This is a genomic window from Anaerovorax sp. IOR16, from assembly GCF_017168145.1.
In the GTDB taxonomy this organism is placed as follows: domain Bacteria; phylum Bacillota; class Clostridia; order Peptostreptococcales; family Anaerovoracaceae; genus IOR16.
Map to the genome: position 1 here is coordinate 173,015 of NZ_JADQTL010000008.1, position 57,671 is coordinate 230,685.

The following is a 57,671-nucleotide window of genomic DNA, read 5'->3' on the forward strand; positions in this document are numbered from 1 at the left end:
TCCCATTATTATTACGGGTTGAGTGAGTACAAACAGCAAATGTAGAATATTGATGCACTCGTGCATTATACAGCGTTATATCCCTTAATTGTATATGTTTTCCTGTTGTAAATCAACAGGAAAACACTCTTTTAGACATGATTTTACAGAATATATAGAATTAGCAGTTTTATTCTCTTTTCACAGGCTACAGTACGAGGTGCAAGCATTCCACCAAGAGATGCGCCAATAATTTGTTACGTCGTCTAATGTAAAAAAATCATCTTCAAAATAACCACTCAAGTGAAACATATGTATAATCAAGATTCTAAATTTTTTTATCTATATATGACCCGAAAACCCTCCACTATAAGAAATTATATGGTCTCCTTGTTCTAGTTTTCGTATAAGGTAGCTACATCATGTATTCTACGCTTCATTTCTGTGCGGATATGTAACGGCTCTAAACCGCTACGCTTACCAACTTTGGGCTATTGGATAAGCGTCCGCATATGAATATTTTAGTACCGGTGAGCCTAAACATTTCTTTGCCCTCATGCAAACTTAGATCACTAATGCTGTGTTTAACGATTACACTTTTATGGAACTAAAATAGGCTAAGTCTGTAGGTCTTAAGTTGACCTACGGCTTAGCCTATTAGTTTTAAAGATTTATTGTCAAATTATATATTTATACTCTACAAAACATTTTATTTTTTTATTAATTATTTCTAACAATGGTATCAAATCTCATAAGAATTACTGCAACCTCCGCTCTTGTTGCTCCTGCCTTAGGCTTAAGCATATTCTTGTCATCTCCCTTTATGATGTCCTGCGCGTTAGCCCATGCCATAGCTTCTTTAGCCCATGAAGAAACCTGAGATCCATCTTCAAAAGTAAAAATTTTGAGGGTATCCTGACTGTCTGCCTTCACAAGACCTTTTTCCTGTGCCATTCTGTAAAGTAATGTTACAAGCTGCTCTCTAGTGATATTTTCCTTTAGCCTGTCATTGTCCATAAGGTCATTTACATCTGCTCCCATTCTTCCAAATACAATCCTAAACATTTCCCTTGTCATTGGATTACTTGGACTGAAAGTTGTCTCTGTACTTCCTGCAAACCATCCACTGCCTAAAGAATAAACTGTTCCTTCATAAAACCATGAGCTTTCCTTTACATCATTAAAGACTTTAACCTTTTCTGCTCCATCCTTTTTAACCATTTCAAGACTCTTTAGTGTTTCATTCTGTGATGGATTTTCCTCCTGTGTTGCAGGATCTGTTTGTACACTACCTCCCCCACCAGAAGAATGTCCTCCACCGGATTTTCTAACTTGTTGAGTAATTGTTAGGCTGGCACTTGTTGTATTACTTTCCACTTTTAAGTCTGCCGTATAAGTACCTATTTCTTTTCCTGATATTAATGTAACTGTAAAGTTTGCAGTAGCCTTAGGTGCAAGTTTCGTAGCACTTAGCTTTCCTACTTCAAAAGCATCTTTATCATCTCCAGATAAAGCTATTTTTAAGCCACTATCTATTGTATTTCCTGCATTGGTTACAGTGTAGGTTACGCTATTTCCTTTTTCATACCCATAAGTCAAAACTGGTAAACGACTGTCTCCCTCTAATTTCAGTTCATATCTTGGTTCTTCAATAGTTAATTGAACTGGCGTATTATCACCTTCATAATTAGTAGCAAAACTATCCTGATAACGTACATAATATGTGTCTGGTGCCAATCCAGTAATTGTTCCATCTTCTGTAATGGCTTGGTAAACGCCCTCTTCACCTACTTTATATTCCATTTCCTTTGTTACATTCGTTAAGCTGCCATCACCAAGACCTTTTATTGTTTCATTTGTTTTTCCTATTTCAGATAGCTTTGACGCTGCCTTATTTACTTGTTGAGTGATACTTGTATTTGTATTTATCGCAGCACCCAATGGTGGAGTTTTACCTGATACATCAACACTTGCCGCATAGCTCCCCGCTGTCTTTCCCAACGGAAATGTAATAGTAAATATTGCTTCTCCACTAGGTTTAAGTTCTGATATATTAAGATTACTTACTACAAAATCATCTTTAGCTGCTCCAGATAACACTACTGTTAAGTCACTGACTGTTGTATTTCCATCATTGGTTAAGGTGTAAGTCACGCAGTTTTCTTTTTCATACCCATAAGTCAAATCTTGAAAACTGTCATTTGCCGTTAATTCCAGTTTATATATTGGAGCTACACCAGTTTCATTAATAGTTAATGAAACTGGTGTATTATCTCCCTCATAATTAGCAGCAAAACTATCTTGATAACGTACATAATATGTGCCTGGTGCTAGTCCAGTAAGTGTACCGTCTTCTGTAATCGCTTGGTAAGCACTCTCTTCACCTGCTTTATATTCCATTTCCTTTGTTACATTCGTAAGGCTACCATCACTAAAATCTTTTATTGTTTCATCTGTTTTTTCTATCTCAGGCAACTTTGACGCAGCCTTATTTACCTTTTGACTGAAGCTTAATCCAGTAGTTTGGAGAGGTTCTCCATCTATACTTTCACCCGAGACATCAACGCTCGCGGTATAATTCCCCACAATCGTTCCTGTTTTTAAGCTAACCGTAAATTCTGCTGTTTCATTAGGCTCAAGCCCTGTTGAATTGAAACCATTTACTTCAAAATTGTCCTTATTGTCACCTGATAAATTAACCGTTACATTACTAAGCATTGTATTTCCTGTGTTTGTCACTTTATATGTTATACTCTTTGTTTCAGAAGAATTATAAGTTACATCATCCAAACATCCGTCTGCCCATTGTAGCTGCATTTGAGAAATCGCTACCCTAGGATAGCTGTTAGCATCAAGTACCCATGTTAAACAGCTGTTGTCATTGGCATAATTGTTAAGTTCGCTAATAGAGCTGCCATCTAACGTACCACAATTATTAATTGTCCCCCCTTGATTTCCCGCCATAGCTATTCCAGTAAGGCTTCTCCAAAAACATGAATCTATCGTTCCTGAATGTTGCTGCCCTATCAATCCTCCTATGTATAACTCATTTGCGCCGACTCCACTTATACTACCACTATTACTACAATTTTCTATAATTCCATTATTTTGACTTCCTGTTATTCCTCCTATATATAACGTATTTCCGCCGGCTCCACTTATACTGCCACTGTTGCTGCAATTTTCTATAACTATGTCTGCTGTTGTGGTACCAGCTTGACTGCCCGCAATGCCTCCTACATCAGCGATCCCTTCTGATCCCTCTATCTTATGCTTTACTGCCCCACTATTACTGCAGCTTACTATTTTAGATAGGCCATTACTTCCTGCCACTCCTCCTACTTGCTTCTTTCCGTTTACTTCTCCGCTGTTGCAGCTGTTACTGATCGTTCCACTACTCCGATTTTCACCTGCCACGCCTCCTATCATTCCATCTCCACTTACAACGCCACTATTACTGCTATTACTTATACTTCCGCCACAATTGTAACCTACTACTCCTCCTACCTCATTCTTTCCATTTACAGTTCCATTATTACTGCTATTATTTACACTGCTTCCACTATCATTATCTCCTACGATTCCTCCTACATACTGCACTGTTCCACTTACTGCACCACTATTACTGCTATTATTGATACTCCCTTTATTCCAGCCCGCTACTCCCCCTATTTTTTGTACTCCGCTGATTATTCCACTATTGCTGCTATCATTGATACTTCCGCCATAATTGTAACCTGCTATTCCTCCTGTGCCCTGTGCAATTGTCGTTTGGCTATTACTTATCGCTCCACTATTACTGCAATTACTTATACTGCCATTTTTCTTATAGCCTGCCACTCCTCCTACATAACCTTTTCCATATATATAATTATCTTTAATGTGTATATTTTCTATTACTGCATCCTCCGTATAACCAAACAGTCCTATAGAACGCTCACTAGAATCATTGATATAAATGCCTGTAATACTATGGCCTCTACCATTAAAATCCCCTTTAAAAGGCTTACCGTCTGTAGTAGATATCCGATAACCAATAGGTGTCCATGATTGGAATGTCCCTGAATTTAGTTCTCCTGCACCATCTAATACATTTCCATTTAGTACAATATCATTTTGCAGTTCAAAATATTTACCTGCATAATCTGTACCACTATTTACCTGAGCAGCCAAATAGGCTAGCTGCTCTGCTGTTTTAATTATATATGGACTTTCTTTTGTCTCGCCATTCCCTGATTCAAAACTATCTGCGGGACTTCCACTCCATACCGAAGTATCTAGCACTGTTTCTGCCATTACAGGCATTGCAGGCATCAGGCTTATTACCATACATAAAGCCATTAAAATAGCTAGTCTTCGATGTATTCTCATTTTTACTTTCATAACGTTCCTCCTTGATTTTCATATGTATTTAAGCATCTATTGTACCTTCAGTATGTATAGTAAACTATTTTTGTTATAAATCTCTCTATAACAGATTATCATTTCCCGTTCCGTTACATTAAGATTGTAAACAGAAATATTCAATGTCACACCTCCTTGCATGTTCTTTTCATATGCAGTAACGAAAACAAAAGTCTCTGATTCATAAGAAAATCAGACTACTTCAATTTTATGAATTTTGAGATACTTATTCAATAAAGTCAATGTAAACAGCATCTTTTCGATGTAAAAAGCACACTTTTTAGTTTCTATTTTAGTAGGTTCTATTCTTCTAAGTTTTTTCATTTCAATCCCTTTTCTTAATTTATAGATACAATAAAGCCGTGAGCTGATTTCAACTCACGGCTTTCGCTAATTTTATTCTATTTTATCTCTCGATGCGTTGCAACAGGCATTCGCACTCCGCAGTAGCTTGCTCCCAATCAAATTTCGCTATGCTCATTTTCTTGGGCAAGCCTTGCATGAGACGTACCTCTACTTACTTCGTAAGTAGGGTCACGGCTTCAACGTGCCTTGAGTAGACAATAATGATGTCGTAGGGAGCTGGTGGTTCCTTGGCGGAGGGGTATCTTTTATAAATCATATCAAATTATCAATTAGGTCTTTTAAGTTTTTATAACCTAAATCATTTATAACATTATTCATTTTTTTAGAATACGTATTGAGATACCGCTCTCCTTCAACGGAAAGAATAAAAGATTGCATACCTTGAATTTTTTTAGCTTCCAAGTACCATTTATCGTCTTTGGTTTCTTTTACAAACAGTCCTATTGATCTGTAATACAGGTCATCTTTTTGCTTTCTTCCAACCGTTAACATTCTAAAATTATCATCATTTTTAGTAATGTTAATTCCAGTTATTCTTACATGGTTTGATATATTAAGATTAATAATTCGTGTTTTGCTTGCATTTAATCTTAAATAAGATAGTTTGAGAAGTTCACTTACTTTACTAATTATTTCTTTATTTGCTGGTACAGTATCCTTAGAATTAGATCTATACGAAACCATCATATCGTCTGCATATCGAGTGTAAATAACATTATCTAAATCTAATTTTTTAAGCCACCCGTATAAAACGCCATCAAAATCCTTAAGGTAAACATTGGCTAGTATCGGCGAAGGTTTTAGTCCAATTGCAATACCCCTTTGTCCAGTAGAACATGATTTTACCAAATCTCTACATTGCTCTAATGTAAAATGCCCTACGGTATTTTTATTTATTTCATAATATAAAGTATTTATAAGCCTATCATGAGTAATGCTCTGAAAGAAATCCTTTATATCCATCGAGATAAAGATATCATTGTACATATGTGTTTTAGCATTCGTAACAATGGATCTTTTTTTTATATATGCTTTGGCAAAAATTGATTGCTTGAGCCTTTTTTGCAGTGAGATATTAACCTTGTCATGATATTTGATAAGGTTACCATTTCTATCTTTATATGTGGTTATTTTTCTATAACCTTTCGCTTTAGGGATATAAAATGTGGATAAATCATTATTCATATATTTTAATCCCCCATTCCTTTTGCACAATTGGTTGTATTAAAACCGAATATGATTTAAAAATCTCTGATGTGTTTTTCCTAATATCTACACTAATAAGATTATCCTCTTCATTTTTTATATGAATTAGGTTACATGCATGCATAATATAAATCATAAAAAACAAAGCATTATCAAAGTTTAAATTTGGTTGATTATTAAATCTAATTTTTATTTTACCTTTTACTTCTTTATTTTGATCAACTATGGTATTTTCCAGCATTTTTATAAACATACTTTTAAATAGATTTTTCAATTTAACTATTTTATTGCATTGTCTAATCTTACGGCGGAATTCATCTATAGATAATAGAGAAAACACATAATTTTTAAAAACTTCATATTCAAAATTCACATAAGTATCTTTCGTGTATGTAATATCAGTATTGACCCTTTTATATCCAACCCCAAATAATCGCATATTCGTAGTTTGCTGAGTGATTATTTTTGATTTTAGTTGATTTCCTAATTCATAAGGAAACATGTTATTAGGGAAATAAGTATAATAGGTATTTCTATCTTTAGAAATACCAACTTTTTTTATTTGTGGGTAAAATCTTATAACTTCATTTTTAAGAATAGTTTGTTTTTTGCTCCAAAATGCTAAACTTAAAAAGGCAGATACTTTTTCTTCCTCTACAGAATATTTTTCTGGAACCAAAGTTATTATCTTACCTTGAAGATTTGTATTACTTGCAAACATAGCTAATTCGCCTGCAGTAGATATCGACTCATGTATAATAATAACGTTGGTAGCTGTTAGAGCAGCCAAATTCTCAATATTATATAGATTGAAAAGATTAATATCATAATAAGATAAAAAACTTTTTTTATCCCCTTTTTTAGAAAACTTAAAATACTTTTCTAAAATTACTACTCTATTCGAGCTATCATCTTTCAAAATTTTTTCTATTGCAATTCTTTTGTCGCTATCATTGTCATTAAAATTAGTTCCGCATAAAAATAAAACCCGAATTGGTTCTACAAATTCGGGTTTACTTTTAAAGATATATTCCATTATACATCCTCCATAAAAAGTGTCCCACAAAAATTTGTTAAAGTTAGTCACAAAAGAATTTGATTTTGTAAGGTCCAGAACAAGTCGTTCTGGCCGATAAATTAAATTCTCAAATATTTGAGGCATCAAATTCAAATTTTTCAAGATTGTGATTTCATTAACCTCAGAATGCTGAGGTGGCGCAAAGCCGTACTGGGACACCATAATTATAGCAAAATAATTATACTAGAAAATCAATAAAAAATCAAATGCTTTACGACCTTATGTAGTATTCAAATGTATTTTTTAACTTTTCTTTGTATCTATCTGTTCTTTCTTTTTCAGCTATTAAATTAAGTAACCCAATTAGATCATTTCCATTTAAATCAATATCAGCTGGGTTTTCGCATTGAACACTATTAAATTCTTCTGAAAATGCTATCCCCAAAATTTTGAATTGTGTTTTTCCTAATGTAAATATAATTTCATTTAAATCTTTGTTAGCAATTAAATTCAATATGTTCTTTTCTAAATAATCATAAAATATTTTCTGATTAACTTTAATTTTTTTAATAATAAAATTAACATCTTTATCAGAAAAATGGACTTTTATGTTATTTATTTGATCATGTAAAATTATAGTGGTTTTTTTTATTTTTACAGCATAAAAACCATGTGAAAACTTAATTTTATCTAAATCAAATATAATAGGTTGATAAAAATACAGTTCCTTGCTTAAATAAACTTTCTCATCAGAATTGTTTTTCTTTATAAACTCACTTTTCTCTTTATCCATTTGCAATAAGTAATTTTCCATATATCTTCCTTTTATAGTTTTAAAATATCTTATACTTTTCCCCTTTAATTTATGGGAATCAATGTCAATATTGTCTATCAAATTTTGTTCATATCACTATACAATTGGTTGTTGCATTTTTTCTGAATAAGGGTGTTATTTTTCACATTATTTAACACTCCTTTTATTAAAATCTATTATATCATCCTGCTTAGCTTTTTGGTCTTACCTCCATAATCTCAAAGTTATTTAGTTTACTTCTGTTTTCATCCGACAACTGCGGAATAGAAATATACAGATTTTCCATAGCTCTACTTAAAGCTACATAGTAAACTCTATGGCTTTCATTACCCATATCAGGGTTAAGTAAAAAAGATAATTCAGTTTCTTCGTTATATTGTTCTTTAGGTTCCAATAGCAGTAAAACGTTTTTAAATTCATCACCTTTAGCCTTATGAATGGTTCTAAATTTACCATCATCATCAGTTATTGTTATCACACAAGCTACTTTGTTATAGGTCAAGTTTTTATAATAATTATTAGCTTTTCCACTTGTTACTTTTGCTTTAACACCATAAAATCCAAATATATAATTATTATAAAGTTCCTTAATATTGATTTGCTGTATTCTTGAATAAAGATTATATAATCTTTTCAAATTTTCTAATGCAGCCTTGTCGTCAAAATCTTTTATTTTCCTATAAGCTTTTTTCATGTATTTAATTGCATCTTTAAATTTATCTTGTCTGCAATATTCTAATGAATGAATTATATAAAATATCATCTTCCCACGATCTCCATCAGAAAAAATAAACTCATCAAATATATTCTCAGAAAAATAATTATCAATACCATACTGTATCATGTTGCATAATTCATTCTTAAAGGATAGTGTATACAATTCATCTTTATTACATAATTTAATTGCTTCATTATACGAATCGATAAAACCTCCTATTAAAATTGTAGGTTTGTGTCCATGTTTGTTTTCTGGCGATTCTTGATGAAAATTTTTATCATTTCGCATATAATTTAAAATGTCTATTATTTCTTGTGTGCTACGATGATTATCTTCAATATAATATGTTTTAAGTTCTGGCAAGTCAAATTCAGTAAATTGTGTCACATCTGCACCTTGAAACTTATAAATTGATTGACACTCATCACCAATAACTCCAACAATAGTTTCTTTTTCAGCAATAAGCTTTAACACTTTTGTTTGAATAGGATTAGTATCTTGAAATTCATCAACTAAAACATATGGAAATTTACCTCGAATAATCTCTAAAATACGAGGGGATTTTTCAATTATCTTAATACTTAAAAATAACACATCATCATGGGATAACAAACCTTTTTCCCAACAAATTTTTTTGTATTCTAAGTAGGAATCCTTTTTAATATTGTAAGCTCCAACTTTTCCTTCCCAAATTTCTTTAAAACGCAATATTAGTTCTCCATCGTCTAAATACCAATGTAATTTAGATAATTCTTTAGCTAATTTATTATTATCATTTAGCGCATATTGCCTTGTTCTCAGCTTCCATTCATTCATTATGCTAAATGTTGGCACTATGTCATCATGACCATCAATATTAATGAAATCAAATTTATAATCATCCTCAAGAACCCATAAATAGGGTTTAACAATATTTAGATATAAAAAGCTATGAATTGTAGTTACATCTACATAATCTATAGATTTACCTAATCTGAAAATTATTGTTTCTACACCAACATTAGTATATGTGATGCAAGCTATTTTTCTTATGTCAGAAATCTTATCAGATTTTTCAATAATATGATTGATATGATTGATAAGAAATCTAGTCTTACCAGCACCAGGTCCAGCAACAATTTTAAAATGATTCGAAATATTAATTCTTTCGTCGCTATCTTTTAATTTTTTTGCTACTGACAAATCCATTTTATCGCCTCACTTATATATGTTGGGACTACAAAGTCAAAAACTTTTTCTTTAGTGTCACTACTATTTTTAATATTACTAGAAATAACATATGAAAGCTCTTGTGCGACTTCACCTTTTTTGATTGAATTTAAATATCTTGCTGCAATAATATGTTTTGCAATTCTTGATGGCTCAAGTTTTGTTATTTGTAAAAAATTATTTATTATATCTCTAAATTTACCCTTACGCATATTTTTCACTAAATCTTCTGTCTGTGATTTGTTGATATCATCATGATATTTTTCCATCATATTCTTAATTTCTTCTTTATTCGCTACTGATTCGGTAAGTAATTGAACACATTTAATGTTCTCAAGTATCATTTCATACTCAAATGTAGAGCCCTCTTTTTGCGTATAAACTCTAATTAAATCCGTTTTCTCTCTTTGCTGATACAATTCAGTTAAAGGATTGGATGTTTTTTTATATTCATAATTCAATTTGTCACTTTCGAGTAAAAAGGGAAAGCAAGATTTCCAACTACTATTTTCATCATCTTCTTCTGTTGTTTTATCCTTAATTTTTTTCATCACTGGATCCTTATCCGTAAGACAGACTATTTTTTTAGGAATTGCATATTGACTCTTATTTGTATCAAATAATTTTAAAAAATGATTGAAATATCTTCCATTAACATTTATAACCGAAACATGTGAATCAGTTAAATCTAAATTGCTATATTTTGCAAATTCAGGTAGTAATAATTGTTCTGCAATACCTTCAACAAAAACAATGCTTTTTGCAAAGAACATGTCGGCTTTTGTGACGTCCAAAAACCTTTCTACATATTTTTTTGATGCTTGGTCTTCTTCACTTTGAGAAAAAACTTTACCTGGATATGCAATTTTTGTTTCATCCTCAGATTTATATAAAACTATAATGGAATCCAAATCCACCGCTGCTGTTATGCTAGGGGAATGAGTCGTAATAAAAATTTGTCTCACTTCATGCATACTATTCTCATTTAAAAACTTCAAAAGCTTATATTGCATATTAGGATGCAAATGTGCTTCTGGTTCTTCTATTGCTAAAATAGGAAAAACTTTAGCATTATTACCCATATATTCTCCTGAAGCATTCTTTTGCATCTTTGCGAGTAATAATGATATATATATCAGATTATTATATCCCAACCCATTACGTGTTGCAGGAAGCTTTACTCCTGTTTTATTTTCCACTACCAATCTCAAAGCTGAATACAGTTCTGTATCTAAAATTTTCCCATCAAAAGAAGGTGTTATATTATCAAAATCAGCACCTGTTTTCTCGGCGTATTTCAGCATTTCTTTTTTGCCGCCACTCATCCTAGTATGTAAATCTGCAATTAATACATCTGCTTTTTTTGAGAAATCTTTCTTCTTTAGGCGTATTTATTCTTGTTTATCCTTTTTGTTTAATTTTTTATCAATTTTAATATGACCAATTGCAATAACAAATTGAACCAATCCAATATGTGGAAATTGTGTATGTTATAACTCCGCTGCATATATTATATCTAATTGTGCTTCAAATAGCTCAGTTGGAGTATTGTAATCGAGAATCCTTCTTGGCAAGGTATTCATCCAATCTTCTATAAATTCAATATCAGTAGCGCTATAATCAGACATGCGTTTACCTTTAGGAATAAATCTGCGTATCAGTCCATTATGACGCTCATTTGTCCCTTTTTCAAACGATGAGTATGGATGTGTGAAATATACTTTTGTATCTTCTTCATCCTCAAGTGTCGCTAACTGTGCAAATTCAGAGCCGTTATCACCAGTAATAGTTTTGAATACTTTGGCAAATTGTTCGCCGAATAAAGAACGAATATCAGAAAGCTCTTCAGTCGCAGCGTTAGCAGTTTTTGAAGCTATCTGACGTACAATAGCATACCGTGTCTGTCGTTCAAGGATAGTTAAAAGAACACAGTCATTACCTGACTTTTCACCAATTACGGTATCAATCTCCCAATGGCCAAATTCTTCACGTGTATTAATGTTTTCAGGACGTTCTTCAATACTTGTGCCAAGAACTCTCTTATGTGATTTAACCCTTGCAGGCTTAGTATTAAGACGTAACTTAATCGGTAAATCAGCATTTTTAACAGCAAGAAGCCCCAAGTCAATGTAGTTATATAAAGTCTTTGTGCAAACTATTTGAGAACGTTTAAACCTATTATTTTTAATGACATCACCAACACAGGCATCTGGGGACCATGAATGTATTTTAATTTTATCTACGGCATAAGTGATAAAATTACTACACTCCAGCCGCTTGAATGTACGGCATGAATTTTGACGGTGTTTTTGGTATATTGCCTGTCCTGTATCTGCAAGGTACAGTTCAATAAGCTTTCCCTGCTTTATTTGCGTCGTTGTTCCTCGTCTTATTTCATTTAAAATGGTATTGATAGGACGTGAAAGCTCCTTGGCTATTTTGTATGGTGTGTAGCCATCCTTTAATCGAATCTGAATTGTCATACGTTCTTCAAAATTCAAATGTTTGTTTTTACGTAATTTTGTGTTATCATTTGGGTAGTCCATAGTGATTATCCTCCGTGTCGATTTGTTTAAGCGATTAAATCATAACACAGATAATTCACTATGGATTTTTTATTGGTTCAATTTCATTTTACAACAGGGCTCAATTTTAATATCATAATCCATATAAAAATCAATAACTTCTCTTAATAACGTATTCCTTCCAGTAAATAAATCTCGTTCCACATCACGAATGGCATCTAAATATTGATAATCGAACTTTTTTATACTGTCCGAATCAACTGATGTCCTATGTTTAGGATTTCCGATGAAAATTTTTGATGTATATTTTCTCAAAAAAGTAGTTTCTATTTCTCTCCAATAATCTTCAATATCTTTATTTGTTAATTTTCCTATTATTGATTTATAGTCATCTTCCTCTTTATCTGGAAGTGAAAATTCATATGTTATTGTTGCTTCATATGGTTTTTTAATTTTTGTTAGCCAAGTAGCAACCGTAATCAAGTCTTCCGAATATTCTTCTTCATTTTCTGATTCAACTAATTTTGCACTAATTATAATTTTGGGTGGGCTTGTCTTTAATTCTTCGATACTTATATTATGATTAAAGTCATCAATAGATAATCTCTTAGAAGAGCCCTCTGAAAATAATAATTCTAATGCTTTAATAATAGTGGTTTTTCCCGAGTTATTAGCACCTACAATAACATTTATTTCATTAGCGAATTGTATCTTTGTACTTTTTTTAAATCCTCTAAAATTTGTAAGGTTTAACTCTTGTATATACATATTAATCCTCCTTCAACCCATTATTACTCTTATATCTCTGCTGCCCAGATGAAGTCTTTTCAAACGGGACAACGCTTATATCATTACTTTTGATATAGTTGAGAAATAAGGTGCCAAGGAGGAGTCTGTCACTTCGTGATATTCTATTCCACTCGTATCCTTTAAAAAGATCACGAACTAAGAATATTTCACCGGATTTAAGGTTAGCTAATTCTCTTTTTGCCATATCTAATAATTCATTTACTGTTGACAAAATGATACCTCCTAATCGAGATAATGATATAAACAACATTGTTATTTCAATTGTATATCTTTCCCTAAAATTTTACAACAGTAAAACGTCAAATTAGACACAACTTAACAGAATATTTAGAATTAAAATAGTAAAACCGCCAACAATAAAGTCCTGAACAAATTAAAGACTTTATTCTTAGCAGTTTAAACTCAACAGGAGCAGGGAAGACGGGACAGTTTCAAGTTTTGTGTAAACTCAAAAATCTGATATAAGATATGTGAATAGTTACTTAAGGGCAGAGTCAATTTTGGGATTCTACCCTTGTTTGCATTATACAATGATTTTTTTGCATGTCAATAAAACTTGCCGAACAAGTTGTTTTTTAGAAGTTGAGATTTTTTAGTCTTTCCTCAAAATAAATCTCTAACTGGGAATATATCCGTCCCCAGTCCCTACGATATCCTGTCCACTTTTTTGTGATATCTATCGTTGCCAGATATAGCATTTTTAAAAGGCTATCGTCAGAAGGAAAAATTGTCTTGCTTTTTGTTACTTTACGAAGTTGACGATTAAATCCCTCAATGGCATTTGTGGTATAAATAAGCCGCCTAACAGCTTCAGGATATTTAAAATAGGTTGCTAAAGTTGACCAATTATCATGCCAAGATTTATAGATTTTCGGATATTTTACATCCCATTTTTCTTGAAACAACTCCAATTCATTTAGGGCTAATTCTTCTGTTGGGGCAGTATAGACTCGCTTCAAATCAGCCATCAGAGCTTTCAAATCTTTGTAGGATACAAATTTAGTGGAGTTACGGATTTGATGAATAATGCACTGCTGTATCTCTGTTTCAGGATAGACTGCTTCAATTGCTTGTGGAAATCCACTTAGTCCATCAATACATGTTATTAAGATATCTTTTACACCACGATTTTTTAGCCCATTCAGTATAGAAAGCCAGAATTTAGCATTTTCATTTTCACCAACATACATACCTAAAACGTCCTTTCTACCATTCATATCAATTCCCAAAGCAATATACACAGCCTTTTTTCGTATTCTTCCTTCACTACGAACGTGGAAATGAATTGCATCCATAAAAACAACCGCATATACTTCTTCCAAAGGACGTTCCTGCCATTCCTTTACAATCGGTATAATTTTATCAGTAACTCGGCTAATCGTACTGTCAGAAATATCAATGTCATATAACTCACGCATATGGGATTCAATATCATTTGTAGTCATACCTTTTGCATACATGGAAAGTATCCTTTCTTCCATATCTTGCGTAACGGTATTTTGATATTTCTTGATAAGCTGGGGTTCATATTCTCCATTACGGTCACGAGGAATAGCAACATTCATATCTCCATAGTTTGTATGCATGATTTTAGAAGAATATCCATTCCGACTATTGTCGGTTTCCTTATTCCGATAGTCATATTTTGAGTATCCCAGTTCGTCTTCTAATTCTCCTTCCAGAGAACCCTCCAGTAATACAGACATCATATCACGCATAACAGAATTGACATCTGTACCATTTTTGATAGGAATATCATTCTCTTTTAAGTATTCCTGCATCATTTTTCTGATTGCTTGTTTTTGGGGTGATTCTTTTCTTCTTTTGGGCATAAATAAAACCTCCAAACTGATATATTTATCTTACATCAGTTTAGAGGTTTACACAAACTTTAGGATACTCCCGGGAAGACACCCTACTCCTATTTTAATGCCTATTCATAGTAGTCCACTTCTTGGTTCACCACGATTCCTGAGTGAAACTGTATTTCTAGTTTCATCCCCTTATGTACCTTTATGGAGGAAATCAGTCTTTTTACAAGGTCTTGGTCAAACTCCCTTACTTGCGGATTAACATTGGCAATCGTCTTGTCTAAGGCCTCAACTCTTTGAACATAGTTTTCTGCATTTTTCTGCGCTTGCACCGCCTTTATTTTCGCTGTTTTGAGCTCGTTAATTTGTTCTGACAGTTTCTTATATTCTTCATCGAATTCTTCGCTGACAGCTCCTTGTTTTGCGTTATTTTCTATGAGTGTAAGCATCTGATGTTGCAGTTTTTCTATCTGTTCGTCATATTCGGTTGTAACACCGTGGGTACTGTAGTTACCTATAACTCTTATTACATTTTCTCGGAAGGTCCCTATAAATTCTCCTGTATTTTCTACTACATTATTTATTGCTTTCATAATTGCATCATGGAGTTGTTCTTCCTTTAGGGTAGGTGAATTCTGGCATCTTGATTTCTTGCCTAGTTTCAGCCTGTCCTCGCATCTCCATACAGCAGATTTGTCACCGTATTTGGACCATATCTGCCTGCGGTATGCATGGCCGCACTCTGCACATACCATCAGATCCGTAAGTATGTATTTAGAACTGTATTTGCTTTTCTCCTTTAATTCCTTGTTCTTTTTTCTTGTAACTGCAGCTTTATTTAAACTTGCTCGCCTTGCTTTTTCTGCCTGTACTTGGTGGAATAACTCCTTTGGAATGATTGCCTCATGGTTATCTTCTATATAGTACTGTCTAACATATCCATCATTTTTCACCCTTTTCTTAGTGAGAAAATCTACTGTATAAGTCTTTTGCATACGAGCATCACCGCAAAATTTTTCATTTGAGAGCATCTTGTCGATAGTTCCCGGATGCCACTGCTCAAGTCCTGTGACAGTTTTAATACCATCTTTTTCTAAGCCTTTGCATATCTGAACAATACTACTGCCCTCAAGGTACTCCCAAAAAATCCTTTTTACAATAACTGCTTCTTCGGGTACTACTACAAGGTTGCCGTTTTCATCTTTGGTATAGCCTAAAAACTTTTTGTGGTTTACCGATATAATGCCGTTTTCAAATCTTCTCGTCAAACCCCATCTTGTATTTTCGCTGATGTTTCGGCTTTCCTCTTGTGCCTGACTGCTAAGTATAGTGATTAACAGTTCTCCACCGCTTTCCATGGTGTTGATGCCCTCTTTTTCAAATATAACGGGGACATTTTTCTCTTTCAGCTTTCTAATATTTTGCAAGGCATCAACCGTATTTCTAGCAAATCTACTGACTGATTTGGTAAGCACCAAGTCTATTTTCCCATTCATACAGGCATCTACCATGGCATTGAAGTCATCACGTTTGCTTGTCTGTGTTGCTGATTTTCCATCGTCAGCAAATATGCCAGCACACTTCCAATTTGGGTTGCTGTTTATTTTATTGGTGTAGTAATCAACCTGTGCCTCGTAACTCCCTTCCTGTTGTTCCAGCAAGGTACTTACTCGGCAGTAGGCGGCTACACGCAGTGTTTTCTGCTCTACTCTTAATTGTCTGTCATATTTCATTTGTGGCGGTATGATTGCCACTGTCTTTTTTGCTATAGCCATTTTTCTCATCCTTTCGCTTATATTCTAAAATCTCGCAGATTTTAAGTCCGTTTATAAATTGTGTTTCTACTTTGCCGTCTTGATAGATGGTAATTTTATCTATCATACCTTTGAATAATTCTACATCAAACTCTGTTAATTGGTTTTGACCGATTAACAGCTCTTTTATTTTTTGTGTCTGTACTTCGTAGTCATCTACCTTGGAAGTGCTGTAGGTTAGTTCTGCTCGTTTGAATATTAGATCCGCCAACTCTTGTGATGAAAATTTCTCATCTTCTTCAAGCTTATGTATTTGATTTTCTATCGCAAGCAGTTCTTTGCTCATTTTCGCCAGCTCTTTTTTATGAGGTTTGTCTAGTAAGCGTTGGTTTTTAATAAGCTGATTTACTGCACTTATAAATACCAATTTTAATTCCTCATCCGTATAGAAGAGGTTTCTGCATAATACTCGGTTTTTAAATATATATTTTTTGCATTTCCATCTGCTCTTTTCCGATGCCTTACCCGAATGTTCCGTGTACTTTCGGTATGGCTCACCGCATTCACCGCAGAATATCTTGTTCGCAAATAGGCTTTGGTTTTTCATGCTGTTTGGCTGTGCTGTACGACCAAGCTGATTTTCTTTCTGTTTTCTTTTGATTTGAACCTTATCGAAGGTAGCATTGTCAATCAATTTGGGATAAACTTCATCACCCATATATTTAATATTTTCAAGGATTCTTCCTATAGCACCGTGTGTCCAATTGGTCTTGTTATTTGCATTCGGAACTTCTTTTTCACTCAGTTCCTTTGCTATAGCTAATAAAGATTTTCCTTTCAGGTATTCTGAGTAAATCTTTTTTACAGTTTTGGATTTTTCTTTATCTATTTGTATTTTGCCATCCACCATCTTGTAGCCAATCGGCATATGTGTTTGCATATTTTTGTTCACCTCTTTGCTATATATTCCGTCAGTTCAAGGCTATTGATAAGTCTGAACGTAATATCACCATTTTTCCCGATTAGGACTTTATCTACCGTATGGATAAACAGTTCTGCTTGGTAATCGTCCATGATTACAGGGTTGTATTTTATAATCTGCAGTATCCTGTTTGTTCCCTCAATCTCTTTTTCATAACCATTACTCTCAAGGAGAACATTTCGTTTTTTCTTGTATTCCTCAATTTCAATATTAATGGCATTCTGCTTTTCCATAAAAATAGCAGAGTCCATATATCCTTTTAGCATGACTCGCTGTAGGATATGGCTCTGCTCCATTAATTCCGATATTTTGTTGTTTAGTTTAAGAATTTCTTCTTCCTGTTCTTTATTCGCCCTTAATTTTTTTAAGGATTCCAATAGGGGATAGAGAATTTCACTGTGGTTACTTACAAGCTTGTTCCACATGGTTAGGAAAGCATCTTTGATAATATCTTCTCTTACTGCTTTCATGGTACACTTTTTACTGTTTTCTATATGCGTGATACAGCACCATTGTATCTTCTCGTAAGGCTTGCCGATATAGATTTTCTGTCTGCGGAATGTTCCACCGCATTCTTTGCAGATGATTTTACTGCTGAATTCATAGCGGTTTTGGTATTTACTGCTGTCATCTATGCCCATCTGCACTCTTCGGTACTCATAAATTTCCCGAACTCTTTCTGCTTGTTCCTTAGTAATAATAGGTTCATGACTATTTTTAACGGAGTACATGGGTAGTTCTCCATAATTCTTCTTTTTTGTGAAGGGGAGAACATCTGTTGTATATGTTTTTTGTAGCAGCAATTCTCCCTTGTAAATTGGATTTTGCAGAATTTCCTTTACTACACTATCATTCCATTTTTCTGCTGTTCGGATGGTTGGTATATTGTCACGAGTTAAATCTCGGGCGATTGCATAACTGCCTTTTCCGCTTAAGTATTCGTTATAAATTCTTCGGATTATTTCAGCTTCATTCTCATTAATGATAAGTTCACCATTTTCATCCTTGGTATAGCCATAAGCCACACAGCTTGGTACATAGCTTCCATCCCCGAATCTTTTTTGAATACCCCAGCGATTATTTGTGGAGATGCTTTCCGATTCACCTTGTGCAATTGAGCTTAGGATTGTCAGCATCTGCTCGCTCTGCTCTGACATGGTATTGATATTCTCTTTTTCAAAGTATACTGCTATCCCAAGGTATTTCAGAGTTCGAATTGTTTCAATGCTGTCTATGGTATTTCTCGCAAATCTTGTGATGGATTTTGTAATGATAAGGTCGATGCTTCCTTTTTCACATTCCGTTATCATTCTCTGAAATTCATCACGATTTTTCACCTTTGTACCACTAGATTCATCTGCAAATATTCCTACGAATTCCCATTCTGCTCTTTTTTCAATGTACTCTTTATAATATTTTGTTTGAGCAACATAGGAAGTATGCTGTTTTGCACTATCGGTGCTGACCCTGCAATAAGCACAAACTCTTTTCTTTGGTCTTAATTCCTGCAAAACTTTCTGCCTTACAGGTTCTATGGTTTTGACCTTTTTCACCATTTATATTTCCTCCTTTCCCAGAAGTAAGCCTTCTGTTAGTAACACACAATACCCCAAAGCATTTATAATAGCAAGTGTTATCACACATATACTTTTGCAAGGCATGGAGAAAAGGATTGGCGGTTTAATTCATCTATTTGTGCATACTCAACATCAGAAACAATTCCTTTTCTCTTTAGAATATCAAGAAACTTAATTGACATTTTATAGTGGACCTCATTTTGAGATTGTTCTATAGTCATATCATATTCTTTTGCCATTTCAGCATCTGTTTTCGTTGGATCCATATTCTTTACCTCCATTCCTGAATAGTTATTCTTAATATCACAAAAATAGGGATTACCACTGTCTGAGTTTGCAACTGCAAAAGCAGATAAAGCATAGGTAATCCCCATTGCTTCTGACATTAAGTCAGTTATTTGTTGTTTTTGTACTTTATTCGACACTACTTCCCAAGTACAGGGCGATTTACATAAACTAAGAGAAGTTAATTCTTATCATAGGAATCTCACCTCCTGCAGGATCTCTGCAAGCTGCCCCCATTGCGTGAGTCTGTGGCTGGACAGAAGTATCATTATAGGCTGATAAGGTTATGGCAATACAATCCACTACAAATTGTTTCATGATCAGATGGACCCGCTCGCTCCTTATGTTGGCCGCATTTATAAAATTCAGAAGAAAAAATCCATTTTCATGGATTGTCCTAATTTTACAGGAGGTTATCGCGCATCTATCAATGTTGCTTTTCCGATTAAGGCTCATCAGCTAATGTATTTATGAAATCGGATATTCAGTTTTCAAGGTACTAACCTTTTTTCAAAAAAGAAAACAGGGAAGAGAAAATATCCCTTCACCTGTTTCCACACTTAGAATGAAAAAGTATAGTCTATTTATCAAAAAAGTTTTTAATTTTTCCTTTTGCTATATCAATAGAGAACTTTACAGCCATTTTTTTGCATCCTTCAATTTCTGCAATTTGCTCATAGGTAAAACCTTCAAAGTAATACAAAATCAATCTTCTTCGCTGAATGTTAGGCAATGTATCAATTGCTCTCCATAACTTTTCTTTTTGCAAATTTTTAAAAGCTGTAACCTCCAAAGATTCTGGTTTATGTAAGGCTCTTTGATATAAGATTTGCTCTGTTAGTTCAGAATGCTCAAGATTTCTTTCATCGGAACGTCTTAAATTTCTTTCTTTTCTAACAAAAGTCTGAAATAGCACTTTCGCAACTGCTACACTTATTTCGACTTCAATTTTTTTACCTTCTTCATCAACAAAAGCTGCATAGTATCGCTTTGTATTTTCATCTGCATGAATTTGCAAATTGTAAGGGTTTGTGTTGTCAAACATTTTTATTTCCTCCGCTTCTGATTTTTGAAATGTTTAGAATCAAAATCAGAAAGGTGGAGAACGACACCGAAACCAACGATTTGGCTTATCCATTTTTCCTCCTAAAAATGGGCACAAAAAAAGCCGAGAATAACATTTCTGTTACTCCCGGCTTTCTTACTGCCGTATTATGAAAAATGGGTATAAAAAAAACCCGACTTTTTATAGTCGAGGCTTATCAGTTATTTTATTTCGTACCCATCCCACAATACACATTATAGGATATGCAATGTCCAAAGTCAGTGCGTGATTAGTCCGTATTTAGTTCGCATTCAGTCTGCATCTTTGCAAAAGTAATTATAATCATCTTCTTCACTATGATTATCAATAAAAACAGCCTTGTATTTTGGAAGTGCATATCCCCAAAGTGCAACTCCAAATAATTTAATGGCTTCTTTTTTTCTCACATAAAAGCTTGTCCTTTCCATAGACAAACATTCAAGCAGTTCCTGTTCATTGAGCGTTGCGGAATTTATATAGCATTTCGATAATATTTCATGATAAAGCTTTCCATTTGTAGGATAGTCATATATTTTAATCATTGCGGTATCAATAAGTTCAATCATCCACGATGTTTCAAATATGTATGAAACCTTATTCTTAAACTCTTCTTTTTGCTCTGTTGGTGCAAAATCGGATAGATAAGTTAAGGCAACATTCAAATCATTGCTATAGTAAGATTCACATACTTCTTTTATGTAATCAACCTCTCTCAGAGTTTTCCATACAACATCACGATAGATATCTAACAACAGTTTAGCCTTATGAAAAACTTGTTCTTCATTGAGATGCATGCCTTCATACATAAGCGAAATATTTCTCATTGTTCTGGTAACTCTCATAGCAGTCCTCCGTTTTAAATAATTGGGTTAATTGAAGATTATGTAATATTTTCCACACCATTAAATCCGTTGACAAAATGTGAAGATTGAAGTAATATAAATATGTAGTTTATCTTCACATTTATATTATATGAAGATTACCTACTTTTGTCAATATGAAGTAATGTATTTTGTGAAATTTAACTTCACATTCAAGGAGGGCTATATGAAGTTTGGAGAGAAACTCAGAGATCTGCGAAAGGATAAAGGACTTACACAGACGGACTTAGCGAAAGAAATCGGTGTTTCACTGCGTACAATTATCAGTTATGAAACAGGGAAAAGCTACCCCAAAAAAAGAGAAATCTATTCTATGCTGGCAGATTATTTTCATATCGATGTGAATTATCTGCTTACGGAAGATGAAGAATTTATTGCAGAAGCCAAAGAGAAATACGGTTCTCGAGGTGCAAAGCAAGCTCAGGAATTAGTGTCTGAAATAGGCGGTTTATTTGCCGGTGGTGAATTATCCGAAACAGATAAAGATGCCGTTATGCAAGCATTACAGAAAGCTTATTGGGATGCAAAAGAAGATAATAAAAAATACACACCAAAGAAATTCAGACCTTAAATCATCTTTTGATAGTTTATTATTCCTAATGAGATAAAAAACTGCCCTTTTCGTTGGAGGTGTTGGCTTGATTAACTCAGTTGAAATATATAAAAAAGTTGAACTTGTGAAACGCAAATGTGCTTCTCACAAAGTTCAACAAATTGCTAAAAGTCAGGGCATAAAAGTCTATTATGCTTCTTTTGATGATTTGCTTGGTATGTATACTTATCAATGGAAACAACGAATTATACTTTTGAATAATAACCTTGACGAACATATGCATAATATTGTTCTTGCCCATGAACTCGGTCACGATCATTTACATAGACAACTCGCTACAAGTGGATTAAAAGAATTTAATCTTTTTGATATGCGAAGCATTACAGAATACGAGGCAAACGTCTTTGCGTCCCATCTTCTTCTTGATAATGAAGAAGTTTACGAGTTAGCAATGGACGGATATAACATCGAGCAAATCGCTTGCATGCTCAATTCTCATATGAACCTGCTACTCATTAAAATGCAGGAAATGAACCGCCTTGGATATGACTTTAGACTTTCCGATTATCCCAGAGGGGATTTTTTGAGGAAGGTTAAGATATAAAACTTACAGTAATGTCTATAATTTAATTTGAAGATAGAATTCGTATTAAAGCGTTTGCAATCATTTCTGCATCACCATCTTCATTGTTGGCTCCGAAAGATATGCGAATGGTACCTTTTGAATAAGCTTCCGGTACACCAATCGCTTCAATAACATGTGATACTTGTGTATTAACCGAATTACAGGCAGATCCAGTTGATACATATATGCCCATCAAATCTAGCCGGTGCAGAAGCATTTCACCCTCCAAGTTTTTAAATGATAGACTGATGATTCCAGGGAGACCATCCTTACAGCCGTTGCGGAGAAAATCGATATTTGCATTTGACAAGGTGTTTATCAATAAATTCTCCATCTTTTTAAGTCTTTTAGCCCTTACAGCAATATTATTGACGCATTTTTTTAAAGCAGTAGCCATTGCCACAATCGCTGCTACATTCTCAGTCCCAGCACGCATGCCAAATTCTTGAGAACCCCCATCTGCATATGGCTGTATATTTGTACCTTTTCGTATATAAAGAAAACCAATTCCCTTTGGACCATTAAACTTGTGTGCTGATGATGAAAGCATATCAACACCAAGTTCATTTACGTCAACAGTGATATGCCCAACGGCTTGAACAGCATCTGTATGAAACAATGCGCCATTTTCGTGAGCAATATTACATAACTTCTGTATTGGTTGAATGGACCCTATCTCATTATTTGCAAGCATTATGGATACCAACTTCGTCCTATTAGAAATGTATTTTTGTAAGTTTGCTGGTTGCACGATACCTTCACTATCAACAGGAAGATATACCACGGGAAAACCCAATCGTTCTATCGCTGCACACGCATTCAAAACAGCGTGATGTTCGATTTTTGATGTGATAGTTGTTCGTGTATCACCATATACCAATGAAGTTCCTTTAACCGCCCAATTATTGCTTTCAGTTCCGCCAGAAGTGAAAAAAATCTCTTCCGGCTCCGCACCTATACATTCAGCTATAATAGCACGAGCCTGTCTTAAAGCCCTTTTCCCTGTTCTTGAAAATGAATAAGGTTGCGATGGATTACCGAAATCTTCAATCAAAAAGGGCTTCATTGCCTCAAACGCATCAATATCCAATTTTGTTGTTGCTGCATTATCAACATAAATCAATGTTTTCACCTCAACTCTTATTGGAATAAAATACAGCCTTCTTCTTTAAATTCCTCAATTTTTTCAAGAATTTCCTCAACGGTTGTATCCAAATACCCAGCAAGGCAGTCAGTGCAATAGAAGGTCGAAACCTCAGTGCCAAGCATTTTTTTGTTTATTCCAATTGTATTCTTATCTAAGTCTTTCTTTCCACAAGATACACATTCAATCTTCATTATTAATCTTCCTCACTGAAAATGCTGGTATATCCTTACCCTTAAATTCAATATCCAAGATACCCAACTGTTTTTTAATAATTTGTCTCATTTTAGCAGCAGGACGAAGACAATATAATTGAAACTCTCTAATATCAACATCATTCACAGAACGAACATGAGGAAATAGAAGTTTTAAATAAGCAGTAGTAATTCGTTTTACAGCCTCAGTATCTCGGGTATCCGCGTGATCAGGAACTTCAATAAGCTGGTCTACAATTGCACGGTAACTTGCATCTTCACGAAGAAGGTGAAGAATTGTGCAGAAGTATTCTGAATTTAATGCCCATCCAGAAATCTTCAAATCATCATGCATACGAGGAATATCCCATCCTTTTATAAAACCATGGAAACGGTCAATTAAAGCACTTTCATGGAATGCATTAGGCAGTTCTGTGAACATACTCTTATACTCATCCATGTTATCTTTACTAATATTCCCCAACAAGACGATACCAGAATCGGCAGTGCCTTCATAGTTTCCAACAGTAAAAACACCAGATTCCATATATCCTTTCATAGCTGCTCGCATTTCGTCAATATCGGTGAAAGATATGGTTTGTACCTCATCAAGTGCAATGAAATCATTTCCGCATACAAGTCCCGGTGCTCTTTTGCTAATGTCGTAGAACATTTTTGCACGGGACATAACACCACCGGATGATAGCCATCCATATTTGCTTACTCGTCCGAAAAGATATGACTTACCAGTACCCTTTGGAGCAAGTTCAATAAGGTTAATACGTTTCTCTACAAAAGGTAACATACGAGTAAGCATCGTGAGTTTCTGATGTTCATCTGCATAACCATCTGCGTTATAGTCAATAGCGCCAAGAATCACATCAACCCACTCTTTGGTAGTAAATTCAGCACGAGCATCTTTAAAGTAATCAAGATCAATCGAATATGGACAGAAATCAGTAAAACTTGTCAGTTTAATACGACCTGGCAACTTCAGATCTTCGTCTGGCAGACGATATCCAAGTTCTACAACGCCCCAGATTTCCTTTCCTTTAACCAGCTCATCCTTGCATTCATACCAAACATCTGGTTCGATGATAGTCTCTTTATTTGTCAAACCAAAATCAGGTAGAGCGAATGAAATTTCTTGTGTCTTGATATTAATATCAACAGAAATTTTTGTAAGGAATTTCACACGCTCATTTTCTACAATGATACGGTTTTTAATACTTATCCATTCATCTTTTTTAGGAAGATACTGATGAATAAAATCCGAAACTTCTTCTATATCGAAGTTTCCCTCGTCATCCTCAAATTGCTTTAAAAGCCAGTCTCTTAAAAAAGATGGAAGACTAAGAGCAGAAAAGAAATTACTTTTTTTTAGGTCTTTATAAACAACCATTTCATCAAAGCACTCTCTAAGTTTCTCAATCATAGCACAACCTCCTTACAGTAATTTGTTTTCCTTGAAGCCTTCCTTCTGAGCAGTAAACTTTAAATCAGATGCCACCTTGTTATTATTAGAGTACACATCTACCGTATACTCTCCAATCTTCCTTAAGTCAGGAAGATTTACAATAAATAACTGTCCATCTGTGGTTTCAACCTCATAATCTTTACCAGCAACAGAAACTCTGATATTGCTGAGTTTTATTTTAGAAAATATCTTGATAGTGGCATTCTTTTTCATTGTACTGAATTCAATAGAAGGAGTAATTATTTGGATTTCTATTTTCTTGGTGCTATAAGTAATTTCAATAATTGGAACAGTAACCTCTTCAAGTGTAGCACCGCCATGAACTTCAACATTAGCTTTTCTACTTCCCTTAAAACGGTCATAATTTGCTAATACCCAAAAATCATTCTCTTCTGTAGCACAGGTAGGACGTTCGTTAATTTCATTTTTAGGACAACATCTACCGGAATGTTCCCCTTTGGTTGCCATTTCCCACTTATTTTCTTTTTGGCTTATTACAGACAATCTACTTGCACCATGATCTGAAATCATAACTGCTCTTGAGCATTCTCCCTTTACAAGCTTTATTTTAATTTTTTCTAATATACTATCAATTATTTCTAGTTCACGAATAATATGGATAGGTAAGGTTGTCAAGCGATAATCATAATCATCCTGCCCATGATGCTTTATTTCATCTAAAGCTTTTATGCCACTTCTATCAGGAACCAATAAAGCGCCGGCATTCTCAAACACTTCAATAAATTCTTTATTACAGGAAGTTATTGATGGTAATTCGCATCTGCAAACGGTAACGTATGCCAATAGTTCCTTTTGACGGCATTTCTCCATTATAAAGCCAAGAAATTCTGCACCCATTGCATCGATAAAATACAGGTGGGTATCTTTCTTATTAATAGCTTCAATTTTTTCACTTCTTGCAGGTAGCAACAGATTGTATTCACGTTTTTCAGCCTGTTCTTCAACCAAAGCTTCAAATTCAGGAAAGACCTTATTAATGACTTTTTCAAACTTATAGGTTTGAAAATAGTTGTTAAGCAGCTCATTCTTGAAACTGAATGGTTGCAAATAAGCATAAAGGTCAGGATATATATTCTTCAACACACTGATAATCTCATCCTGTGTGAATTCTAATGCGTAAGCATCTAAGATTTCAAATATCATGACTTGTTCGTCTTTAGTGCTATCCGTTAAATAATAAAGAGCATATTTTTCTTTACTATTTACCATAGCGCAGTAGTCAAGGACCTCGTTGTGGGGGTTACCAAATGCTAACAGTAATAATTTACGCTCGTGATATTTACTCCAAAAAGTCTTATCGCTCCATTCTAAAGAAAGAATGCTTCTAAAAATACATCGTATTAAGCTATCTACAGATATGGCTTCTTTCGCAGCAGTATTGAGACACCAGTTCTTTTTAGCTCCAAAAAGTTTTAGAGCAATAAAATATAACCACTTTTTCTTTTCATCAAAAATCTGCCAGTTACTTGCCACAAGTTCCAAAGTGGAGTATCCACCAAATATTTGCATAAAATAAGATTCCCAAGAAGAATACTTTGACAATTCACTTAAAGCATACGACCATTGTTTTCTGTACCGTAGTCAATACTTAACTGATTAGTATGTGGATCCATAGTGCAAAGCACATCAAATGCTCCATTTTGCTCTGAAATATGATACAAAGCGGATGAATATGATGATTTATTCTTACGAGTCTTTATATATACAACATTTATTGGCATTTCTTCAATAGCACTAGCTGCGTTTTGTATTCCGTCAATTACAGTTCCATTTTGCGGAGCTGGCATTTCAGGTGAAAAAAACACCAAGCGTGGCTTTTTCGACTTTTCACCATCCACGCTATATATAATTCTATCAAAGCGAACATCTGAAGTGGTGAGATATTTTTCGCACTGATAGCATAATACTACAATTCGGCATGAAGTCGTTGTAAGATGAATCAATTTAGATAGCTGATTTTTTAATTCATATTCACCCATCAACATTAAGTGAGTTGTAAATCCTGTTAGGAATACAACTCCTTCCATATGGCGTAAGCCATTAAGCAAAGAATCCATGCTTGGATTCTCATCCTCTTTGCAATAATCCTGAACCTGTTTAAATTTATTACTACCAACATGGAAATGTTGCTTTATTTGAGCAAGGTCATTAATATTCTGTACATTTACAAAACGAGGCTGTGTGTCAGTAGAACGCAAATATCTATCAATTCTTTTTATACATTCTTCAAGCTTCATTCTATGCCTCCTTAATTATCCTTGATAATTTCCATGCCCACAATCATATTATCACGGATAAGGTCTTTTAAATAGCGCTTCACATCAGCAACATCCATACCATCAATCTTTTCTAATGCTCTATCACAACCACACTGGTTATACTTAAATTCTGCCATCTGACGTAGCTGCTTATCAATTTCAGGAAGACCGAACCAATCATAGGGTTCCGGTGTCATAACGTCACGCAGATGACTTCTTACTTCATCTACATCATCTAACATAATAGCGTAGGACTTGATAATAGATGCATGAAATGATTTATCACGTTCTTCTTTGCTACCGAGTCTATCAAAGAAATCTGCGTGTTCAAAGAATTCCATTGTCTTCTCAATAGAACTCTTGTCAGACTGTTTTTTGCTTACAGTTGCAAATGCCATCTTTGCCATTTGAACATCTTTATCATTTACCATGCAAAGAATTGGAGTAAGGTATTGTTTAGACCAAGCACGAGGATTATCTGTGCCTGTTTTTTCTTTCCAAAACTTCTTCAGTTTCGCAGAGCCTTGTTCACTAACAAATTTCTCTACTGTAGCTTGTACAGTATTTTGATAATTTGACTTTTCAGCAGTGAACATACCTGAAGGTATCATCATAAAAATTTCTCGTACCTCATCATCTGAAAACTGATTCAAAATAAAAGTGCATGCCTTTTTAAAGATTTCAGTCTGATTATTATAAAACGCATTAAATGTAGCACCGTTTGTATTAATTTGTTCTAAAAATTTCTGCCTCTGTGAATCAAGCAACTGACCAGATTTCTTCATGTTATATAGTAGTTCCATGAAGTCAGAAAGATCGTCCCAGTTGTTTTTTGCGTATAAGTAAGATATACGAATAAGGTTACAACGGTCGCGCCACTCACGGATTGTTGCATCAAAAGCGATATTCTTAGGCAGAACCTTGTTGCTCGCTACAATAATCTGATATTCTAAAATTACTTCTGATATTTTCTGATTAGCCGTGTCAGTATTCCATACCCAGTTAGCTGCATCCGCATCAAATTTCTTTTTTAGGCGATTGATATATTGACCACCATCGCCAATTTCATCTGCCAAAGAAATTAAAGTACCACCATTAAAAGTATGTAAATAAGCAACCATACCTTCCGTACATTTCTCTTTAGAAATGAGAGATGCCATATCCTCAACAATTCCAATATTTTCAATACACAATTTACCGATTTCTAATGCGATATCGCTGTCTGTTTTAGATGCACCAAAATTGCTGTTGTTTGCAATACCGCTGTAATTATCAATTAATTCTGCAACCTTCTGTTTGTCTTCTTTAAGAGAAACCGTGTCAAGGATAGACTTCAAGCACCAAATTGGGAATGAAAGTTCTTTCATCTTCTGTCGAATACGTTCTCTGGTCTGCACAATTGATGTACAGAGGTTTAAAGGAATATCAAAAATCTTAGAGGAAGCCTCATTAAAAGCTTTTTCTTCAGCAGTCATAATCACAATGTATTTATCCTTGTAACGAGGGATAGTAGTCATATTGTGCTTAATAATTTCTGCAATCATTTCTTTCAGTTTAGCAACAGACATACTATCATTAATAATGTCATCACGATAACTGTAAGTATCGTCAGTATACTCTTTTAAAATAAATCCCATCACAAAAGCCGTAAGGTTACAAGGCATAAAACCATAAGGTTCAGCCTTAAGAACATCATAAATCTGAGCAATAGAAATCCTGCCATCTTTTTTAAATGCTTTTGCTATAGCGTCTTCTACATGTTGTTTAATTTTAGAAATATGTAAATAAGGCTTATTAATCCAATACTGCTTATCATCCCATAAATCTTTACCAATATAATCGATACAACAGCTATATTGTCCATACTTTTGTGAAACGTCAGTTCCAAGCTCTACACCTTTAGCCAACTGATTAGAAATCCACATAGTTTCTGTTACCTGTTTACCTGTTTCAAGACCATCAGGATAAAGCTTTCTGTTTATTGCAGACAATTCGTTATATAAAAGGTCGAGTGTAGTTGCTCTTTGTCCCATAGGCTTATCAGTTGTGTAAACCACAAATTCTCCGCTGGTAATTTTGTTTCTCCATTTTTTCAAGACTTCCTTGGCATTTGCTTCGTACTGAGCAGCCAAACCCCTGTCCTGCTTGAGATTAACAACAGAATTAGCCATTGACTCTACATACTGCTCCATAATATCATTGCCAATAGGAGTAATAGAAGCATCAATGAACACCATGTTATAGCTTCCATCCTTGATGGCTTCTTGAATATATTTTCCAATAGTTGCACTCTCAGATTCATTCTTTGCAAATGCAACCACAGCAATAATTTTGTTACCAAAGGAATCTTCCTGATTGCGTAATAAATTAATAGTAGACCTGAAATCACTTACTGCAACATATTTCACAACATAACGAAGGCGGAGGGCACCACTCAGTGCAATTGCAGAAGAAATATCTCCCTCGTTTATGAGAGCAGAAGTTGACTTCTTACGCTGTTCATCTTTCTGTTTATCAAGTTCTACCGTATTACCTACATTAATCAATGCAGAATACTGAACTTTGCCACCGCTCATTTGCTTTTTGAAAAGGACATCAGGAATCAGACTGTCAGCAATACGTGCAGCCTCATCGTTTTCAAAATCAGATCCTTCAAATGCATAGTTTACATTTTTTTCGTTTGGAACAAAGAGTTCAACAGTATCACCTGTTTTCTGAGAGATTGCCTGAAGAAGAAGAACTGTTTTCAGAACTCGCTTTTCATCTTTACCAAGATTCTTATTAGTGGCGAAAGAGTAACAGTCCAAAATCGTACGAATATCATGCGACAGATACTCTTTGCCTTTTTCATAGAAAAAGTCCCACAACATATCAATCGTAAGTAAAGGATTTTCATCGAAAGGACCACAATTATCAATAAACCATTGAAAACCCTTAATTTCATCGCCACGATCATTTTTGATAAAATCAAACATACTACGTTGATTTGAATCAAAAGCAGAGGAGATATGCTTTAAAAGCAATGCAGTATACGGATGAATAGGAAGAATATTCTTCAATTCATCATCAGAAATTCGCGCTTTATTTTTAACAAGTTGTCTTGAATCGTGAGTTCTTTCATAAAGTTCATCAGAAGTATCTTTCCAGTCCGCTTGTACCTGTGTGTCCTCATTCTTTTCCATTGCTGCACCCATTAACCGAAACGCCATATTTTCAGGTAATTCAATATTACAAATAGGGCTAATAAAGCGGCCGAGGATTTTCTTCCAGTCATTGTCTTTTGGATCGAAGATATGCATTACATTATGGGTTACCACAATTAAATAAAACGGATCGCTACCGCTAATATCTGCGATTTTCTGGAAACCAGTCAAGGCTCTCATATTATTTCTGAAGTATTCAGTGAATTCATCCCAAATAAACACTATTGCTTTCAGGTTGTTTTCTTTTATGACAGCCTTAATCCATTCCACGAGGCCATCTATATCAAGCATCAGTGCTTTGAACTGCTTTTCATCACCGACTTTCATGATTTTGCCCATAAGTTCCTGCAGACTGTCTCCAGTATATGTATTCAGTTTCTCAACAATTGCATCTACATCATCGCCAGCAAAGAGGTCAGCATAGTCCGATTTTATAAGTTCATTAAAGGCATTTTTAGCCCAAGGCTCAGATAACCACTTAACAGTAGCATCTTTCAGTGTTGCCTGTGCATTGCTCTTAATACCTGCCTCTTTAAGTGCATTGACGATACTATCCTGCATTGCAGAAACAAGGTTGCTATCGCTACGAATGCTAGAAGAACCGTAACGATGAACAGTCAGGATTTTTTGTTCGCCACTTTTCAGTTGATGAAACTGATTAAACAAGTCATTAGTCAATTGGTCTTTATATTTATCAAAATATTCACGAGTATCTTTCTCAGAGGCATCCAGCAATTTCTTTAGCGTAAGAACTGCGTGAGATTTACCTGTACCATATGCACCTTCCACCCAAATAGAAACCCTCTGCTTTCTGGAGATAACACTAATAGTATCTTTCAAGAGTTTTACAAATGTCTGATGTGGGTAAAAAGTTTTCCAAAGGTCTGGTCTGTCATTTATGATTGCTTCATTAACCTGTGGAAAATATTCCGGGTTAATATCAAAATAGTCGCGATACTTATCTAACATAACTCATCCTCCTTAAAACAAATTCAATACATCCTGTGAAGACTTGTCGCCACGGAGTGTAATATTATCAAGATCGAGTGTAAACGATGCGTTAATAAAATCAGGATAGTTAATGCTCAATCCGTTTAAAATCTTTTCCATTTGATCTTTTTCTAAACCGAAAATTTCAGTTGGACTTACGCCTTCACTGTCAATATCGTGGTTAAGTAACCTGCTCAAGGTAAACTGATAGTAGTCTCCACAAGCTTCAGCAAATTTAAAGAGAGAATAAAGAATAACACGGGGATCAGGGTTCTTCCAAGGAGTACGAATGAAAATAAAGCCATTTTTATCTTTACCTGTAACAGTACCGAACCCAACATTTTTAAAAGGTAATTCTGATATTCGCTTATAGCTGTTTGCAATATTGCCGGGACCTGTTTTAGATGTTATATAATTAGACAGAATATCTTTTAGCTCATTTTGAGAATATGTTGTATAAAAATCGAGGTTAGTAACCAGCCATCCAACTTGTGGTGCGTAAGCCAAGTTTGCAAGCATTAAAGCCCAAGTATATTCTGTTTCAAGCTCAGATTTAAAAAGAATATTGGTTAATGTATTCCATGTATTATTCTTATTGGTGATACCAGCATCTCTCAGAAACTTTCTAAACATTGGAAGCATAGCGCTACCAAGTGTATGATTTGATTCAAATGTATCACGATACTTAATAAATTCTTTAATCCACGCTAGCTTTGGAGGATGTGTTCCATATTCATCTATGCTTCCTTTTTTCATTTTTCCAGTTCCTTTCGGTAAAATTAGTGAATTATAAATCAAACAGCCGTTATCTATATTATTGCAAAGCCCACATTTAATACAATTATCACTTATTGTAACCTTTCCATTAGAAAAGTGTATATTGCCATTTGGACAATTAGCTTCGCAATAGCGACAGGATACACATGAGTGACTTTTCTTTAATAGGTTCTTGATGTTCTTAAAAACAGTAGCACTTTTTTTGACTTCATATTCATAAAATGTAAATTCAATATATTCGTTATCCAAACTCGTAACGGAGAAATGTATCGTTGTAGTATCGTTAATAGCTAAAGAGTAATTATTTCCATCGTAGTCAAGGTATCCTAAAGTTTTCATCCACTCTTTCCACATGTCATTATGGCGTTTGACTTTTACTTTTCTTCTGTCAGCTTTTGTTTCTTCAGTAAAATCACCAACACCTATAATCAAATCTCGTCCGTTTTTTCTTGCCTTCCACCCCTTATTCTCAACATAGGAATTAATAAGCTTTTCATCGCCTCGTCCATCCACATATAGATTTTTGATAATATCGATATAGGGCTGCAACTCATCTTTATAAAGCGTATAATTAAAGAAATCACTTTTTAAGGCTGCCATAGGACAAAAAAGGCATCCTACTCGGCTACTTCCTTTTTTATAAGCATCATTCATCAACAAATTCTGCATATATATATAAATATACACTTCAGCAGAATTCCAGTCTAGTATCGGGTTGAAACTTAATTGACCCTTGTGCTTTGTACCAAAGGAAATATAGTCATACCCGCTTCTTCTCACGCTTTCGCTGCTACGAACACCAACAAAAGCCATTTCTTTTACATCTTGTTTCCCTGTTATTTCTCTAAGTTTTAAGAGTTGAGGAGCGGTTTTGTGTACGCCACAGCACCACCTCATTGCTGAAGAAGGGGGACCAAACAACTTCCAAGAATCCAAAGGTTTGAAATCTGAATGTGCAACATAAAAGTTTATTCCTTCTTTATCACAGAATAGTTTTGTGATATCTACTGCTTTATATGTGTCAGGAAATTCCATACCTGTATCACCAAATATGACAATAAAAGCGTTATGAGGTAATGCTCGTTTTACAATATCAAATGTTACTTCACTGTCTTTACCGCCACTGTATGAAACATGAAAAACATCAACCTTATCTTTATAATCTATATACGTATTATAAACCTTTTTGATAGTTTCCTGTGTAAGACTTTCAATAATACCTTTGTTTTTTTCTATCATGCCTGGAATATCAACAAAACGCAATGGTTCACCATTTGGCTCGGGATCTTCCAATATTTTAATTTCTGGAGCAGTATAGAGTGAACCACCTTTTGTTTGTGCAACCTTGCGTCCACGATAATAATAATTGTTCGCTTCTGCCCACATATATGGGTATGTATCATTTTTATCATAGTTCCAATATTTGTCAAAACCCAGTATATCAAGTTCTTTATAATATACAGGCCTTGGCTCTTTGCTGAAACTTAGCGGTGAACTGTTCAGTAAAAGCCCGCCTGTTGTTACATCAAATTCATATGAGTATATAGCTTATCATCCTTTCTGTGATCTTTGCATATTTGATTTGATAAGGACTTGCTCAATATCGCCATAACTTCTTCGAGCTAAAAATCCCTTATCACATAGATATTGCAAAGCATCTTTTCTGTTGAGAGGAATCGTGCTGTCAGCTAATGCGCTTGCAATAAGATCATTAAAGTCCTCAAATTTTGAGGTGCATTTGACAATCACTCCAACAGGAGTTCCGGCATTAAAGCCAGAGTGCAAAAGTTTATATTTTTTGCTATAATCCGAAACATAATGCTCCAGAAGAAAACTGTTCCAAGGAAATCCTACATATGGAAATGAACCGAAATGACGGATTTCACTAATTGTTATATAATCGCCAATGCAAAAACGGTCAATTGCTGCATCGGTCTCACTAATATCAAAGTTTGCTCGCTTTTTAGATACAAAATCGTCTTTGCTAATACGAAGAGAATTTGCATACACAGCGTCAAAGTATATAGGTGTATCTAGCTCTGTCTTTAGTGCATTCAGCTGCGTAAGCGTAAATTGCTCATTTAATTTTGCATAGTCAGCAAATACATCAGACATAGATAAGTCTTCTCCAAGAGTACTTATAATCTTCCCTTTGAATGAAAAAACATCTCGCAATTTATAGCCAATTGCATCTCGCATTCCAAGAGGATTGAGATACGGATAGCGTTCTATAATTGCAGGGTATTTGATTGAAATTATCTCAATTAATTCATTTCCCCCCATGAAATCTTTTTCATTAATGGCCTTCTCAATCAATTTTTTTATATTTTCGAGTTCTTCAGATTTCAAATCAACAATATCAGCATGAAAATATTCACCTTTTTGATTACGTACAAATTCAGCACTATTATTTCCTGCAATTGCCCAAATAATTTTGTCTCGTGGAATATGAGATAAAGACTCAACCAAATCATCTATCTTGATAGGAAGCCCATAATTGGTAAGATAGTTCCTTACTTCACCGGTTAGGTCAACTTCAACATTTTTGTCAGAAGCTACGTAATTTTTGTTAATTACATAACTGCCTTTATTTGTAAAGGTAAGATATGTTTTAAGCATATCAGCATTATTAATGCGTTGTCCTTGAAACTTAATTTTAAATTTCTGATACAATGCATCAAAATAAACGGCTTTTTTCCCTTCCAAAAAGCAATTTTGAATATATGATAATATCTCCTGCTGAGTTTCTACATCAAGCATTAATTCGGGTAGATATACAAAATCTTGATGCTGAATCGTCACATTACTAATGTTCATGCGAACTATTCCGTCATCTTCTTCCAAATCAAAACCGAATTTGTCTACCCAAAATCGTCTGAAGCGTATCATTTCAAGATCAGAATTAATACGGAAACCTTTCTGATATTTTTCTGCAAGAAGTTCTTTGTATGATGCTAAGCAAACACTTAGTTTATTCGTATTTTGGTCTAAGGCTAATGATTCAGTTGCAAAGGTAAGTACATTATCTTGTATGTTAGGAGTATCCATATCCTGTTTTACAACACATTCTTCTTTTGTAAGCAATAATTGATTATCTCTAACCCACTGATAGTAGTATTTTATTGCAGAAGACATGCTTAAAACCTGGTTTTTATATTTGAAACGAAAAACCTTGTTTGAATCAACGGTTTGTTTAACTGCGGACAATACTTTCATATCTGTTGTCTCAAACAGTGGTTTTTTTAGTATTTTTATATATAAGCAAAACGATTCAATTTCAGGATATAAATGATAAAGTTCTGCTATTTGAGCCGGAGATACTTTAGTTGATAGCCATGTTAAATACTGATTTTTAATAATATGATCTGTATCAACCATCTTCTTTGCCTCCGTAAGTATTTTATTGAATTCTGTCCTATTAGTTCGGTATAATTCTACCATTTCTTGAAAAAGTTTTGACATCACAGCTTTTTTTAGACCTTTTTTACAATCTGTCATTAAATATTGCATTTCACTCATACGTAGAGAAATGCCATTCTCATTTCGGAAAATCCTATCAATTTTAATACCAATGTTTTTTGCCATTTTACGTAATATATTGGACATCTGGCATATTGCATCTTTACGTGTTATTTCTTTGTTTTCAACTTTTAAATAAGCCTCAATCAATAACGCAGTTTCGTACTTATTCCAAGGAATTCTATTTGCCATGTTCTCACCACTTTGAACTATATATTAAAATAATTTTTACAATTAATTCCAATATCATTTATTTATATTTAAATTTCCTTATTTTAAAATTTAATTAGTAAGTACTAATTATACCTGTATTTGGTAAATATAAAATAGTTGCTTGTCATCTAATACTATAATGTTTCAATATCATCGTCATTAGGGACAACTGAACAAATATCACCAATATCACATTTTAAAGCTTCACATACAGACAGTAAAACGGTTATGGAGACAGGTTCATTTTTATTTAATCTCGTAATTGTCCCTGCTGACAGTCCAGTTAGCTTACGCAAATCACTTTTTTTAATATCCTGCTCTATGAGTTTTATCCATAGCTTTTTATAACTAATTTTCATTCAATCCCTCATTTCAACATTTACAGCTGAACTTACTTACATAAATATATATTATATTTCATTTTTTTCATAGATACAAGTGTTTCTGACAAAATCATAAAATAAATCGCAAATTTTTGATATATTTGATAAATAAATATATGAATTATCTAAAAGTTAATTAAATGATTTATGTTATCAGTTTTTCTTTCTCTGCCTATAAACGTTCCTTAAATTGACTCCTTCTGGGTGGTTCTTTATGAACGTAGGCTTGGTCCACAAACAAGGCATATTTTTCTCTTGGCGGAAAGTCATATTCATGAACAATAAACTAAAATACCATTAAATTATTTTAGTAATTTTAAAAAATATCGGTTTGAGGTATGACTACCGTTTTCTCTGTAACGATATTCCTTAGTAAGTAAGTCATAACGGATTAAATCGGCTATGGCTCTTTTTACGGTACTGACAGACATTGATGTATCTTTAGCAATTGTTTTTATTGCCGGCCAACATTCACCATCCTTGTTGCTACGGTCTTTTAAGTACATATAGACAGTCTTTGCCCTTGGTGGCAAATCCTCACGATAAAGATTTCCAAAAAAGCTCATATAAATACCTTCTCCCTTACGGTCTTAATACTGTTTTACGCTTTAATGCTGTTTCTTCAGCTTGCTCTATTATTGCAGAATGATTTGTACCTCCATGTTTTTTATTTGCAAAGGGTATAGGCTCATCTTCTATATCACTGTCAGAAAAGGATTTGATAATATTCTGTTCCAATTCTTCCTTATCTGCATAGTAAACTTTACGATGAGAGTTTTCCTCTATTTCATATGTTTTTTTAAAGGTAATTCCCCAATCAATAAATAACCTTAACTTAGTCTGCATAGGATGAGCACCTGTTTTCATGACAACAAATCTACCTTTCGGCAATGATTTTAGTTCATCTGCAGTTAGGAGTGGGCGTTCTATCATCTGCAATGATTGTGATGGATCGTTTTTTCCACGGCTAATACTGCCACTCATTACAGTTCTACTGCCCAACGCTTTGGAAAGCACCTGTGCTGTTTCGGAGTTAGGAGCAAATCCACCGAATATAGTCAACTGACAGTTATCTGTTATAATTTCTGAACCTTCTTTACCGTAATTTTTATCAAGCTGTGCAAAGGATTGAATAATTGGAACAACAGAAATTCTTCGGGAACGTCCTGCTGACAGCATCATTTCAAATGACTCAATCTTTGGAATAGTACCAATCTCATCGGCATAAATCATCACACGGTTTGGAAGTTTGCCACTGTGTTCATCCGCTACCATAAGCATTTCACGATAAAATTGCTGCAGAAATAATGACACCATAAAATATTTTGATAGTGATAGGTAAGTCTTTGATGTCATCTCTGACTTTTCCCCCACTTCACACCGTACATGACAGTTTCCCGTCATACGGCGTTCCATCACAGTTAAACTTCAATTAAATTTACACATTTTCAAACTCAAATTTGTTCTATCAGATTAAGTTCGCAAAGTTTTCGCAGATTGTTTATTCGTCCTATTTGATAATCAGTCAATTTCAGAGTTTCAAGCAATTTTCTTATCGTTTCTTCAGTTGTCGCATGAATTAACCTGTGTACCTCAACATGAATTATTTTGAGATTTGAATAACTGTCGTCACCTCCTAAACTTCTCGGTTTTTTATGATGACAATGTATCTCATTTAATTCAAGCCGTCTGCCTGTGACAGCACATTTCCCCATTTGTCCCGAATAGAGTGATATTCGATTATCATTATACTCTATACTTCGGTTTTGGATAGGATTTCGCATTAGATAAAGTAAAATATCCATGTTTATACCTTTTAGGTTTTTATGAATTTCGGCTCTGCCTGTAGCAGTATACTTATTTATGCTTGTCCGTTTCCACATAGGATTTTTATGCTGTACATAAGCTATCGGTATTATCGGTAGGTTATATACACTTCTAAGTTCCATGCTTTTTCCGTAACGTTTTAATATTGCTTTACATCTTAATTTCGATGTATCAGGACGTTTTAATCTGTTTTTGAGTTTTCGCTTTAGGGTTCGATTGACATGAAAAGATATTTTGTGAAAGTCTTTATTGACTTCCGTTGCTAAGTTGTAGTAATTGTGAATACCCATGACAAAAGAATTATAAATACCGATATATTTGTATGCGGTTTCCTTATCATCATGTTTTGCTATTTCGCTTATTGTTTCATTCGCTCGCTTTAATATATTTTTATGTGCTTTTTCGCTTATGTGAGATGTAACCACATATTTGGGCTGTCCGTCAGACTTTTTACCTTTGATTTTAGCCTTTAATCTAAACCCTAAAAACTCTGAATAGTGCCTTTTGAGGTTTACTATTTTTGATTTTTCGGGACTAATTTCAAGACCTAATCTTTCTTTCAGCCATTTCTGCGTTGCTGTAAACAATTTTTCAGCATCATCTCTTGTACGGCAGAATATTTTGAAATCATCAGCATATCTGACAATGTAACATTCTTTTAGGTTGGTTTTTCTAAGAGCAGAATAAATTGGGCTTTTATTTGCCACTCCATTTTCATGAATACAGCATTTATACTGATATTCAGTCGGAAATTCTTCCCACTGGCTTGCTATCCACCAATCAAGTTCATTTAATACCACATTTGATAATAACGGACTGATGAGTGAGCCTTGCGGAGTGCCATTTTCGGGAAAGCCTATTCCCGCAACTTCTGCCTTTAACATTGTGCTGATAATCCTGATTAACTTCTTATCCCGTATTCCCAAATGCCACATCTGTTTTAGCAGTTTTCCATGTGATACATTGTCGAAAAAGCCTTTAATATCAATATCTATGACATAGTGCATATTTCTTTGCTGTATCATTGCCATTGCTTGAGCAATAGCGTGTTCTGCACTTCTGTTCGGTCTGAAACCGTTAGAGCGTTCATGGAATTTCGCTTCGCAGATTGGCTCTAAGACTTGTAATATACATTGCTGTATAAGCCTGTCTTTGATTGTGGGGATACCTAAAGGGCGAGTTTTTCCGTTTGCCTTTGGTATTTCTACTCTGCGTATCTTGTTTGGGGTGTACCATTCAAGCGATTTTACAATATTAGCGATTAGTTGTTGGTCGTTCCACCTTTTCAAGTTTTCGATTGTTTTTCTGTCTACACCTGCGGTTTTACTACCTTTATTGGTTTTCAGATTTCTGTATGCAAGTTTAATGTTTTCCTCCGACATAATGAGCGTCATTAGATTTTTGAAAGCTTTATTATTTTTACTATCTGCATACAATTTGTCAAGGGTAGTTTGCAAATCATAATATTCGCTGTTTCGCAGTTTGCGACGTTTTGGTGCTTTTGAGTTTGCTATGGTCGGTTACCTCCTTATGTGAAAATCACATTTAGATTTACCTTTTTTAGTCATACTCGAACCCATAAAAATTGTGTAATTCTTTTATTTAGTTTTACTGTGACTAATGCCCATCCCTCCACCGCTTATTATCACGGTTTCATAGGTACTATGGCATCACTTTCAGTCAGATGAAATTAAGTTATATCAGTATTGATTTTCCTTAATAACACTTCATTGCAATGTAACTTGCTCCACGTTCTGACCTTACCACGTTCCGATATTTCTATCTTTTCATTCATACCCTTAGGTGCCTCATCTAAGCCTGTAAGCTACTCTTGTGCCTATAACACAATCAGGAATTTCATAACAACAAAATCTTACTTTTCCTCGGCTTACGTCCGTATTCGGACAATAGCATTTCTACTATTCAGAAGTTTAGACCCGTACAATCTGAGGTTTGTCTGTAGTCTTTCACACCACATACTCACCATAGGTATATTTTAGACCTCCGACATATAGGCAACACCGTATACCTCTATACAGCTTTCCACAGCATTATCTGTTTGGGTTGTTCTCTGCCGACTTCTGCGAGCTTCAAACGATAAAATTGTTACAAACTTTTCGCCTGTCGCAGTTTTAAGGGGGCGTTTCGGGACGTTACTCCGTCATTCCACCTCTCGAAATATCAGTTCTACAAGTTATTTGTGAAACTCCTTTCAATTTTCATTTAATGACTTGTGCCTAACCTTTTCAGTTAGGAACGTGTCGCACTATTATCCTCTTCGGGAAGTATAAGAAAGATTGCCGACTTTTCTTTGCAGAAAGTTTCAGCATCTATGGAGGAATGAAAACAGAGAATCTGCTCCATCTCCGTGTCCAAAAAAGCATTGAGCCTTGACAGTACAGTGGAGAGAACAGATGCCATTGCTTGTTCCGCTGAGTTAAGGGCCGCTCCCGCAAACCACTTTGCTTTATGGGTGGATGGTAACTTATCCATTAAAAGTTGGAACTGACTTTTACCTTTAACTTGACTTGGTGCCATTAAGTCTTGTACCATTTTGAACACCGATACAATGTGTCTTTTATCTACTAATTGTCCATCAATCTCAGTAGGTGGTAGGTATTCAGCAATGAGTAATATCACTGCTGTGAGAAGTCCCTCTGCAGCATCATAGAAGAATGCATTTTGTCCCATTGCGGCATTATTACCATCGGGAGATACAATAGTTTTTGCAATAATCTTTGCATACTTTTCAGCTTTTGCTTTGGCATAAAAATTTTTATTGTCGGCACGATATAAGTCCATATACTTGTTGACAAGGTGCAGTAAGTTGTTTCCATCACTTCTTGTTGGGTTACGTAAATCAATGACAGAGATATTATAGCCATAGCTTTCTTTTGCTATGGCTGCGTAATTTCTTGCAAGATCCCCTTTGGTATCAGTTGTGATAAAACTCATACCACTGGCGCAGGCATATTCTAAATTGGGATAGAGGAAGAATGCAGTTTTACCCACACCAGCTGCACCAATCATCAAGCAGTGAACATCGTCTGTGTCTACAAGTGCGGTGACAGTTCCTTTTCTTCCAGTTGAACCGACAATCAAGCCTTGATTCTTTGGAAGATTTTCGCCCTTTCGCCAGTCTGCAACTTGAAACGTTATAGGATGATAAATTTTAGTAATTTCTTTTTTGGTTGCAAACCTTGCGACACCGTGTTGTCCATCACCAACGGTTTTTGATTTAATGCCGTTGAGGGTATAGTAATGAGCAAGGAGTGACAGACCGCCGAGTATAAAAACATTATGACTGCTGAGGAAATTAAGATTACGAGTTGTTCGTTCATGGAGGAGTCCTTTCTTTTTGTGATTTTTAGTAGTATAATACATAAAATTGGCAAATCGAAATTTGTAGAGTCAGATGACATTATATTGAAGAAGGTGAAACCATGTTTAGAATTAATCACAGTGATGCAATAGAATTGGAGCATCAAGTTCGTAGGATGTTCAATTGTGACCGAAGTGGAGTTTCTGGATTAGCTGATGCAGATAACTTTGAGTCTCGTCCCATGGATGCAGCGGTTATGGTTGTATCCTACATTCATGCTAAAGGATTGCATCATAGTGAAACGCAATACGACGAGTTTTTAAGTAAGTACGATACGATTTTCTCATATCCTGATGAGAATGATGCAGATCATGAAGTAGGAAATTTTATTGGGGAATTAACTGAAATTGTTGAATCCTATTTGTAATTAGAGCCAAAACAAATTTTCAACCTCTGCAAATTCCTATTTGTCTGGAAACTTAAAGTAATACACTATGTGTTGCCTAAAATTTCTAAAACCGTAAAATTATCAGCGAGAGTGTTTGACCGCTCTCGCTGATATTATTTTCATGCCATCTTAATTTCAAAGCTTTGTGTCTGCTCCTTTACGTTCTCTTGCAAATCTTCATTAAAATCTTTAAGCATAGGGGAGAGACGAGAAACTATTATACCTTGTTCATATAATAGTTTTTTAAACTTCTCACACGCATTAATTCCAGCTTTATCATTATCTAAACACAAGACTACTTTTTTAATTTGAGGGTTAATCTCTAACTGTTTGAGCATTGCCTGTTCCGAAAGTCCACAGAGGGAAACATAGCTGTACTGTTTCCAATCACTGTCTTTATGTAGGCTGATAAATGACAGCATATCAATAGGCGCCTCAAACACATAGAGTCGGTCACTTGTTCCACAGAAGTGGAAACTGTAACAAGGATTACTGCTGTCAATATTCCCTTTGTAGCCTTTACCTTTAGTGTAAATGCCACGCTTATGAGCATGACGAGCCACACAATTTTCATCTAGTCCAACAAAAATTGCATTGTGATATTCTTTTGTTCCATCATTAGACTTTTCACAACTTTCATACAATAACTTTTCTTTGGCAAAAAAACTAACTACATCGCTATTAATACATCTGTGCTTAATGAGATAGGCAAAAGTTCTCCGCATATCCTTGTTATGTGGTGGCAGTTTAAATGTCTTTTTAATTTTTTCTTTCTTTTCGGCACAATGATAGGCTTTCTCACTATCACCACCAAGGAGCATGGTTACCGCATCGGGAAAAGATAAACCATAAAAGTTTTGCACAAAATCTATAGCAAGACCACCTTTTTCCGTTGCATGATCGTACCATTCATTGCCTCGAACAGTAATGCTATGATCACTCTTTAAGCGTTTTTCTCTGCCTGATGGTAGCAATGTTTCACCTTGTTGGCGGAGAAAATATTCAAGGTCAACGTTATTTGCTTTCCGTTTTTCTTCTTCAGTAAAGTAAATATACTTACCCATACAACCCCTCCTTATGCTTTTTTACCAACTTTACGATGAAAGGCTATCCTTTTAACGGGATAGCCTTTCATGTTTGGTTTTTGATTTTGTTTTTCAAGTACATTGAAACTGGGATGAGTATTTTTCTGATTGCTTTTCATAATAAAAATCCTTTCCATATTGTTTTGGGGTAAAAAAATAACAGCCTTTCCGTTTCGAAAGACTGCCTATTACAAACTCATATTTTGCTCATAGTCATCATGCTTATGTCCTTGTGCCATTTTCTTTTGCTTTAACTTTCGAAGCAACTTACTGTCTACCGTAAGACTGACAGGTGATTTAGGCTTTGGAATATTATCCTCGAAAATTCGACTCATATGATGAAATAACCTTGAAACTGCAAAACCTACTGATGACTCATGCCACTTGTCCATATTTTCAAGAAAAAACTTTGCATACTCGTTACCTTGTTCTGCCGATAAAGCAAACCATTTTACAGCAGTTTCTTTATCCTTTGCCACCCCTTGCCCGATTAAATACATCTTGCCAAGAATGTACTGTGAAAACTGGTTACCTTGTTCCGCTGATGAAGTAAGATACTGCAATGCCTTTTCAACATCTTTAGGGATTTCTTCGTCTTTAAGATATAGTTTTCCTAGAACATACTGAGCAAATTGATTGCCTTTTTCTGCGGATTGTTTAAGCCAACGAGTGGCAGAAGTAATGTCTTTGAAGTTGTCTTCTGTCAAATATATTTTCCCCAGTCGGTAAGTCGCCCACTCATTACTCTGTTCTGCTGAATATGTAAACAGTTCAACCGCTTTTGATATATCCTGCCCGATGTATTTTCCCTCATAATAAAGTTTAGCAAGTGCATACTGTGCAAATGGGTTACCACTATCAGATGCAGTTTTTAAATATTCGAATGCTGATTTTATTTCTTCCTCTGCCGGATTTTCCTCAGCAAGGATTATTTTTGCAAGAGAATAGCAAGCAAATGTATTTCCGAGCTTTGCGGACTTTTGAAAATACTCTTTTGCTCTGACAATATCCTTTTCTGTGCCGATTCCATTTTGCAGCATCCAGCCAAGACGGTATTGAAGTTTATCATCTCTGTTTTGTTTTTCTAAATTTTCAAAGCCTACAAATGCTTTCTTAAAATAAATATTGCTTTTCTTTTCATCTTTTTCTGTGCCTGTACCATCACGAAACATTTTTGCAACTTCAAAATCCGCATACGGGAAGCCTTGCTTTGCAGAACGCAGATAAAGTTCAAAGGCTTTTTCAAAGTTTTGCTCTACACCTTGCCCACGATAGTAAAGTCCACTAAGGAAATACTCAGCAAACTTATATCTCTCCGCAGATGATTTTAAAAGCCAATCCGCAGCATTTTCATAATTTTGTTCTGTACCAAGTCCTTGTGCAAACATTTTACCAATGCGGTACTGGGTGTATTTCCATGGCTTGCTATTCTCTACACATAAAAAAACCTCAAGAGCCTTTGTATAATAGTTCTTTGCCTGTTCTTCATTTATTTCAACACCAAGACCGTCTGCATACATTCGCCCTAAGTCAAATACAGCAAGCACATTGCCTTTTTCTGATTCTAATTTCAAAAGCTCCATTGCTTGTTCAAAGTCGGGTTCTTCATTTTCTATACCAAACAAAAACTTTCGCGCCTTTTTATAATCTTCAGACCATTTTACATGAGGTGTGAAAGGTTCTTCTTTGGTGTCATCTTCTATTTTATCCATTATAAAATCAGACATTTCACTTGGTTCTTCAGAGTCTTCATCTACGAAATATTCAGTTGAAGTATTTTCATATTTTTCTCCATCAGCTTCAATTTCTTCAAGTTCTGATAAGCTAATTTCATTTTTAGAGAGTTTATCTGCCTCAGAAATAATAAAATTTTTAATTGACTTAAATTCCTTTTGCTTAGAAAGCGGGATAGGGTCAGTAAGCTTATCGGAATAACTTTTAAGCACCTCATTTCTCATTTCATACCACAAGCTATATGCATCTGAAACTGTTTTTTCTTTTGCAAGCTCATCCACAATACTGTCCACGATATTTTTTAGTTTTGGGGATAAATAGCCATAGACTCGTTTGCCTTTTGTATACTTTAGCTTTTCAGCAAGTTCAATGAGTAATAACTCCAACTTTGGATTTTGAATATTCCCGTTTTTCATTTCTGTAATCAGCTGAAGCAATATTTTCTTGCTTTCTGCTTTTAAAGCATCTCTTCTGTGACTTTGCTCCGTATAGATTTCTTTCATCTCATTTTGAAAGATATTTGAAACCAATCCAGACTTTATTTTTTCAATGCCCTTTACGGTAAGATAGCCAAATCTTATGTCATCAGAATAGCAAATCATGTGAACATGGGGATGGTGACTCTCATTATGAAAAGCTGCATACCATTTAAAGTGTTCTATCGGTATTTTTAAATTTACGGCAATGGTTGGTGCGTAGGTTTCAAGAAAGTCTTTCCACCTTTCTACGTTATCAAATCCAGTACTTACAGCATCCTCTCGCCTTAATGAGATAATTGGTGTCCAAACATTTCCCTCGTGATGAGCAACTTCTTCCGCAACCTTTGAGAGAACTATTTTTTCTGTTCCGCTTGTAAATAAACCATGGGAAGATAATTTTTCTACCTTTGGACGATTTGCAATGTAATCCACGTAATTTTCTTTCTTCGCTGTTACATCAAGGTTGTGTTCTAATGCTATGGAAATAAAGTCTGATGCATTTTCAATTGTTTTGTTTTGAATATAATCTTCATACTCAAATATATTTTTACTGTCGGGAAACTCCTTCAAGATATTTTTGATAAGCTCTGCTTGCTTTTTTGTCGCTGGGAGATTTTTATTTTCAGCACTAAACTTTTGCACACCACTTCTTGTTGCAATGTATTTTACAAGATTGGATAGATGTGCTGTATTATTACCGCCTTTTAGATAAGGACATTTAAAAATTATCCTTGGCATAAAAATCCCCCTTTTTTCTTATTCCCCAGTACCCATTTGATATTTTACCGCATCCTCCATATTAATTCTGCCCTTATTTCTTTTTACTTCGGCGACACATCTGCTACGAAGTTTTCTTAAATCCTCATCACTGATTTCAAGTCCTGCTGCAAGAATATTCATCATCATACTCATCTCTACCGATAAGCGAAAAAGATTTGCTGATTGACGATTTTCCGTTTCCCTAAGTGTACCTTGAATTGCTCCCAATAGAATTTTAGAAAGATAATCTGTTGTTTGATTACTAACCAAATATCCCATATAAAAAGTCAATGCCTTTTCAATAAACTCACTTCGGTTATTACAATTATCTCCTTTCAATAAAATATCCATCTTTTCAAATGTTTCTGGATACAGCCAAACTGCCGTTCTTTTCTTATTCTTGTTTTGTGTTTCTTTCAAAATATCACTCCTAATCATTGAAACCACCTATCTGACCACCTTGCAAATGCCATAATCACGGTCTTTTCATTGATTTCTGACCACCTAAGCATCACAAAATCTGTTTTCCGACCACCTAACTGAAATGCGAGAAAAGCTCGGCACTGCCGAGCTTTGTGACTGAAAGGCGGTCGCTTGCGACCACCTCTCTTTATCCCGCACCTAAATCGAACGGTGGGTTCACTCTAATTTAGGATGCTGAGTAGTCACAAGGTTTTATTTCTCTTATCTTGGCATTTCGCAAAACTTTGCCCAAATCGCCCTCAATTCTTTCAAAGGGTATACTTATCCTATCTTGGGTGTGAAAGTCGCACACAAGGGCACACAAGTGGCAACGTGGTCGATTATCTGTTTCTTATGAATTGCTGTTATCAGATTGCGGTGTATTTATCGGTTTTTTAGTCTTAGCCGACTTAGTCTCCTTTGCAATTCTGTCTTCAATATACTCTCGGGTAGGCTGTGGTACATATTTCTCATACAGCTTTTGAATAGTATCGGAGAGTTCGTTTTGCAATTCAGCATCCTTTTTCTCCATATAAAATTCAAGTGCATTCAGTTTTTCCTTTTCAAAAGTCAAGGTTAAAGTTGCTTTTTTCATTCCACTCATCCTCCTAAAAATCAAAACCTATAAACGTCATTCGTGGCTCCAGTTCTAGTTCTTCCCCTGTAAAAGTGGGAACATCAGAAAACATCTGGGTGTATTTTTCTACCTGTTTGTCATCAAGTGATACAAATTCACCATCATCACTATCGCCACAAATAAAAAATGGACCGCAGATAATATCTGAGCCCAATCGTCTGTTTGGTTCCATTCCATTTAGTTTTCCTTCTTCATTGACAACCGCAAGACATCCATTATCGAGATAAACACATTCAATGAGCCCACCCACTTCCGCTTGTAATGCCGCAAGAGTATTCTCAATCTCTTTTACCACAGGGGGCATACCTACATCCATTTTTACAACTTTAATTTTATTTTGCGTAATTGCACAATCTTCCAGTACAGTATCATTTTCCAAATCTTGCTCATTTTCTTTTAGTTTATTACAGTACTCAGAATCAAGAGTGATATTAACACAGTTATCCTCCACCACGATTTCGGCAGTTTCCTGTTTTTCACGAAGAGCAGAAAGCAACATGCCCCCGATACCATTGTTCTCCCTGATAGGAATTTCGTAGCATTCACTGGCATCTTCAATGTCAAAAACCCATCTGCCGTTCTCTGCATTTGTTATAGCATCCTTGATAATTTTGTCTGCTGTAAGAGCAATCTGCTCATCAAGATAAAGCTTAATATTTGGCATATATGCACTGTATCGTGCATAATCATATCCACTTGAATCAATTAGAATTCCGTCACCGCTTTCCATATCAAGAGCAAGCAGTCCGTGAATTACACCGTTAGAATCAACAAACATATCCTCTTTGTGATCTGCAATAAACTGTCTGTCCTGGAGCAAGCCATTAGAAAACTCTTCAAATTTTTCATGTTCCATTTGCTCTACGGTTTCAATAACACAAGGCTGTGTTTGAATAGCAGAGCATTTTCTTTCAAAAATTGCATTTGTTTTAAGCATAAAATCTTCCTTTCTCTTATGGTAAATAACTTCTTGGATTTTGTTTTTCTCCGTTTATACGGATTTCAAAGTGCAAATGATTTCCTGTACTTCTGCCTGTAGTGCCTACCTCGGCAATCTTTGTTCCTGCTGATACCTTTTGCCCCTCACTTACAAGTAACTTTGAGCAATGCCCATAAAGGGTAATAAAACCTCCGCCATGATCCACCATAACATGATATCCATAGCCTGTATTGGAATAGCGTACAAGCATAACTGTTCCATCGAGAGCAGAATAAATCGGAGTACCTTTTGGTTTTCCAACATCGATACCTCCGTGCCCTTTCTTCTGTCCTGTAAATGGGTCTTTACGATAGCCGAACTCACTGGTCACCGAACTTCTCCAATTTGCCACAGGTTCGGTAAATCCATCTACACCTACGAACGGAACATCAGAAATGGGAAGTCCATTAGTAAAATCGTCAAACTCCTTCCCATAGGTAGGCGCAGGTCTGCCGTATTTAATACGGTAATATATTTCTGTCGCATTGGCTCTGTCATCAGCTGTTGCGGTTATTCCCATTACTTTAGCAATGTTTTCATAAATAACTGACAGTTCCTTAATGGGAACAGATACAATGTAGGTTTCTTTACTGGTACTGCCATCTTCATTTGTAACTGTGCGAGTTCTTTTTTCATAAACAACAAAGCAGTCTGCAAACTGTAAGGTATTAATAAGGGATGGGCGTTCATCGCCGAAATACAGAGCATAAAAAATAGCCTTAACTCTTACCGAATCAAGGCTTTCGTCATGTTCTGTTTTGCTATTAATACTTTTAATATCATAATCAAGCAAGGCAAAGCTGTAACGCATATCTTCAATATGCACTCTAAATTCCACGGGTGCTTTTTCAGATATAGCACCACCGTTAAAGGATAATTCAAGTGCTGTGCTGTTGTGACTTGCTGTTCCTGAAAGAATTGCAAGAATTAAAGCTATGGTTACAATGATAGGGGAAAGGATTGCCACGACAATCCAACCTATTGATTTTCGTAGCCGTTCATCTGATAATGCAGTGAGTGAGGCTTTAATTGCCATACTGATTGTTGCGGGGTCAGCCATTTTTTCACCTCATTTCATAAAAATACCGCCTACATTTTCAGTAGACGGCATTTTCATAATTACATTATTTCTTTTTAACGGGATAGCAAACCTCGGTTACATATTCATTTGGATTTTGTGTTTCATGAGGGCTGACATGATAAATATTGAATGCCAATCCTGTAAAAACATATTCGTTATCCTGCACCCAGTTGGCGACTGCCTCATTTACTTCGCTTGTTTTTTCGTACCCACCTTTAAAAGTTGCTGATGCAATTTCTACAGCAGGTTCAGTCTTAAATACGACATTTTCTGTGTTAGAATATTTGCCTTTAACAGTTTTCTGAACCTCAACATCTACATCTGACTCTTTGTACTCTCCATCATGGAAGATAGCCATTGTGTAACAAGGGTCGCTATCTTGCATTTTAAGAGTTGCAGTTTCCTGCATTAAAATCCCCCATAACATTCCCTCTTGTTCATAAGAAGGAATTATTTTTCTTACACTTGCAACATATCGCTCAGGTAAAGTTTTTAAAGATACATTATAATTCATAGCAGTTTCGTCCTTTCTCAGCCTTTCAATAGCTGTATCAAGGTAAAGTAAACGACGGTTTGTTTCTTCAGCTTCTGCTAAAACTTCTCTCTGTTTTATCGCCAAGAATTCAGCAAGCGCCTGCGGATTATCATAGCTTTTTAGAATTTCTCCAATTGCAGAAAGACTGAAACCCATATCCTTTAAAGATGTAATTCTACCTGCTGTTGGTAGTTGGTCTTCACCATAGTGGCGGTATCCAGTAAAGCTATCAGTTGCCTTTGGTATAAGCCAACCTATTTCATCATAATGCCGTAGCATTCGTATACTAATCCTTGATAGTTTTGAAAAATCACCTATTCTTAACATTTTGATTTCCTCACATATATGTGTATTTTGAGCTCATCTTTATTTTAGAGTATACCATAATGTGAGAGTCAATAGGTAATTTCAAATTTATCTTCCGCCTGCCTTTCCGAACAAATTTTCTTTGTATGTCGGAGCATGAACAACAAGGTTATATCGCTCGTTACCGCATTTATAGAGGCATACTCCACGCTGAGGAAACTTGATAAGATTGTATTCACTTTGTTCAAGTTGTAAGGTATCCATATAAAATTTAGAATCTACAGCACCCGCATTAAATAAAAATTGATGAGTTGGGATGGAAAACAACGGCTTTGTCATCTCACGAATACCCTCAATATTAAAGTCCTCCAAATTCTGACTGGACAGAATTACGGAGGACTCTTTCTTTCGAACTCTTTTCATAAAGTTTCTGATGTACTCAATAGCAGTCATATTTGTAAGGAATAAATACAGTTCGTCAATGGCCGCCGCTGTATTTCCCTCGGTAAGAAGTTTGTCACTCATAAAGGATAAAACATTAAAAAGTAAAGCATTTTTCACATTCTTACTTGCATTTAATAAGCCTTTTACACCAAACACAATAAATCTGTTTGAAGTAATATTAGTATGTCCGTTAAAGAACTTACTCTCTGCACCCTTACACATGGAATGCAGTCCAAGTAGAATTTCCTGTAACAATTCAGCGGTATAAAGCTGATATTTTTCTTTGTCATAGTCTTTATACTCTTTCTCAATCAGAGCATAAAGGTCAGACAGGATGGGATAGTCCTTAGACTCAAGTGATGCAAAGTAGGTGTTATCACTTATATTCCAATTGGAATACAATTTGCCAAGCATAATTTCAATGGCATCAATATGTATGTCATCGAAGTCTTTATAGCAACGGAAAAAATCTTTTAAAAAGCTGATGTGCTGACTTAGCTTGGTTGCTTGCCTAAATGCAATGGGTGCATCCTTATCCTGTGGGGATCCACCGTCATCCCAGCTTTTCGGTTCCAGTGGGTTTATCATATACTGCCCACTCATCAAATCCACAAAACAACCGCCTGTATTTTCTGCAAGTTCACCGAATTCATGCTCCGGATCAAGGCAGATTACATTTTTACCCGACTCTAAGATATTGCATAAAATCAGCTTTAGTAGATAGCTTTTGCCTTGTCCTGAATTACCCAAAATCAAGATACAAGGGTTGGTTTTGTCATCATCTCGCTTATCAAAATCCACAAGAATGTTACTGCCAAACTTATCTCTGCCTAAATAAAAACCGTTGCTGTCTGTCTTTCCCGAGTAATTAAAGGGATACAGATTTGCAACGGATGAAGCAGGGAGGACTCGTTCAAATTGACTACCAAAAATATTTCTACCCGATGGACCAACACAGAAAAAACCTTGCTGCTGTCGGAGCAACAGCCTATCTACATTTAGTTTACTGCGTACAAGTTCTGTCAAAACATCAGTTTGTAATAGCTTTAGGTTGTCATAGTCACTTGCAGTTAACTCGATAAATACTGCACAATGTAAGAGTGGTTCACGGTTTCTATGCATGGTAGATATCAATGTAACCACATCCTGCAGATTGCTTTCAGCAGTGACACTTTCTTTCAAATCATTGGTGTTTGCAGTGTTCATTCTGTTCTTATTTGTGGCATTATGAATGATTCTTTTTTCTTCTGTTGATGTTACCTGTCTTGTATAGATACGCAGTGTCACGCCATCTTTTTCTCCAAGGTGACGGAGGACAGCCTGTTCTTCAGTTACCGTGGGATATTCACGAAGTGCCCACACACATCGGAATGTGTTTCCACAAATAAAATGATCCACATTAAATTTAATCACTGATGGAGCAATCATGTCGAGAAACTCTTGTATATACACATATTCCTGTGGAGTTACTTGTTGTGTTATTTTACTTTTCATGAATATAATATCTCCTTTCAAAAAAATCACCTATTGACAAATAGTCAGCGCTGAGTATAATTATAGTCAGTACTGACTATGTTGAAAAGGAGTGATAATATGATTCCACTATACATTCTTGGCTTACTCTTGCGATTTGGCCCTCAACACGGATACCAAATAAAAAAGCTAATGGAGGAACAGCTTGAGGACTTTACGCAGATTAAACTACCCACTGTGTATTACCATCTTGAAAAAATGGAACTTGCGGGACTAATTACTGCTAATCGTGACAAGCAAGGTGCACGCCCAGAAAAAACCGTGTATCAGATAAGCAATACAGGAGCGGATAAATTTAAGGAACTACTTCATCAAACCTTGCAGATTAAGTATCGTCCTTCCTTTGATATTGATGGTACATTTTATTTTTCTGATTCTTTGGATAGTAGTGTCTTAATAGATAGTCTTAGCCGGCACATTTCTAGCTTGAAAAAGACACTTAATAAGTTGGAAATTCACCGTAAAGAAACTATAGCGCATATCCCCGAAGACTATAAAACCTCTGCCAATATTATTTTTGAGCACCACATTCTGCATTATAAGGCTGAGCTTACTTGGGCAGAAGAATCATTAAACATCTTGAAGGAGGCTAAAGCACATGGTAAAAACCAGAGTTGTTGAAACAAATGAGGGTATACAGAATGAAGTTACTGTGAAAACCTTTGACTTATTTGCCCGCAGTATGCGGGATAAAGGATGGAACGGTGTGGACGGCATGATTGCGTCTGGCATCAAGGGTGGTGATGTATTGGAAGTCGGGCCCGGACCGGGATATGTGGGATTGGAACTATCAAAAAAGATTCGACCATCTTCACTCACTGGCTGCGAAATCAGTCCTGCTATGCTTCATATTGCCGAGAAAAATGCTGCTGAATACAGCATTCCCGCCCACTACGTGTTGGGAAACTGTATGGAGATGCCGTTCGAGGATAAAAGCTTTGACGCTGTCATTTCCAACGGATCCTTACATGAATGGGAAAACCCTATCCGTGCCTTTGATGAAATTTATCGTGTTCTTCGTGCCGGCGGACGATACTGCATCACCGATTTGCGTCGTGATGTGCATCCACTTAAAAAGGCATTGGTCTATCTTTCAACTCAGCCCAAGGAAATGCGCCCCGGTCTAATTACATCACTAAATGCTGCCTATACAATTTCTGAAATCACTGAACTTCTGCGTCATTCTAATCTACGCAATGCAACTGTAACCAGTGATTTCTTTGGACTTTGTATTGCAGGTCAAAAGTAATGACACCTAAAAGAGAAGCTAAGGAATTTCTCCTTGCTTCTTTTTTCTATTCATTAAAAATTACCCACCTCTCACCATCGAAATCTTCGTACCTATCAGTCGTGACATTCTGTTCAAAGTACACTCCGAGAATTCTCTTGATATCCGCACTATCCGCTCTCCTTGATGTAAAACCTTGATCCTTTAAGCTCTTTTCTATACGAGATAAATATGGAAACACGTCACTTTCTTTCTCATTTTTTAATCGAATGATTATCAGAAATTCACGAGCAGTAGCCATCTGCACTTGCATTCGGTCGAGGTTGGTGCTGTCTTGCATCAGAAGTTTTCGGATAATAGGATTTTCCTCTTCCTCCATACGCTTTTTCAGATATTGCTTGTTGTCATCAAAATTCTCTTTGGAATTAAGGCAGAGCATTTCAATTTCAGCAATACCTTTCAGCACCGTCATCAATGCATAGATTCTACTGCTTACACTGCTTTCCGAAAGTACAGATATATTTGTTGGGTGTATGATAAAATATACAAGTTCGCCATAAGGAGTGACAAGGCTGTAATCAGTGATTTTCGTAATTCCCATCAGTTCTTTTGTAGAATTTTTATGTTTTTCCTTTGTCTTTTCTTTTCTGCTCATAGTTTTATAACCTCCAATCATATGTTTGTTGCTTTAAAATAAAAAAGGATACGGCATATCGAATAAAATCCAATATACTCATATCCTCAAAGCGAATGCTTAAAAAAGCATATGCCGCAGTAATTACAACAGGGAATAGGATACCTGTTTGAGCAAGGGCAAAAACAGAAATAAGCAATCCTATTCCAATAATACCAATGTCACGCAATTCCCAAAGCCATAGTGTTGCTTTTGCTTTTAAGTTATCGGGATACATATACATTTTAACTTTCCTCTCTTTCTTCCTTGAATTTTTTCAAGAAAAAAGCAATCCCACGGAGAACAAAGTCTACACATGGAATTGCCACACTGTTTCCAAGAGCCTTGTATCTTGGCGAATCTGAAGCCTTTGGTATATTAGTCCACCCATCGGGAAAGCCTTGTAGTCTTTCGCACTCAAGAGGTGTCAACCTGCGGACAAGGTTCCGTGATACTGCAAGATTTTCACTTCCTCCACCATTGTCACCGCCTTCGGCTCTTAAAGTGCCACATCCTTCCTTGTAATCTGCAAATGCAGATTGTCCATATATGGTGCTTTGTTTGTCAATAATACACTTATCTTGGCTGACATATTGATTGCCTGCACCTTTCCAATCACCATTACATAATGCTCCAACAACATCCTGATATGGTTTACCTATAATGCATTTGTCTTGATTTACATAGATAGAATTCACTCCTTTGTAATCACGATGACACAAGGCTCCTACCACATCTTGATATGGCTCAGGCTTATAAATAGCATGCACGTCTGATGTTGTAAGGGTATAGCTGATATCTTTCTGCACACCTTGACCGTTGCCACCGTTATGATCCTGGCGGTTAATCGTATTGCTGGCAATGCAATAGCTTTCCTGTACTATGGCAATACCACCTTGGTTTTTACTTGGATCTGGGTTTGTAGTATCAAGGGTTCGTGATTTATCTGTTTCCCGACAGCCTGATATTGGGTTATCAGATTTCATTGAATTACTATCTTTGCTATCCAAACTATATGCAATCGGTGTTGATACAAGAGGAACATTATTTCCACCTGCTCCATAGGTTGCTGCCACTGTCGGTGCAACTTTCAGCGGTCCATTATATCTGCAGTCCTTACCGTGATTATCAAACAGTACAGGCTGATTATTTCCACTTGTTCCGGCGGCTGATGTAATCATCGGGCAAAAATTTTCACAAATTTCCGCACCACCTTGCTGACTTCCCATAACAATGGGAAGATTTCCACCCATACTTGCTCTTAATGTTGAAGTTATGTTTTCGGTAATATCCATGCGGTTCCCGCCTTGGTCATTTAAACAAATCATTGGTTCTGTAACAAAGGTTTGCATCTGCATGTTTTGTGTTGCCATCAACGCCCCCGAAAGATTTTCAAGGTCAATGCCTTCATTCCTTTGATTAATATGATACGATTTCAGCTCTTTCATATTTGGTAAACTGCTGTTATCTATCTGTGTAATTCTGGCTTGTATTTCCAATGCTGTTTTTAATTGTATAGGTAATTCCTTACCTCTCGATTTTGCTCGTCTAAGTATTCCCAAGCAAGCGGTCTTGCTCAAATAGTATTTGGGGAGCGGTGTGTCCTCCAAAATCTGCGACAAGAAAGATTCTTTTGCGCCTTTGGGCGACACCCCAGTATTGAGCATCCAGAACTCTCCAAGCAAGGGAGAATTCTCTTCCCAAAATGCACCCAGCAGATTTCCATACCCCTCCCGTAGGTCGAGGTACAGATACGGTGTGGTCTGCAATTCGAACGGTCTCTTCAAGCACCGCTTTGAAGTCTTCTCCGTTCTGAGAGGAGAAGGCTCCGGGGACATTTTCCCAAACGAAGAATCGAGGTCGAATAAGGTCATTTGCTTTTCCGTCGTTTCCATCGGCACACCTCATTTCTTTTGTTATTCTAATCTGCTCCATAAATAGTCCTGAGCGTTCACCCTCAAGTCCTGCTCTCTTTCCCGCTACAGACAAGTCTTGGCAAGGCGAACCTCCACAAATAATATCAACGACAGGCAGTTTGCTACCATCAAGCTTTGTAATGTCACCAACATGGAGCATCTTGGGAAATCTTATTTTTGTTACTTCGATGGGAAAACTTTCGATTTCACTGGCCCACAGAGGAACAATCCCATTATGAACTGCGGCAAGCGGGAATCCGCCAATCCCATCAAAAAGGCTTCCCATTGTAAGCATTTATATCATCTCCATTCCATAGGCACTTTCCTCTCTACTTCGGCACCGCTTGCACGATGGTCCGAGTTGTATTCACTGCTGCTTGAGCCGTATATACCGCACTCATCACATTTGCTTTTGTTGAGGTATCCAAACCAAATGCCCCCGCAATTCTTGGTACTTCACCTGCGGATAGCATAAGTCCCAAACCAAGTAATGCATGGTCTTTTAACACCATAAGTCCTGCTGTAAGTATGGTTGCTTGCAGAAACGTAGTTAAGCAAAGTCCTATGATCTGTTTGCACCAACCTATAAATCCATCTACATATCCACGAGGAACAGAAAACATATATAAACTTCCAACGGCTATCTGAATGAGCAAAATGCCACCTCGCTTGAGATTTGCAAAGAATACTTTTATCACCGCATATCCCATAAGGATAATAATAAACAGCGCCATAATGGGTGAAGTGATAGCGGACAATCCTCCAAAGACATTAGAATTTCCAACGGCATCAAGGGTTCCTACGTTGTTTAATTCGGTAATAATACCATTAGCCAAGTCACTGATTCCATTTGCATGACCTGTAATTCCTGTAGTAAGGCTTGCTTGCAGATTCACCGATAACTTATACAGTTCTATGGGGGCAACAGTAAAAAGGCTGACCGCCATAAACCCTTTGATAGCATTTATTCCTGTATCCTTAAGATTTCCTCGGCCGTATTGATACTCAATTCCTGTTTCAAAACATGAAACCACAAGTCCTGTAACATAAAGAGTCCATGCAAGATAAGAAAAAAACAGTACAATGCTTTGAACCCAATTCATCTCAAATAACTCCACACCCATATTGCCCATCTGGGCAAAAAAGTCACCGAGAAAGCCTACAAGATGTCCATAAAACCAATCAATGATTTGATCCATCACATCACTGAGCAAAAAATCCCATATAAACAAAAGGGGAAACCTCCTTTCTTTCCAAGTAAAAAGAGCATACCGTTTTCACGATATGCCCAAGCTTTGCATAAAAAATGACGGGGTGCTAATCCTTCAATGATTTTAGCTCTCCGTCATCTTCATTCATTATTTCCAATATCAGTTTTGCTCCCATACGGAAGCCTTGTGTAAACCGTTCCTCAGCATTTATATAGCTGAGTTTTCCTTGTGC

Annotated in this window: 50 protein-coding genes (1 of these 50 cut by a window edge); 5 read left to right on the forward strand and 45 right to left on the reverse strand. The window is 35.6% G+C overall.

Annotated elements, in window-relative coordinates; all coding sequences use genetic code 11:
• Window positions 1–699 precede the first annotated feature (699 nt).
• From I2490_RS02850 to I2490_RS02930, 17 genes are all read right to left on the reverse strand, one after another.
• Window positions 700–4,362 carry an S-layer homology domain-containing protein gene (locus I2490_RS02850; protein ID WP_206458274.1) on the reverse strand — a complete coding sequence of 1,221 codons (3,663 nt, stop codon included), beginning with the start codon at window positions 4,360–4,362 and terminating at the stop codon, window positions 700–702.
• Between the two features lie 639 nt (window positions 4,363–5,001).
• Window positions 5,002–5,934 carry a reverse transcriptase domain-containing protein gene (locus I2490_RS02855; protein WP_206458275.1) on the reverse strand — a complete coding sequence of 311 codons (933 nt, stop codon included), beginning with the start codon at window positions 5,932–5,934 and terminating at the stop codon, window positions 5,002–5,004.
• Window positions 5,927–6,991 carry a hypothetical protein gene (locus tag I2490_RS02860; RefSeq protein ID WP_206458276.1) on the reverse strand — a complete coding sequence of 355 codons (1,065 nt, stop codon included), beginning with the start codon at window positions 6,989–6,991 and terminating at the stop codon, window positions 5,927–5,929. Before I2490_RS02860 ends, I2490_RS02855 begins: the two co-directional genes overlap by 8 nt.
• Before the next feature lie 253 nt (window positions 6,992–7,244).
• Window positions 7,245–7,787, reverse strand: coding sequence for a hypothetical protein (locus tag I2490_RS02865; RefSeq protein ID WP_206458277.1), 543 nt, complete (start codon window positions 7,785–7,787; stop codon window positions 7,245–7,247).
• 190 nt (window positions 7,788–7,977) lie between these two features.
• Window positions 7,978–9,693: an ATP-dependent helicase gene (locus tag I2490_RS02870; protein ID WP_206458278.1), complete on the reverse strand. Its 1,716-nt coding sequence runs from the start codon at window positions 9,691–9,693 to the stop codon at window positions 7,978–7,980.
• Window positions 9,678–11,039, reverse strand: coding sequence for an ATP-dependent nuclease (locus I2490_RS02875; RefSeq protein ID WP_245157064.1), 1,362 nt, complete (start codon window positions 11,037–11,039; stop codon window positions 9,678–9,680). Before I2490_RS02875 ends, I2490_RS02870 begins: the two co-directional genes overlap by 16 nt.
• A 165-nt stretch (window positions 11,040–11,204) precedes the next feature.
• Complete coding sequence (locus I2490_RS02880; RefSeq protein WP_206458279.1) at window positions 11,205–12,260, reverse strand: IS30 family transposase; 1,056 nt, start codon at window positions 12,258–12,260, stop codon at window positions 11,205–11,207.
• Window positions 12,261–12,329: 69 nt separating this feature from the next.
• Window positions 12,330–13,007, reverse strand: coding sequence for an AAA family ATPase (locus I2490_RS02885; protein WP_206458280.1), 678 nt, complete (start codon window positions 13,005–13,007; stop codon window positions 12,330–12,332).
• Window position 13,008: 1 nt separating this feature from the next.
• Window positions 13,009–13,260 carry a single-stranded DNA-binding protein gene (locus I2490_RS02890; RefSeq protein WP_206458281.1) on the reverse strand — a complete coding sequence of 84 codons (252 nt, stop codon included), beginning with the start codon at window positions 13,258–13,260 and terminating at the stop codon, window positions 13,009–13,011.
• Between the two features lie 364 nt (window positions 13,261–13,624).
• Window positions 13,625–14,881: an IS256 family transposase gene (locus tag I2490_RS02895; RefSeq protein WP_442859719.1), complete on the reverse strand. Its 1,257-nt coding sequence runs from the start codon at window positions 14,879–14,881 to the stop codon at window positions 13,625–13,627.
• A gap of 101 nt (window positions 14,882–14,982) precedes the next feature.
• Window positions 14,983–16,635 carry a recombinase family protein gene (locus I2490_RS02900; protein ID WP_206458282.1) on the reverse strand — a complete coding sequence of 551 codons (1,653 nt, stop codon included), beginning with the start codon at window positions 16,633–16,635 and terminating at the stop codon, window positions 14,983–14,985.
• Window positions 16,583–17,554 carry a recombinase family protein gene (locus tag I2490_RS02905; RefSeq protein ID WP_206458283.1) on the reverse strand — a complete coding sequence of 324 codons (972 nt, stop codon included), beginning with the start codon at window positions 17,552–17,554 and terminating at the stop codon, window positions 16,583–16,585. The genes I2490_RS02900 and I2490_RS02905 overlap by 53 nt, the downstream gene beginning before the upstream one ends.
• An 8-nt stretch (window positions 17,555–17,562) precedes the next feature.
• The gene (locus I2490_RS02910) at window positions 17,563–19,152 is read right to left on the reverse strand and encodes a recombinase family protein (RefSeq protein ID WP_206458284.1); all 1,590 of its coding nucleotides are present in this window, start codon (window positions 19,150–19,152) and stop codon (window positions 17,563–17,565) included.
• An 80-nt stretch (window positions 19,153–19,232) separates the two neighbouring features.
• Complete coding sequence (locus tag I2490_RS02915) at window positions 19,233–19,598, reverse strand: SHOCT domain-containing protein (protein ID WP_206458419.1); 366 nt, start codon at window positions 19,596–19,598, stop codon at window positions 19,233–19,235.
• Between the two features lie 31 nt (window positions 19,599–19,629).
• Window positions 19,630–19,776: a hypothetical protein gene (locus I2490_RS02920; RefSeq protein ID WP_206458285.1), complete on the reverse strand. Its 147-nt coding sequence runs from the start codon at window positions 19,774–19,776 to the stop codon at window positions 19,630–19,632.
• Between the two features lie 262 nt (window positions 19,777–20,038).
• A complete protein-coding gene (locus tag I2490_RS02925) occupies window positions 20,039–20,503 on the reverse strand; it encodes an RNA polymerase sigma factor (protein ID WP_206458286.1) in 465 nt (154 codons plus the stop codon).
• Window positions 20,504–20,814: 311 nt separating this feature from the next.
• Window positions 20,815–21,384 carry a hypothetical protein gene (locus I2490_RS02930; protein WP_245157065.1) on the reverse strand — a complete coding sequence of 190 codons (570 nt, stop codon included), beginning with the start codon at window positions 21,382–21,384 and terminating at the stop codon, window positions 20,815–20,817.
• Between the two features lie 205 nt (window positions 21,385–21,589).
• Between I2490_RS02930 and I2490_RS02935 the strand changes: the two genes are divergently transcribed.
• Window positions 21,590–21,994, forward strand: coding sequence for a helix-turn-helix domain-containing protein (locus I2490_RS02935; RefSeq protein ID WP_206458287.1), 405 nt, complete (start codon window positions 21,590–21,592; stop codon window positions 21,992–21,994).
• A gap of 67 nt (window positions 21,995–22,061) precedes the next feature.
• A complete protein-coding gene (locus I2490_RS02940) occupies window positions 22,062–22,580 on the forward strand; it encodes an ImmA/IrrE family metallo-endopeptidase (protein WP_206458288.1) in 519 nt (172 codons plus the stop codon).
• A 22-nt stretch (window positions 22,581–22,602) separates the two neighbouring features.
• Here I2490_RS02940 and I2490_RS02945 read toward each other — a convergent pair whose 3' ends face one another.
• The 13 genes from I2490_RS02945 to I2490_RS03005 form a co-directional block, all read right to left on the reverse strand.
• On the reverse strand, window positions 22,603–23,724 hold the full coding sequence (locus I2490_RS02945; protein ID WP_206458289.1) for a cysteine desulfurase family protein: 1,122 nt from the start codon (window positions 23,722–23,724) through the stop codon (window positions 22,603–22,605).
• A gap of 17 nt (window positions 23,725–23,741) precedes the next feature.
• Window positions 23,742–23,939 (reverse strand): hypothetical protein, encoded by a 198-nt coding sequence (locus tag I2490_RS02950; RefSeq protein ID WP_209010566.1) that lies wholly within the window; start codon window positions 23,937–23,939, stop codon window positions 23,742–23,744.
• On the reverse strand, window positions 23,929–25,374 hold the full coding sequence (gene brxL, locus I2490_RS02955; protein WP_206458290.1) for a BREX system Lon protease-like protein BrxL: 1,446 nt from the start codon (window positions 25,372–25,374) through the stop codon (window positions 23,929–23,931). The genes I2490_RS02950 and brxL overlap by 11 nt, the downstream gene beginning before the upstream one ends.
• A 12-nt stretch (window positions 25,375–25,386) precedes the next feature.
• The gene (pglZ, locus tag I2490_RS02960; protein ID WP_245157066.1) at window positions 25,387–26,946 is read right to left on the reverse strand and encodes a BREX-4 system phosphatase PglZ; all 1,560 of its coding nucleotides are present in this window, start codon (window positions 26,944–26,946) and stop codon (window positions 25,387–25,389) included.
• A 38-nt stretch (window positions 26,947–26,984) separates the two neighbouring features.
• Window positions 26,985–27,674 (reverse strand): DUF7864 domain-containing protein, encoded by a 690-nt coding sequence (locus tag I2490_RS02965; RefSeq protein ID WP_206458292.1) that lies wholly within the window; start codon window positions 27,672–27,674, stop codon window positions 26,985–26,987.
• 11 nt (window positions 27,675–27,685) lie between these two features.
• Window positions 27,686–31,867, reverse strand: a complete 4,182-nt coding sequence (locus tag I2490_RS02970; RefSeq protein WP_206458293.1) for a hypothetical protein — start codon at window positions 31,865–31,867, stop codon at window positions 27,686–27,688.
• 12 nt (window positions 31,868–31,879) lie between these two features.
• On the reverse strand, window positions 31,880–34,051 hold the full coding sequence (locus tag I2490_RS02975) for a phosphoadenosine phosphosulfate reductase domain-containing protein (protein ID WP_245157067.1): 2,172 nt from the start codon (window positions 34,049–34,051) through the stop codon (window positions 31,880–31,882).
• 165 nt (window positions 34,052–34,216) lie between these two features.
• Window positions 34,217–36,376 (reverse strand): hypothetical protein, encoded by a 2,160-nt coding sequence (locus I2490_RS02980; RefSeq protein WP_206458294.1) that lies wholly within the window; start codon window positions 36,374–36,376, stop codon window positions 34,217–34,219.
• Between the two features lie 155 nt (window positions 36,377–36,531).
• Window positions 36,532–36,756, reverse strand: a complete 225-nt coding sequence (locus I2490_RS02985; RefSeq protein ID WP_206458295.1) for a helix-turn-helix domain-containing protein — start codon at window positions 36,754–36,756, stop codon at window positions 36,532–36,534.
• Between the two features lie 326 nt (window positions 36,757–37,082).
• Window positions 37,083–37,346, reverse strand: a complete 264-nt coding sequence (locus I2490_RS02990) for a helix-turn-helix domain-containing protein (protein ID WP_206458296.1) — start codon at window positions 37,344–37,346, stop codon at window positions 37,083–37,085.
• Between the two features lie 16 nt (window positions 37,347–37,362).
• Window positions 37,363–38,184: a type IV secretory system conjugative DNA transfer family protein gene (locus I2490_RS02995; protein WP_330634536.1), complete on the reverse strand. Its 822-nt coding sequence runs from the start codon at window positions 38,182–38,184 to the stop codon at window positions 37,363–37,365.
• A gap of 50 nt (window positions 38,185–38,234) precedes the next feature.
• Window positions 38,235–39,989: a group II intron reverse transcriptase/maturase gene (gene ltrA / locus I2490_RS03000; protein WP_245157068.1), complete on the reverse strand. Its 1,755-nt coding sequence runs from the start codon at window positions 39,987–39,989 to the stop codon at window positions 38,235–38,237.
• Window positions 39,990–40,857: 868 nt separating this feature from the next.
• The gene (locus tag I2490_RS03005) at window positions 40,858–41,991 is read right to left on the reverse strand and encodes a type IV secretory system conjugative DNA transfer family protein (RefSeq protein ID WP_206458297.1); all 1,134 of its coding nucleotides are present in this window, start codon (window positions 41,989–41,991) and stop codon (window positions 40,858–40,860) included.
• 59 nt (window positions 41,992–42,050) lie between these two features.
• On the opposite strand from I2490_RS03005, the gene I2490_RS03010 reads away from it, so the two are divergent.
• Window positions 42,051–42,356, forward strand: coding sequence for a hypothetical protein (locus tag I2490_RS03010; protein WP_206458298.1), 306 nt, complete (start codon window positions 42,051–42,053; stop codon window positions 42,354–42,356).
• A gap of 140 nt (window positions 42,357–42,496) precedes the next feature.
• Here the strand turns inward: I2490_RS03010 and I2490_RS03015 are convergent, their stop codons facing one another.
• The 9 genes from I2490_RS03015 to I2490_RS03050 all read right to left on the reverse strand — a co-directional run bounded on the left by I2490_RS03015 (window position 42,497) and on the right by I2490_RS03050 (window position 52,372).
• Window positions 42,497–43,441 (reverse strand): DUF3991 and toprim domain-containing protein, encoded by a 945-nt coding sequence (locus tag I2490_RS03015; RefSeq protein WP_206458299.1) that lies wholly within the window; start codon window positions 43,439–43,441, stop codon window positions 42,497–42,499.
• A gap of 11 nt (window positions 43,442–43,452) precedes the next feature.
• Complete coding sequence (locus I2490_RS16825) at window positions 43,453–43,581, reverse strand: hypothetical protein (RefSeq protein WP_280634186.1); 129 nt, start codon at window positions 43,579–43,581, stop codon at window positions 43,453–43,455.
• A gap of 69 nt (window positions 43,582–43,650) precedes the next feature.
• Entirely contained in the window at window positions 43,651–46,413 is a 2,763-nt protein-coding gene (mobP3, locus tag I2490_RS03020) for a MobP3 family relaxase (protein WP_206458300.1), read from the reverse strand.
• Window positions 46,414–46,431: 18 nt separating this feature from the next.
• On the reverse strand, window positions 46,432–46,872 hold the full coding sequence (locus I2490_RS03025) for a hypothetical protein (RefSeq protein ID WP_206458301.1): 441 nt from the start codon (window positions 46,870–46,872) through the stop codon (window positions 46,432–46,434).
• A gap of 376 nt (window positions 46,873–47,248) precedes the next feature.
• On the reverse strand, window positions 47,249–47,491 hold the full coding sequence (locus I2490_RS03030; RefSeq protein WP_206458302.1) for a DUF6103 family protein: 243 nt from the start codon (window positions 47,489–47,491) through the stop codon (window positions 47,249–47,251).
• Window positions 47,492–47,504: 13 nt separating this feature from the next.
• The gene (locus I2490_RS16965; protein ID WP_330634538.1) at window positions 47,505–48,470 is read right to left on the reverse strand and encodes a DUF3846 domain-containing protein; all 966 of its coding nucleotides are present in this window, start codon (window positions 48,468–48,470) and stop codon (window positions 47,505–47,507) included.
• Window positions 48,471–48,486: 16 nt separating this feature from the next.
• Window positions 48,487–49,572: a M23 family metallopeptidase gene (locus I2490_RS03040; protein WP_206458303.1), complete on the reverse strand. Its 1,086-nt coding sequence runs from the start codon at window positions 49,570–49,572 to the stop codon at window positions 48,487–48,489.
• A 64-nt stretch (window positions 49,573–49,636) separates the two neighbouring features.
• Window positions 49,637–50,455, reverse strand: coding sequence for a MerR family transcriptional regulator (locus I2490_RS03045; protein WP_206458304.1), 819 nt, complete (start codon window positions 50,453–50,455; stop codon window positions 49,637–49,639).
• An 87-nt stretch (window positions 50,456–50,542) separates the two neighbouring features.
• Complete coding sequence (locus I2490_RS03050) at window positions 50,543–52,372, reverse strand: VirB4 family type IV secretion system protein (RefSeq protein WP_206458305.1); 1,830 nt, start codon at window positions 52,370–52,372, stop codon at window positions 50,543–50,545.
• Window positions 52,373–52,471: 99 nt separating this feature from the next.
• On the opposite strand from I2490_RS03050, the gene I2490_RS03055 reads away from it, so the two are divergent.
• Window positions 52,472–53,032: a PadR family transcriptional regulator gene (locus I2490_RS03055; protein ID WP_206458306.1), complete on the forward strand. Its 561-nt coding sequence runs from the start codon at window positions 52,472–52,474 to the stop codon at window positions 53,030–53,032.
• Between the two features lie 94 nt (window positions 53,033–53,126).
• On the forward strand, window positions 53,127–53,660 hold the full coding sequence (locus I2490_RS03060) for a class I SAM-dependent methyltransferase (RefSeq protein ID WP_280634190.1): 534 nt from the start codon (window positions 53,127–53,129) through the stop codon (window positions 53,658–53,660).
• 46 nt (window positions 53,661–53,706) lie between these two features.
• Here the strand turns inward: I2490_RS03060 and I2490_RS03065 are convergent, their stop codons facing one another.
• From I2490_RS03065 to I2490_RS03085, 6 genes are all read right to left on the reverse strand, one after another.
• A complete protein-coding gene (locus I2490_RS03065) occupies window positions 53,707–54,294 on the reverse strand; it encodes a hypothetical protein (RefSeq protein WP_206458308.1) in 588 nt (195 codons plus the stop codon).
• Window positions 54,295–54,298: 4 nt separating this feature from the next.
• On the reverse strand, window positions 54,299–54,556 hold the full coding sequence (locus I2490_RS03070) for a hypothetical protein (RefSeq protein WP_206458309.1): 258 nt from the start codon (window positions 54,554–54,556) through the stop codon (window positions 54,299–54,301).
• A 1-nt stretch (window position 54,557) separates the two neighbouring features.
• Window positions 54,558–55,874, reverse strand: a complete 1,317-nt coding sequence (locus I2490_RS03075) for a DNA cytosine methyltransferase (protein WP_330634540.1) — start codon at window positions 55,872–55,874, stop codon at window positions 54,558–54,560.
• Complete coding sequence (locus I2490_RS16970; RefSeq protein ID WP_330634541.1) at window positions 55,861–56,523, reverse strand: DNA cytosine methyltransferase; 663 nt, start codon at window positions 56,521–56,523, stop codon at window positions 55,861–55,863. Before I2490_RS16970 ends, I2490_RS03075 begins: the two co-directional genes overlap by 14 nt.
• 34 nt (window positions 56,524–56,557) lie before the next feature.
• Window positions 56,558–57,460, reverse strand: coding sequence for a conjugal transfer protein TrbL family protein (locus I2490_RS03080; RefSeq protein ID WP_206458310.1), 903 nt, complete (start codon window positions 57,458–57,460; stop codon window positions 56,558–56,560).
• Between the two features lie 85 nt (window positions 57,461–57,545).
• A protein-coding gene (locus I2490_RS03085; protein WP_206458311.1) for a DUF6809 family protein crosses the window boundary here: on the reverse strand, window positions 57,546–57,671 show its 3' portion. The gene runs 177 nt beyond the window's last position; 126 of the gene's 303 nt are visible here — the last part of the coding sequence; the start codon falls outside the window, past its right edge; it ends in the stop codon at window positions 57,546–57,548.

Excerpts from the sequence above, each read along its gene's own strand:
- I2490_RS02850 (WP_206458274.1), bottom strand. The coding sequence starts at position 4,362 with ATGAAAGTAAAAATGAGAATACATCGAAGACTAGCTATTTTAATGGCT.
- I2490_RS02855 (WP_206458275.1), bottom strand. The coding sequence starts at position 5,934 with ATGAATAATGATTTATCCACATTTTATATCCCTAAAGCGAAAGGTTAT.
- I2490_RS02860 (WP_206458276.1), bottom strand. The coding sequence starts at position 6,991 with ATGGAATATATCTTTAAAAGTAAACCCGAATTTGTAGAACCAATTCGG.
- I2490_RS02865 (WP_206458277.1), bottom strand. The coding sequence starts at position 7,787 with ATGGAAAATTACTTATTGCAAATGGATAAAGAGAAAAGTGAGTTTATA.
- I2490_RS02870 (WP_206458278.1), bottom strand. The coding sequence starts at position 9,693 with ATGGATTTGTCAGTAGCAAAAAAATTAAAAGATAGCGACGAAAGAATT.
- I2490_RS02875 (WP_245157064.1), bottom strand. The coding sequence starts at position 11,039 with ATGAGTGGCGGCAAAAAAGAAATGCTGAAATACGCCGAGAAAACAGGT.
- I2490_RS02880 (WP_206458279.1), bottom strand. The coding sequence starts at position 12,260 with ATGGACTACCCAAATGATAACACAAAATTACGTAAAAACAAACATTTG.
- I2490_RS02885 (WP_206458280.1), bottom strand. The coding sequence starts at position 13,007 with ATGTATATACAAGAGTTAAACCTTACAAATTTTAGAGGATTTAAAAAA.
- I2490_RS02895 (WP_442859719.1), bottom strand. The coding sequence starts at position 14,881 with ATGCCCAAAAGAAGAAAAGAATCACCCCAAAAACAAGCAATCAGAAAA.
- I2490_RS02900 (WP_206458282.1), bottom strand. The coding sequence starts at position 16,635 with ATGGCTATAGCAAAAAAGACAGTGGCAATCATACCGCCACAAATGAAA.
- I2490_RS02905 (WP_206458283.1), bottom strand. The coding sequence starts at position 17,554 with ATGCAAACACATATGCCGATTGGCTACAAGATGGTGGATGGCAAAATA.
- I2490_RS02910 (WP_206458284.1), bottom strand. The coding sequence starts at position 19,152 with ATGGTGAAAAAGGTCAAAACCATAGAACCTGTAAGGCAGAAAGTTTTG.
- I2490_RS02920 (WP_206458285.1), bottom strand. The coding sequence starts at position 19,776 with ATGAAACAATTTGTAGTGGATTGTATTGCCATAACCTTATCAGCCTAT.
- I2490_RS02925 (WP_206458286.1), bottom strand. The coding sequence starts at position 20,503 with ATGTTTGACAACACAAACCCTTACAATTTGCAAATTCATGCAGATGAA.
- I2490_RS02930 (WP_245157065.1), bottom strand. The coding sequence starts at position 21,384 with ATGAGAGTTACCAGAACAATGAGAAATATTTCGCTTATGTATGAAGGC.
- I2490_RS02935 (WP_206458287.1), top strand. The coding sequence starts at position 21,590 with ATGAAGTTTGGAGAGAAACTCAGAGATCTGCGAAAGGATAAAGGACTT.
- I2490_RS02950 (WP_209010566.1), bottom strand. The coding sequence starts at position 23,939 with ATGAAGATTGAATGTGTATCTTGTGGAAAGAAAGACTTAGATAAGAAT.
- brxL (WP_206458290.1), bottom strand. The coding sequence starts at position 25,374 with ATGATTGAGAAACTTAGAGAGTGCTTTGATGAAATGGTTGTTTATAAA.
- pglZ (WP_245157066.1), bottom strand. The coding sequence starts at position 26,946 with ATGCAAATATTTGGTGGATACTCCACTTTGGAACTTGTGGCAAGTAAC.
- I2490_RS02965 (WP_206458292.1), bottom strand. The coding sequence starts at position 27,674 with ATGAAGCTTGAAGAATGTATAAAAAGAATTGATAGATATTTGCGTTCT.
- I2490_RS02970 (WP_206458293.1), bottom strand. The coding sequence starts at position 31,867 with ATGTTAGATAAGTATCGCGACTATTTTGATATTAACCCGGAATATTTT.
- I2490_RS02975 (WP_245157067.1), bottom strand. The coding sequence starts at position 34,051 with ATGTGGGCAGAAGCGAACAATTATTATTATCGTGGACGCAAGGTTGCA.
- I2490_RS02980 (WP_206458294.1), bottom strand. The coding sequence starts at position 36,376 with ATGGCAAATAGAATTCCTTGGAATAAGTACGAAACTGCGTTATTGATT.
- I2490_RS02985 (WP_206458295.1), bottom strand. The coding sequence starts at position 36,756 with ATGAAAATTAGTTATAAAAAGCTATGGATAAAACTCATAGAGCAGGAT.
- I2490_RS02990 (WP_206458296.1), bottom strand. The coding sequence starts at position 37,346 with ATGAGCTTTTTTGGAAATCTTTATCGTGAGGATTTGCCACCAAGGGCA.
- I2490_RS02995 (WP_330634536.1), bottom strand. The coding sequence starts at position 38,184 with ATGACGGGAAACTGTCATGTACGGTGTGAAGTGGGGGAAAAGTCAGAG.
- ltrA (WP_245157068.1), bottom strand. The coding sequence starts at position 39,989 with ATGTCGGAGGAAAACATTAAACTTGCATACAGAAATCTGAAAACCAAT.
- I2490_RS03005 (WP_206458297.1), bottom strand. The coding sequence starts at position 41,991 with ATGTATTATACTACTAAAAATCACAAAAAGAAAGGACTCCTCCATGAA.
- I2490_RS03010 (WP_206458298.1), top strand. The coding sequence starts at position 42,051 with ATGTTTAGAATTAATCACAGTGATGCAATAGAATTGGAGCATCAAGTT.
- I2490_RS03015 (WP_206458299.1), bottom strand. The coding sequence starts at position 43,441 with ATGGGTAAGTATATTTACTTTACTGAAGAAGAAAAACGGAAAGCAAAT.
- I2490_RS16825 (WP_280634186.1), bottom strand. The coding sequence starts at position 43,581 with ATGAAAAGCAATCAGAAAAATACTCATCCCAGTTTCAATGTACTTGAA.
- mobP3 (WP_206458300.1), bottom strand. The coding sequence starts at position 46,413 with ATGCCAAGGATAATTTTTAAATGTCCTTATCTAAAAGGCGGTAATAAT.
- I2490_RS03025 (WP_206458301.1), bottom strand. The coding sequence starts at position 46,872 with ATGATTAGGAGTGATATTTTGAAAGAAACACAAAACAAGAATAAGAAA.
- I2490_RS03030 (WP_206458302.1), bottom strand. The coding sequence starts at position 47,491 with ATGAAAAAAGCAACTTTAACCTTGACTTTTGAAAAGGAAAAACTGAAT.
- I2490_RS16965 (WP_330634538.1), bottom strand. The coding sequence starts at position 48,470 with ATGCTTAAAACAAATGCAATTTTTGAAAGAAAATGCTCTGCTATTCAA.
- I2490_RS03040 (WP_206458303.1), bottom strand. The coding sequence starts at position 49,572 with ATGGCTGACCCCGCAACAATCAGTATGGCAATTAAAGCCTCACTCACT.
- I2490_RS03045 (WP_206458304.1), bottom strand. The coding sequence starts at position 50,455 with ATGTTAAGAATAGGTGATTTTTCAAAACTATCAAGGATTAGTATACGA.
- I2490_RS03050 (WP_206458305.1), bottom strand. The coding sequence starts at position 52,372 with ATGAAAAGTAAAATAACACAACAAGTAACTCCACAGGAATATGTGTAT.
- I2490_RS03055 (WP_206458306.1), top strand. The coding sequence starts at position 52,472 with ATGATTCCACTATACATTCTTGGCTTACTCTTGCGATTTGGCCCTCAA.
- I2490_RS03060 (WP_280634190.1), top strand. The coding sequence starts at position 53,127 with ATGATTGCGTCTGGCATCAAGGGTGGTGATGTATTGGAAGTCGGGCCC.
- I2490_RS03065 (WP_206458308.1), bottom strand. The coding sequence starts at position 54,294 with ATGAGCAGAAAAGAAAAGACAAAGGAAAAACATAAAAATTCTACAAAA.
- I2490_RS03070 (WP_206458309.1), bottom strand. The coding sequence starts at position 54,556 with ATGTATATGTATCCCGATAACTTAAAAGCAAAAGCAACACTATGGCTT.
- I2490_RS16970 (WP_330634541.1), bottom strand. The coding sequence starts at position 56,523 with ATGCTTACAATGGGAAGCCTTTTTGATGGGATTGGCGGATTCCCGCTT.